Below are 57671 nucleotides of genomic sequence, written 5' to 3'. Positions count from 1 at the left end.
AACTTATATCTTCGGTAACTTTTAAGGGGTTTATACGTAAAAGGCAGAAATCAGGTGCCTTTAATTCTGGAATAAATTATAACAACTAATATGATAATAACTTTACGAGACTTATTTAAAAGAGCGCATAGTATAAAATTAAGCACAATATAATAGCCGGTTATTGCTTTTTTTTAAGCTAAAACAGACTTTTGTTACGCCTAAACATTATACCTAATGCTCAATAAATACTTACTCAGGGTTGCCCTGTTATTTGTTTTTATATGTGGTGCCTTCAGTGCATCAGCCCAATATGCCATTGGAGGCAGTGCCGGGGTAAAGCTGGCCAATTCGGTTTACTGGCTCACCTGGGATCGTAGCGCTCCTGGATCAACCTTAATTGAAACGCCTGTTGGTTATAGCTCATCTAACATTATAAGTGGTACTTACGTTTGGCAGTTTTCGCCCACGGTGCGCATTACCGCAGTAATAAACAATCAAACATTTTCGACAGGAGCAGGCATGACCTCCTATACACCGGGCAGCTACTTTGGCGACGGATTGGATTTAATCTACTCAGGCAATAACTTACCCAAGCCAGATTCGCGCGGGGTGCCAAACTCGGGTATAGCTACTACCAATGGCGGAACCGTTACGTTTGATATTGATATAAAGGTTGCGATACTTATTAATAACGTTTGGACAAATATTTCGTACCCGGGTATGATCATTGCCGATGCAGAATCAATAGATTCGGGAGGTGAGTACATATCAGGAAATACGCCTAATACCGTTGCCTGGCAGTTGTTAAATAAGCGCACGCAAGGCAACGTGGCCGACATTCATTACAAAATGGATTTAAGCAACGGTGGTAAATCTTTCAGACTTTATGCCGATTTGCCGCCGGGTAATTTCGGAGTTCAGGCAGTGATGTTTGCTCGTGGCGCAAGTAGTCTCAACAACGTATCAATGAAAGGGTCGGGCATTACGGCTATGGCCATTGGTTTTGTGCTACCGTTTGATTCGGGCGACGTGCCGTTATCCTATGGTGTAACCGGGCACTATATTGATGATTTTGAGCAAACAACCTATTATCCGGGCGATGGTACCTATGAGGTTGTTAATTATAACACATCGCCTTTAACACCTAAAGCGCATGTGTATATTGGTGCTAACAACCTAGACCCGGACGGGCAACCAAAAGGTGGCGTTAATGCCGATAGTGACGATTTAATTGACAATCCGGATGAAAGTACATTGAGCCCTGCAAGCCTGCCAACCGTAAAGGTTAACCAGCAGGGTGATGTGGTTTTAAATGTAACGGCTACTAACGAAAAAGCAGTACCTGCAATTTTGTATGGTTGGATTGACTTTAACGGTGATGGAATTTTTGGAATAGACGAACTGATACGGGTTACCGTTCCGGCAAATACCATAAATCAACCTTTTACCTTAACTTTTCCAAACGCCATGTTTGCCGGTAAAGTTAAGGTGGGGCCGCTTTATGCCCGTTTGCGCATTACCACTACCAATTTGTTAGACGATGCTACCACTCCGGCCGATGACCGCAGCATATCGTTTGCAGCCGATGGCGAGGCCGAAGATTATCGTTTAAAGGACATCATAGGTGTGACAATATCAGGAACGGTTGTGAACGATGGAAACGGTGCAGCCGACAATGCAATAGCAGGCAATGGCTTACAAAGCGTAGGAGGTAAGCAGCTATTTGCTTACCTGGTTGATGCTGCCGGTGTAATTGTAAACAAGGCAACAGTTGCTGCAAACGGAACCTATGCACTCGCTAATAACAATAACGGAAATTATACTGTAGCTATTTCAACCAATGATGTTGCTGTGGGTGGAAATTTGGCAGCTGTAGCTGCTAACCTGCCTGCAGGCTTTGAAGCTTCGGGCGCATTCTACGGTAACAATAATGCCGGTAATTCAGGTATAAAGCCGGGTACGCCTAACCTGCAAATTGCAGTATCAACACCAGGCACCAGTTTAGATGTAACCAACGTAAATTTTGGAATAAACCAGGCTCCAGTTACGGTTGCAGATGCCGGCACGACAGGTATTGGGCAACCCATTACGCTAAATATAACCAGTAATGATACTGATGCGGATGGTACCATAAACCTTACTACGGTACAACTTATTCATCCGGCTGATAATGCAAAGAAAACAAGCGTTACCATTCTAAACCAAGGTACATATACGGTAAACGCTACAAATGGAAGCGTAACTTTCACACCACTGGCAACCTTCACAGGCAAAGCAACACCCATAGCTTATACCGTGCGCGATAATTATGGGACGGAAAGTGTTAGCGCCCTTATCAGCATCAGCATTAAACCGATAGGTACCGCTGATACTGATGTGGCCCCAATTAATACGCCTGTTACCACAACAGTAAAAGCTAATGACGGGCCAAGTGCTACAGGTACAACGGTAACCGCAATTAACGGGGCGCATGGTACCACTACGGTTAATACAAATGGCCAGGTAATTTACACACCTAACACTGGCTATGCCGGTATTGATACCTACACTTATACCTTAACAACTCCCGATGGTATAGTATCAGACCCTATTACAGTTACCATTAACATAAAGCCGGTTGGCATAAACGATGCAGACGTTACCCCAATAAATACGCCCGTTCCCACCATAGTAAAAAGCAATGATGGCTCAAGTGGTATTGGCACCACGGTAACGCCTACTAATGGTTTGCATGGCACAACAGCAGTTGATGCTACCGGCAGGGTGGTTTACACTCCGGTAAATAACTACATAGGTAAAGACACTTATACTTACACCTTAACAACGCCTGACGGGATTGTATCTGACCCTATAACGGTTACCATAAATATTAAGCCGGTTGGGGTAAATGATGTCGCTACTACGCCGTTAAATACGCCTGTAAACATTACCGTTAAAAACAATGACGGGCCAAGCGCAAACGGAACAACCGTAACGCCTACAAACGGAGCACGTGGTATAACAACAGTGGATGCAAACGGTAGGGTAACTTATTCACCCATTGCGGGGTATGTAGGTAATGATACTTTTACCTATACACTTACCACGCCCGATGGGGTTGTGTCAGACCCTATAACCGTTAATGTAACTATATATGCCTCATCAATAAATCTTACCAAGGTGGCAACTAATGGTTACAGTAAAGCAGGAGACGTAATAAATTATACGCTTGTTGTTACTAACACCGGTAGCACAACGCTTAGCAACGTAACAGTAACAGATGCCGGTGCCGATGCTGGTTCAATTTCGCCTGCAACTATTGCCACCCTGGCACCAAATGCCTCGGCAACGGTAACAGCAAGGCATACCGTGGTTCAGGCCGATGTTACAGCCCGCTTTTACAGCAACCAGGCCACAGCCAGCGGAACCGATGCTAATGGAATAGCCGTAAGCAAACGTTCGGATAACCCGGCAACCGGTCCTGCTGAAGATCCAACGGTTGTTGCAATAACTGCTGCTCCGCCAACGGGAGCAATCAGCTTAACAAAAACAGGTGTGTTCAATTCATACTTCATCACTTATACATTTGAAATCAGGAATACAGGAAGTGCGGTTATTAACAGCGTGAACCTGACTGATATAAAGCTTGGATTAAACAACTCAACCATAACACTTCCTGTTGGCGGATTGCAGCCCGGAGGAGTAGTTAATTACTCACTTAATTATACGCTTACACAAGCCGATAAAGATGCGGGTATAGTACGTAATAATGCTATTGTAAACGCGGTTGATGCAGGCGGCAACCCACTTACATCACCTGCATCTGTAGAAACGTCGTTCCCTAAATCGCCGGTGGCTACTAACGATGCCGACTTTACAGGCGTTAATACTCCGGTAACCGTAAATGTTTTGGGTAATGATAATAGCGGAAACAGTACCTTCAATCAGCAGTCAATTGAAATTATATCACAGCCTGCCAACGGCAGGGTAGTAATTGGCGGAAACGGAACCGTTACTTATACCCCTAACACAGGTTATGCTGGTACCGATGTATTTACTTACCGCGTGCGCGATTTAAATGGCTACTATACCAATGTGGCAACAGTTACCATTAACATAAGCGCAACATCATTACTTAAAATACCTAATTTGTTTACGCCAAACGGCGATGGTATAAACGACGTATTTGAAATACGCGGACTAGAGAAATTTTCACAAAACGAACTGATTATTGTAAACCGCTGGGGTAACGAGGTTTTTCACCAAAGCGGCTATAAAAATACCTGGACAGGAGAGGGGCTTAACGAGGGAACGTATTATTACATACTTAAAGTTAAAACTACCGATTGGCAGGTACTAAAAGGTTATATCACTTTAATGCGTACGCTAAGAAACAATTAAGCATTGCGGATGCAATAAACAGGCTGATATGAAAAAAATTCTAACACTGATATTACTACTTACTGCCGGGCACTTATACGCCCAGCAGGATGCCCAGCAAAGCCAGTATATGTTTAACGGCATATATATTAACCCGGCCTATGCAGGGTATAAAGAAAACTTAAACGTGCACAGCTACTTCCGTTCGCAATGGACAGGTATTGAGGGTTCGCCCAAAAGTATGTCGCTGGCTGTTGATGCTATTGCCAACAACGGTAATGTGGGCTTGGCGCTGCAGGTGTCACATGATAAGTTGGGCGCACAAAGCAACCTTTCGGCTTATGCCAATTATGCATATAGGTTGCGCATGAACAATGATGGCAGCTCGAGATTGGCTTTTGGCCTGGGCTTAGGTGTACAGCAATTGGGTATTGATGGCAGTTTGCTTAGCCCAAATGACCCTGAACCTTATATGCCCGTTGGTATGCAAAGCACCATAGTGCCTGACGGACGTATAGGTATATTTTACTCGGACAATAAATACTACGCCGGTGTGTCTGCCGATAATTTAATATCGCAGTACATTAACGTACGCAACAGGGGTTACATAGCACAGCCTAAACCACATTATTACTTAACGGGCGGCGCTTTGTTCCCTGTATCAGAAGATGTGTTGCTTAAGCCAAGTATCCTGTTGAAGGATGATGCCGCCGGACCTACAAGTTTAGATTTAAATGCATTTGTTGCCTTTGGCGAGCGCTTTTGGATAGGTGGTTCGTACCGTACTGCTGTCAAATTGTATAATAAAAATCACCTGCAAAATGATTTAAGTTACCTTAACTCATTTGTTGGGGCCGTTGAGGTTTTTGCACTTGAAAATCTGCGCATTGGTTATGCATATGATGTATCCATTGGTCCGCTTAAAGGTTACAGCAGTGGCACGCACGAAATTTCAATTGGCTTTTACATCAAAACACAGAAAGCAAGGATGTTAACTCCTAGGTTCTTTTAATTATTACCTACCAGAACCGGCATGAAAAAAATAATATCTTCCATTTTTATCGTATTGGCTGTTGCCTATGCAGCCAGTGCGCAATACGTTCATAAACTGGCCGATGAGCAGTACGCTTTGTACAACTACAGTAAAGCTGCCGAACTTTACCTGCAGGCTTACAAAAAGAAACCTACACTTTATACTGCCGAGCGTTTGGCTAACTCGTACCGAATGATGCGTGATTACAAGGAAGCCGAAAAGTGGTATGCTACAGTAGTTACCCTGGAAGGTAGCAAGCCGCAGAATATCTTCACCTACGCCGAGGTGTTAAAAAATAATTTGAAGTACATTGAAGCTAAGGAACAATATACCAGATACTACACGCTAACGCCTAATGCCGATTTAAAGCAGTTAAATTACTGGATGTCATCTTGCGATTCGGCAATTAAGTGGATGAAGAAGCCGGTTGATGTGGATATACGTAACATTACTACGTTAAACTCACAGGAATCAGACTGGGGGGCTGTTAAGTACAATTCTAATATTGTTTTTACTTCAGACCGCACTGATAAAAAAGATCAGGCGGAATTGCGTAAAAAACGCCCGCTTATTTGGTTTGACAGTAATGTAAGCCTTGATAAACGCGTTTACGGGTGGACAGGTAACAAGTATCTGAACCTGTATGAGCAGCCCACCGCTAATGCATCAACTGATGCTGTAAAGCCATTTACATTTATTGCCGGTACCGATTATCATATTGGAGCCGCCAGCTACACTGCCGATGGTACTGAGATGTATTTTACCCTCACCCGCCTGCCTAAAGAGAAGGTTAAGGAGACGGCCAAAATAGCCACTATTAATTTAGGTGTGTATTCCAGCAAACTCGTGAACGGTAAATGGAGTAAGCCCGAGCCCTTTACTTATAATAAAGAAGAAGAATATTCAGTTGGCGATCCGTTTATAATGCCCGATGGCAAAACGCTATATTTTGTATCAAATATGCCTGGTGGCGTTGGGGGAACTGATATTTATTACTGTACTAAAGATGCCGGTGTTTGGAGCCAGCCCATTAATGTAAATGGTATAAACACCCCTGCCAATGAGCGTACGCCATCTATTGATGTGCAAGGCAATATGTATTTTTCAACCGATGGTGATAAGGGTATGGGCGGCCTTGATGTTTTTAAGGCTATACGTACAGCCGGTGGTTTTGGCAGCAAGCTTAATTTAGGCTACCCAATTAATTCGGCACAAGATGACTTTGCATATGTTGTATACGACAACGCTTCGGGCTACCTATCATCAAACCGTACCGGTGGTGTGGGTAGTGATGATGTTTATAGCTTTGCATACAATATACCTGTTGCTTACAGGCTTGAGGGTGTTGCTTACGATAAAAACACCCGCAGGCCTCTTGCTGATACCTATATTACCCTTACACCTGCAAAGGGATCACCCATTAAGGTGCGCACAGGTAGCAACGGAGCATACGCATTCACAGTTTACGCCAATGCCGGTTACCAGTTAAAAGGGGAGAAGAACGGCTACCTCACCGATAGCCAAAAGCCGTTTTCCACCACGGGGATTAGCCCTAATGAGGTGCTTAAGCGCAACTTGTATTTGGATAAAATTGAATTGCAGAAGCCCATCCGCCTGGAAAATATTTATTATGACCTGGATAAATGGGACATCAGGCCCGATGCAGAGGTTGAGCTTAACAAGCTAATCAAAATAATGAAAGACAATCCGACCATTGTTATTCAGCTATCATCACATACTGATAGTCGTGCCGATGATGATTATAACATGAATTTATCGCGCAAACGGGCAAATGCCGCGGTTGAGTATATTATAACAGTAGGAGATATTGACGAAGACAGGGTTATTGCACGCGGCTACGGTGAAACCCGCCTGCTTAATAAATGCAGCAATGGCGTAAAATGCAGTGAGGCTGAGCATCAACTAAACCGTAGAACTGAGTTTGCTATTTTGAAGTTTTAAGCGTTACTAATGAGTTACCTCATGCGGGCATAGAAACCGCATTGCCATTGTATTGTAGTAACTCCACAAAAAATGTAGTGCCGCTTACTGAGTCGCATTCAAACCATATGTTGCCGTTTTGCACTTCGGTAAATTCCTTGCAAAGTACAAGGCCCAGGCCTACGCCTTTTTCATTAGCAGTTCCCTTTGTTGATTCATTGTTGAGATAAAATATGTTGTTGGAAAGCTTAACAGGTTTGCCTGCTCCGCTGTCTTTCACCAGCAGCAGGGCATAGTTATTTTCGCGCTGTGCACTTACTATAATACGTCCGCCGGGAGCCGTGAATTTTATAGCGTTATTTATCAGGTTACGCATAATCATTTGTACCATGTCGGCATTGCCAATAATCTTTAGCTCTTGATCAATTGAGATCTCAATTTTGATATTCTTGTTTTGGGCAATGTTGGTAAACAACAGCAACTGGGGTAAAAGCAGTTCATGCAGATACAACTCTGTTGAACTAAACTTTAAACCGCTCATTTGTGATTTTGACCATGAAAGCACGTTATTAAGCATATCAAGCGTGTTGCGAGTAGAGTCAAGTAGTTTTACCTTAATTTCCTGCTGCTCATCGGCACTTAAGTCAACTTCTCCAAGCAGCTCCAAATAGTTTTGAACGTTAGTTAACGGAGCGCGCAAATCATGAGAGATGATGGAGAAAAGCTTGTTTTTCTCTTCGTTAAGCAACTTCATCATTGCTGCCTTTTGCTCAGCTGATTTTTTCTCCAGGTCATAGTTATACTTGATGAAATAAAAGCAAAGCAAAATGAGTGACACAACTACCACATAAGCCGATGTTATATCACTATACCTGAACGCTGTACTGTCGTAAGTATATGGTACCAAATCGGCATTTATATATTGAATGCCGTGTAGTGATAATACTATGATGAAATGTGTAGCTATAAGTATCCAGTAATATCTTACCGGTATAACAGCAATCATTACCACCATGGTTAAAATAAAAAACAGGTCGGTTGGCCCGTCAATGCCCGAATTAAGGAAGAAGTTGACAATAAATAATATATTACCTGTAATGCAAAAGAGCAATACGGCTATTGACTTTTTTTGAGCAACCCTTGAGAGGTAGTATACAATTGCAAACAGTAGAAAGCTAACAGCGCTTAAAAGGGCTATATCATGTAAACCAACAATATAATTAAAGGGAACATTATACCCCAGTGCTGCAAGTATAAAAATGCATATGGAATGAAAAATACGAGCAGTAAGATCAAACCGCGTCTCGGGCCCAACCAGCCAGCGCCACGTTCTAAGCCGCAGGAAAAGTTTAAATTTAGTTAAGGGTTTCAAGGGGATTCTGTTGTGAATATACTGTATTTTAAAAGCATAAACACGCTTTAAATAAGATATTTCCTTAACAGAAAAGCCTGTAATTATTGATTACAGGCTTTATAAACTAAAAGTGAAAAATGGTTGTTTGCGATATGTTAAACTGATAGATTACTAATATTTAGTTCTCCCGGTAAAACACGTAGCCGCCGTGTTGAAGGGTATTGATGTCAGTAAAATTACCGTCGGCTGTAAAGCCGGTATCGTCCCAGTATTCGATGTAATCTCCGGTTATTTCATAACGGCCGGTATAGGCGCTTTGACGGTTTCCTCTCGCTTCATCATATCTGCCATTGGGTAAAAGCTCTTGCCTGATGTAGCCATCGGCGGTCACCCACATGCCAACATATTTATTGTTACTCATAAAATTGATTTTAAACCAGAGGGTTTGTTACCCCCTGGTAAATAAATAAGTGCTTGCTTGTTTTAAAAAGACTTTTGAGCGGTAGGCCTTACTACAATCTCGTTCACATCAACGTCTGATGGTTGTTCAATAGCGTAAGCAACAGCTCTTGCTATGGCATTTGCCGGTAATAAGCTTGTCCGGAACCGCTCCACCAACTGATCTTTCAATGCAGGATCTGATATGGTATTGGGCAGTTCGGATTCGGTAGCGCCCGGTGCAACTAGGGTTACCCTGATGTTGTTGCTTACTTCCTGGCGCAAACCATCTGATATGGCCCTAACGGCAAATTTAGTTGCACTGTAAACGGTTGATGTTGGACCAACCCAGCGGTCGCCCACAGAAGTGATGTTCACAAACTGACCACTGTCTTTCTTTTCAAAAATAGGTAGCGCTGCTGCTATGCCATGTAATACACCTTTAATGTTTACATCAATCATTTGGTGCCATTCATTCACCTTATAGCTGTTTATCATGGAAAGGGGCATAAGGCCGGCGTTATTTACGAAAACATCCAGTGTACCAAATTCATCAACCGCAAATTTTGCAAATTCAGCTACATCATCGGGGTTTGTTACATCAAGGCTTTTATATACTGCTTGCCCGCCCTGGCTGGTTATAAATTCAGTAATAGTTTTAAGATTATCAGCACGTCTGGCACCCAAAACAACCCTTGCGCCACTTTTAGCTAAATGCTTGGCAATTGCCTCGCCAATACCGCTGCTTGCACCGGTTATGGCTACAACTTTTCCTTCGATCTTAATTTGTTCCATATTGTTTTTTTTATCAAAATTAGTGCTCAATAACGGGACACAGGCTGCTAAAAACAAACCAATAACTACAAAAATCAAACATCTCAGTTTGCCAAAACTATTAATCTATAAGTTACTGAATCAGCTCTATATCCATAAATCTGCGTAACATAACTTGATGCTTTTTATAAAGTTTAATCAATTTTTTGACGAAATGTTTCAGTAACTAAAGAAATTTAAACAACTAAATATTCCAGCTTTATAAGGAATAAGAAGCGCTCATTATTAGGTCTTTAAGTATGTATAATAGCTTACCAGGGGTTTGTGGCCCAAACGGAGGCATCAGGTATAAATCCTACATCATCCATGCTTAGCATGCTTACAGCTAAATGGGCAATTTGCTCTGGTTTAAGCTTATTATCTTCATTTTTTATTTCCATGCCGGCCTTGGCAATAAAATCGGTTATTACTTCGCTGGGGTTAATTTGCATTACCCTTACATTATGTGGGCGCAGTTCTGCACGCCAGCATTCAGTAAGGCCCGATACAGCAAACTTGCTGGCAACATAAGCTGACCCATTTGCATAACCGCGAAGCGCTGCAGTTGAACCAATGTTAATGATGTTGCCATACTTTTGGGCAATAAAATATTTAGCTGCTTCCTTGCCCGCCAGGAACAGGCCTTTTACATTAACTTCCCATGCTTTTTGAAAATCCTCGGCCGATGTATCGGCTAAAGAACCAAAAACACCGATACCTGCATTATTTACCAGTACGTTAACACTACCCATTTTCTCAATAGCAAATCTATACAGTTCAATAATGTCGGCCTGTTTGCTTACATCTGCTTCAATGCCAAAAACATCAAGTTCATCAGTAGCCTTTTTTAGCTTACCCGCATCACGGCCACAAATAACTACCTCTGCGCCAGCCCTGCGCAAGGCACCCGCAATTTCATAACCTATGCCACCGGTTGCGCCGGTCACAATCACTTTAGCTTCCTTTATATTCATAATTATAATGGCTTTTTAAGATACCAATACAAAAGTGGGAGATGGTTGGTTTGCAACAGATAGGCGTTGCAGTAAAGTCATAAAAGAAATGAATGCTCAATAGCTATGGCTTCGAGTTAGCTCATACTTGAGGCTAAAGTTGCTGCTGGTATAATATGTATCGAGAGGAATTAGTGATAAAACAAAAAACCCTGTATAAGTTATATACAGGGTTTAATACTTTGTGATATCGCTTGTTGTCGGGATGGCAGGACGATAACCTATACTTGCAAATCACTTGTTATCAGTGATTTATAATAATCAATTTAATCAAGGTGTTCACTTTGGTGATACCTCTTATGATATATCAAAGATACGGATTTAATCTTTTTGTATAAATAAGATGGTAAACATTTGTAGTTAAAATTATAAAAGCTGCTGTATTAGTTATCAAAATAATTTTTCATTATGGATTGCAGTTCATCGTTCTTAAAACCAGTCGTCGAAAGCACACAGCAAATCAACAGAGCTTTTAAAGATTTATAAAGCTCAAAAAGAGCTTTACCTTCTACAACCTTATCACCTGATTGTCTAGAATAGAAATGTGAATAATAGTGCCTCGAATTGGCGGCTGCCTCAACGTCTATATTCTGTTTCTTTATACCAGGAACAAATAAGAACTCATTTACAAGTGCTTCTAATTGCTGCTTAAGCTTGTTCCCTCGTCCGGTTGGCTTATATTGGGGTCTAAAACGGTTACAAAATCCTTCCAATGCCTGAATGACTACAAGGAAATCAACAGAACCAAAACTTTCTTTTTCTTTTATACTCTCTACGAGGTGCTTAAGAATAGGTGCCATTCCTTTACCGAAACTAAACCATTCTCTAATTAATATCTCAAACGTTGGTTCTATCATATCAAAGGTGAACAAGGCCTCTTTTCGTGCTTTTTTTACAGACAATGGCTTCTCATGCTGTCGATAAAGTAATTGAACAGGATAATAGTGTTTCGTTTTATCAGCCAGCTCCTGATAGTGGTTGGGACTAAAAAGATAAATGTCTTTAAAACCAACATCTTTGAGCAAACCAAACTTTAAAAACGACTTAAAACGTGAGGCCTTATATAGAAATTCTTTCAGAGAAAAATTAGAGTTACTAGCAATGGAAAGCCTGTAACACTGTTTGATAATCAGCTCTTCCTCAAATTTCGATTGAGGAGGATAGGCATAAAATTCTATTTTGAGTTTCCACTCCTCGTCAATTTCAACGTAAAAGTCTTTTACATCCTTTGGGTGGTAAGATAGGTCAAAACCCGTTAGCTTGTTATCTATTATCGGAAATGATAGTCCAATCTGATAGAAATTCATCCATTCCGTCAAAAAAGGAATATTCACGATAATCTCATTAAAAACGGGGTCATCGAATCCGTTTAAATGTATTCCTCTGATTACTTTTTCAACCGAAAAGCTTTGCATTGGAAAGGAACAGCTGTAATTAATAATTCCGTATGGATGACAATTTAACAATGTAACGCGACTTGCGTCAGATGCTTCTCCGTAGATGACCGGTGATTCTTTCCAACCCTCAAGCATTATATCTTCAATATATCCTTCCCTACCATTTAATGAGCCTATTAATTCCAATGTAATCTTACCATTCGGCAAGTATTTTAGCATGCCTGCTATCCTTTCGTTCTGTCTTTCGGGCAAAAACCAATAGCCTTTCAATTCTAATGGATCGTTCATAAAAAATCCTTGTTTCTATTTAATTTTGAAATTTTCCGAAACGAAATAATCCGGGAAATGCGCACCCTATTTGCGCAGTTCAGGTTATAGGATAATATTATACAAAATATGCGGTAAAAGTGGAGTGATTGACTTTTGGTGTTATAGATTCACTAAATGTCTTCACTGGTAACAATCATGACTCCAGCAAGAGATTGAGGAACATAATCAAAATGTACGTTATCACCAATAGCACGTTGCAGATGTCGAATGTAATCAGGTGGAGAAGATAACGTGCCATCAAATTCCGACTTGAGCTTTTTAGGATTTTTAAAAAAGCTTCCTGCCACATATTTAACCCGTTCTAAAAGGGTTTCATTGCTGCCATGACAAACCAATTCATGCCATGGCATCAAATACTCCTGTAATTCGCTAACGTGACATATCTTTCCAGCTCTTAAAGTTCTGACATCATAAGCGTTCATTAACGAGCAACCATAAGTTTTTAAAGGATGATACATCGCGGATTCGTCCATTTTATCAGTGCTCAAATAAAAACAGTAAATGGGTGTCAGTGGGTAGTATTTATCACATTCTGCCTGAATGATAAGTTTTTCAGATTGTGGGATTGATGTTGGATTTTGGTAATGTAAATGCTTGAATTTATCTAAATGAATATCTATGACCTTGGCCTGCACTCTAAATCCTTTCCATTCCCTATTGTTGGTAAACCACCATTCCCAATCTGCACCATTTCTACCTTCATCATGTTTAGTAAAATCACAGGTGATGATTTCGGTGGGATGCTGCAATTTTAACTCCAGCAAATTTATATCCGTTAACGTTTCCTCTTTCAATTGGAACGCCACACGTCGGCTGTCATCTATCTTATTCCATGTAGAATAAGCCAAGTTCTTAAAGGTATCACAAATCATATTTTAAGGCTTAGGCATAACGGTTATAAACTCTCATTATTTCAGCAATTATATCAGGATGAAATTCCCGATATATTGTATTGGCACGTACATTATTTTTTCCTTCGGACGGTCTGTCAATCACAAACCAATTTTTGTAAATCCACTTCACATTTCTACCGATTTCTATTCTTGAATGCCGCTTGCTAGTTAACAGCTCATCATTTGTTACTATACCCACTCCCTTTACAGTAATGTCACTACTATAAGAGCAGGATTTGATGTATACAATATCGCCAGGGTTTATAACTTTAAAATATTCATGAAGGTCTGGGGCATCAAAGTCATCCCACCCTGTCGCGACAAAATTTTCCTTGAGAAATATCGCGCTTATATCTGTAGTGTCGTATTTTGCGCCAATACCGTAAATGGCCATGATAAGTTAATAGGTTGAAAATAATTTGATTGCCTAATCCTCAATAAGGACTATATGTAAAGTTCAGGAAAAATCTCGAAAATCAATTGATTGTACCTAGATTCTTGTTCTGAAATATTTTGATTGAATGCTTCAATCTTTGCCCTGAGTTTCCCTTTCTTATCTTCAGCTAAAAGCAAGTTCATCCGGTCAAATTTTTCGAGTGCCTGAATGAATAATACTCCATAGTCCTTGTGTCTATCTAAGATATGGTGAACCAGTTGTTTCAATGTATCGTAGCCATAAGATATTAAAATATCATGCTTTACAGAAGCGATGGCGAATATAATCCGGTGTTTGTTTAACAGATCGAACATCAAATTTCGGCTTATGACCTCTGAACACATTAATACATAACCCCATCTGTGTATCTGCTCCTTTTCGTGGTCTGATTGGTTCCAATAATTCTTATCGTAAATTCTTTCATTCAATTCGCGGTCCTTCTCAGTTAATTTATATCCTTTGCTAAACAGGAAGGTGATATATTGCTTAAATTCGAACAAATCATCAATTCCATGTAATTCTTCAAATATATTTTTGCCATCATTTGCCAATAATGTAGTATCTATGTTGATTACTGTTTTTAAACAAAGAAATTTAAGGAAGTCAGGCTTTTCACGTTTGTAAAAAAGTTTGGCGACAAAATCGACATTTTTAGTACTAAAGCCCAGCTGTTCATTTAACAGTTCGATTCTTTCCGGCGTGTCAATTTCGTCAAAAGGGTCATATTCACGTATGCCGGGAACATAACCCCACTTGTAGCATTGCCTTACCGCTTTAATAGCACGCTCCACAACAAATTTATTGCGTTTGTTTACAAATTCCTCAAGCTCTCTTTGTTTGATAGCCCCTAACTCTTCAAATGCTGCTGCCTTACTTTTTTCAGCATCAATATAAAACACATCGGTTTTTACAAGTTCAAATGTTAGCTGGTCGATAGTTATAAACCTTTCTTCCCATTTATTGAGCACCTGTTCACCTTCTATATAAAATACCTGATAAAAGCAGTGCAAAATTAGTTGTCCTTCAAGCTTTGATTTTTCCCATGCTTGTTGGTCAAAAACATAAACATTGAAATTGTTATTGTAAAACACGTCTTTTTGCGTGAACTTTTGCAGGTCATTGGTTAGGGAAAAATTGGCAAAAATCCATATCAGGAATACGTTTTGATTTTGATAGAACAGGGTTCTTCCTACGACAACCGATAAGAACGTTGTTGAAAGCTGCAACTCAAAAGCTATTGTATGATTTTTGTAAACAGCTAACACATCAGGCTTACGCCATTCATGGGATATAGCTTTATTACGGTAGACCTCATCAATTTTTACGTCATGTACATCAGGATGCTCGTTAAGGTAATGTCCGATTAACCCCTTCAATTTATTGTGCAAATCGCTTTCTTTTGCCCCATTAAATTTGATTCGGCGAATTTGGTCCTCAGTAAAACGGCTATCGGTTTTTATGATACAGGGTTGGCTTTTGAAAGGATGCGCAAAAAAGAAATGGCTCCCTTCTTCTTTTCTTTTTCTTCCTCTGATGGCAACGGCCTGTTTACAATATATACATACTAGCTCAATCGTATTAGTTTGAATATTCTTTTCAATCTTTGTACGTAACTGGAATATTTCTGCTTCTCTTGTAACAGGGTCTTTAAATAGTTCTTCTACCTCTGTAATTTCACCTGTGACCAGGTTTAATATAGTTTCAATGGTTCTTTTGTCAGCCATCTGTATCGGGGATTCCTTGTTTGTGATAAATGAACAATATATGAATTTGCAAGGAATTGATTAGCGAAGATTGGCCGTGTATAAATGCCCAAAGTTAGAAGTCAGATTGGACAACATACTTTCCCTATTGCACATACCCAGCCATTGCATTGCGTAAACAACCGAAACCAGCCAGCAGGCAAAGTGTCAAGGTCGGCGCAAAACGAATAAATAAAAAAACAAATTTCATTCTTGCGCCGCTTGTATAACCTTGACGCTTTGCCTGCGTTGGTAATTTTGTTTTTGCAGTGCAGTGGCTTCGATTCCGATAGAAATCCCGATAGTTGTTATTAGAACGAGCCTTAATTTACTGTTTTAATCGAAGTTCAATTTTTGAAGATGAGTAACTACCCGTTCCTTCTGAACTTTAGCATAAAATTCTTCCGTAGTAGATACCCGGCTGTGGCCGAGCATAAAAGAGGCTACATCGACAGGTACATCGTTATTTAATAAAACCGTGGTGGCAAAAGTTTTTCTTGCCACGTGATGCGTAAGATGCTTATGAATACTTGCCTTAACGGCGATTTCCTTTAGAAAAGCGTTAAGTTTCTGATTAGAGATCACTGGTAACAATATGCCCGCGTTACTCGTGTAATCATAGCTTTCGAGTATATCCAATGCCTTTGGCAGCAAGAGAACAGAGATAGGCCGTTTCGTTTTTTGCCTTATCATTTCTATCCAAAGCATTCCCTTATTATCTTTCTTAATATGGACTTTTCTCAACGTGGTAAGTTCATGGTAAGCAAGCCCCGTATAGCAAGAAAAGAGGAATAGTAGCCTTACTGTGTTTAACCGCTCAGACAACTGGCAGCTTTCAAGTTGCCTCAATTCTTCATTATCAAGAAACACTACTTCTTTAGTATAAGGCTTTTTCCTAAACAGCGCGAACGGGTCATGGGATAACCAGCCATGAGCTACAGCGAGCCTTGAAATCTTTTTGACCCGCTCTATGGTTTTATTGACCGTATTCTGATTTTGTTTTTTTCGTGCCTTCAGGTAATGTTCAAGATCATAAAGAAATCCCAGTTTTAAATCTGCTAATGGATAGTCATCCAAGCGATAGCTCGTTTTAATAAATTCCTTAATATGGCTTTTTATCAGGATGAACTTTTGATAAGTAGCGGGAGAATAGTCTTTACCAAGCAACTCTTTGATCTGCAAAATGTGTAGATCGAATACGCCCAAAATGGTTTTAACCTCGATGGTTCTGCCGCAATACTCGTCGTAAAGTTGGTCAACATCAAAATGCTTACTCTTTAGCGCAAGGTCATCGTAAGCCTTTAAAATAGCTTTCCTTATGGAGCTTAACTTCTTATTAATGTGCCTTGCCTCTGAGGACAAGCCTTTATATTTTGATTTTCCGGCATCCCAATCCATGGGTTGCAATGAACACCCGGTGGAGAATTGTTTTCGCCTGCCATTCAAAGTTATCCTGCAATAAACAGGCACCAGCCCTTTACCATTCACCTTGGAACGGTATACGTAAAGTAGTATACTAAGTTTATTTAACATGGTGATAGAACAGCCTGTTGCCTCTTGTTTGTTGGTGCACTGAACTGTTAACAGCGTCTTGTGAAGTGTTCGCAGTGAAACGGAGAATTATTCACCCTGCTGAGTGAGGCTCAGGGCTTAGTGCAACCCGGCGCGATAGCGCGTGGTGGCACGAAAGCCCTGTGCCGCAGCGAACGACTGATGGGGTTTTCAATCAAACTGCTGTATCAAGGCTGCTGATGTGCGTATGGTATAAAGTTTCGGCGGCCTGTTGCAATCTCTTCACCTGGTATTGTAATGATTTGACCATGCCCTCCTCCGGTTCAAAGTCATCGCTGTATCGTGAATGTGAATAGGCGCCTTTCAATAGGTCAAACTCCAAGTTTCCCTCATTATCCTTCATCGGGAACACTTCAACCAAACTTTCACTGTACAGGGTACTAATGGTTAGTAATCGGGTAAGGTTATGCACTTCTATCTTGTAACCTGTAATAGCCCTGTTGATACCTTTCAGCACGCACTCGGTGGCCTGATGCAAAGCAAATAAGGCGAGCCTAAAATTACCACGGCCTAAATAAAACTCGGCACCTGCGCCGAACTCAAGGGACATGGTATGCCAGCGTTCCCATACTTTGTTTGCCTGTTGCAGGTACAGGGGATAATTTAGGCATTGTGCTTTAGGGAGCATGATCTCGCCTGACAGGTATACCAAGGTCTTGCCCGACAGGATGCTGTTAAAAAAGTGGCTGCCGTTACTCAATGCCATACAAACATGGTTGGCATTGTGTACGAATACGATAAGCTGGCCTAATTCCCCTGACGTTTGCTCTATCATAGCATTCAGGGATAAGCTTTCGCGCTGTTCGCGGTTGGCGGCTATGACCAAAAAGTAAGGCACGGCACTTTCATCTTTCAGGCGGCCTAAGTAATAGATCGCTGCTGTCGTTACTAATCGGCTGATGATATGTGCCACCAACTTAGGTATCACGTTTATGGCCTGTTCATCGATACGGTCGTCAAGACGGGCAAAGCCCGGCACAGTGGTGCCTGCGGCAAATAATTCAGTTTGTTCCATGATGTATTAGATTTAAGATTTCAAAAGCGGTGGTAAACAACGATTACGGATGAGCCAGCAGGCTTCAAAGAGTTTCTGCAGGTTCTCGTATACCCTGATGATGTCGTAAGGCTCGTAGTCTATACAGGCATGCTTAGAAAGCCCGTAGGTTAGCCATTCCGCTAAATGTTCCCGGTACTCGTGCATCGTGTAGGCTTTGCAGAATTTTCGGATAGTCCGCATCGGGTTGGCTAATTGCTTTTCACTGAGGTATTCTGCATGGCATTCCCAATCATTGCGTTCTGCGGCTATCAGGGTATCGAAGTTTTCCGCATCAAGCTTTACCTGCTGAAAATTTATTCGTGCCATGTTTAACAGGAAAGCCACTTCTACCAGGCGCACCACATCCCGGTGAATCATCAAAAGGTCGGCGGGGCTTCTGTTGCGCCACGTAAAGAATCTATCGTTGACCACGTTGTTGCGCCAAACCTTGAGTTTCTTTAAATGGCCGGGCAAACGGTCGCTCATGAAAAAATCGGCGATTGTGCCGATGAGGTCGTTGATCTCACGCTGTGCTAAATGCAAAGGGATGTTTTGTAAGATGATATGCTGGTAATTCATGGCTTGTATCCTTTACCTCAAAGTAAATGAGAGACAGGCGCGTATCGAACCATAAGCGGTTGTACTTTACTTTTTGCGCGTTGTTTCGTACATTTACGGTTAAACAATACCTTTGAAGCATGGCAGAAACAATTCAACATCTTGGTAGAAAAATCTCTAAAATCAGGGAACTTCGCGGAATGAAACAGGATGCTTTGGCAGCCGAATTAGGCATCAGCCAGCAAGCTATCTCGAAGATTGAACAGAGTGCGGATATAGATGATGAATCATTAGCTAAGATTGCTACTGTCCTTGGCGTTACCGCAGATGCTATTAAAAGCTTTAGTGAAGAGGCTGTTCTAAATTATTTCAACACCTTTAATGACAATAGCACAGGTGCGTTTAATAACTTTAATTGCACTTTTAACCCTATTGATAAGGTTGTCGAACTATATGAACGTTTACTTCAGGCTGAAAAAGAAAAAAACGATTTGTTAAGTAAAAAGTAAACATATCCCATGCTGCTTTAAGCGTTGCATATAATTACCGACTACCTACCTTGTCTGTTATGACCAAACTCTTTGTCAGCGGGTTCCCGCTTGAGATCAACGAATTGGAATTGGCCAAACTCATTGCTCCGCACGGTGACATCCTCACTATTAAAATTGTTCGGGACAGGCAAACAGGTAAGTGCAAGGGTTACGCTTTTGTTGAAATGGTCAGCCTTGCAGGCGCGGAAAATGCCGTCATCGCTTTAGATGGGATAACGATGCAGGACAGGGAACTCACCGTAAAGATCAACGAAGAAAAGCCGGTAGTTCAAAAGCCGACCTTTAACAAGTCAAAGGATGCGTATCATAAGCCAGCGGTAAAGCGGAATAGCTTTGTTACTCCTCCTCAAACGGATGAATCTCGCGTAAAACGTCCCAGGCGGCCACGTATCTGATATTTTTTACACTATAAACTATCAATATGTACCTAAGCTCAGATAGTTCAGACGGTAGCGGGGTGTACATCCTCAACCGTCCCGATAGTAGCTCATTTGTCGAAATTCTGGAATTACGGCCTGATATGTTGGTATGCTGGACGCAAGTTCCCGACCCTGATGACCCTTCCCCCGAAATGGATCGTAGGGGCAATTGGTTGATGACCTCCCTGAACACGTTGAGTTTATTCTTGCTCAATGAAGCAGAAACGGAACTGTATTCATTTTGCTTTGAATATAAGGACGGAATTTTGGTGGAGGAAACCAACCCTAACATCACTCTGCGTAAACGTCCCGGCTTTACCATCTTTCAAGAGCCTTTTTATTTCGACCCAAGATAGCTGATGGCATGTTCATGGTATTAGATTTATAGACATATGTAAATCTATATTTCTACAAAACTATATACCTTATAGGATTCGATACTTCTATAAATTTATATTACTGCATTCGCTGAACATAAAAAAGCCCGCGTTATAGCGGGCTTGCGTGTATTTGTGCATGTATGCCTGTGCTGTATTTTCAATTTCCCGACAGGCGGTCTTTCATATATTGGTTACCGGCATCACTGCTGTGGCTTTGGTTGTTATTGTTATTTGACGGCTGGCTCCAACTGCTGATCTTGTTCGCTAAGGCAGAACTGAATTGCTGTGCTGAACTTATGGTCGTATTGCTCGTTTGCACGATGGTTTGATTTACTTTCTGCATGATGGTACTTCCGCCTGCGGCGTGAACAATATAACCCGCTACGGACGGCACACAGAAATAACCGGCGATCCCAATGATGAGAAATATAATGTAAGCGGTATCTGCGGAGCTAAAGAAGGTACTTCCTGTTTCATGTACCTGCGAAATATCCAGGGCCAACATTTTCTCCTGTACCTTGCCGATGGTGGCACCGAAGATATTTGCCACCGGTAACCACAGGAATACGTTGATGTACCTCGCCATCCATTGGGTAAAGGTGTTCTGAAAACCGTCGAATACACTCAGCCCCAACACGAGCGGTCCGAGTATGGCCAGTACGATGAGAATGAACGTTCGTATGGTATTGATACACAATGTGGCTGCCTGGAATACTATCTCCAGTATTGATGACATCCATTGCTTAATGTTGTTTTTAAAGTTATAAGCTTGCTTATCCATCCAAAACTTCATGCTGTTGGTGACACCCGAAAAAATGCCGTCACCGCTGCCTTCCTCATCGGGGTGTGTATACTTATACCATTTTTCCTTATCGCCGTTACCGTCTTCACCAATATACGCCTGTCATTCGGTAGTGCTCTTTAAAGCTTCCTCCTTGGCTTTTAAAAGTCGTTCAATAGCAGCATTGGAGATCTTTACCATCTTCCCCGTGGCGGTTACTGTAGGTTTCATTACGCCGTTAATCACATTGATGACCACGGGGAATAATAAGATGGCCATACCCAGTGCGAACGGCCTTAACAGTGGGTAAACATCGATGGGTTCGGCATTGGCCAAATGCCGCCACACCCTTGCCGCGATGTACCACAGGGCGGCAAAGCCTGCTATTGCACGTCCAACGCCAATGAGGCCGCTGCACATGGGCAGCATTTCATCATACACCTTATCCAGAGTTCCCTGTAAGCCTTCAATGTTGTCTGCAAGCCCCTCCGCTTTGAAAACAGCGGTAATGCCAATAGCAGGAGAATCATGATACTTACACTTTTTAACCATTTCCTTTTCATAAGCTTTTGTGTTAATGGTGAATACTTGTGTTTGTATGGGATGTGACAGGTATCGTCGGTTGGAAATTTGATTCCTCTGTTTTAATTATTTGGTTTTGGCTGTCGTGCGGGTGGTACTGATGATATTAATGAGACAGCCCCCGCCTTTTCTTCTTCCTGCGTCTCCGGTTGTTGCTCAGCTCAATTTCAGCCAAATGACCAGTATCGTTATCAGCGCCGAGCAAATGCCCGATAAGATTGCTATCACGTACACCCTGATGAGCCACCTGTTGCCCACTTTGTTCTGTTCCCTGTTCAGCATTTCTGAGCTGTCCGCTGCCATTCGTAGCTGAAAGGCCATATTGGTTATTGTTCCCTCCAATACCTGTATCGTATACAGGCTTTTGTCGGCTTCTTTGTTCAGGGTGCGTTTGTAGTTGTCCAGTGCCTTGATGTAGTGAACCTCTATCATCTTCAGCATGGCTTCGCCCTTTTCCGTTTCTGTTGGTTTCGTTGGCTCCTGTTGTTGCTCCCGCTGTAGCTGCTGCTCGCTGTGCTTTAAGCTTTCCTGTCCTAATGTTCGCCTCGTGAACTGTTGTGCGATCTCTTTCTTGTTCATAACCTGTCGCTGTTTTAATGGCCTGCCATTTATAGGCATTGCCTAATTGGGCACCTTTGAACTGCAATCCTTCATACCCGTACGAGATACCGCTAACAAAGCCGGTACTGGCCTGATTGAAAAGCACGTTGATGTTTTCTTTTTCCAATCGTTGGATGAATACTTCGATAGAGGGCTTATCCTTCAATGCTCCTTTCGCAGCTTCCTGTATCTTCATCTTGGCCGATGGCTTGTTGGTATGCTTCATCATTTCCCATTCATTCTTGGTCATCGCGCGTTCCTGTGCCTGCTTGCTACCGATGACTTCGGTTAATTGGTACTTCTTTTCCAGTTGTCGCAATACCTGTTCACTACGTTTATAATCCTGGCTGTCTGATACCACGCTGCCATCGTAACCGATACGGTTGACGAGGATATGCAGGTGCGGGTGGTCGGCATCGAAGTGACGGAAAATGACATGCTGGTTGTTACCAAAGCCCATTCTTTTCAAGTAGTCGGCTGCAATCGTCTTCATCTGTTCATCTTTCAGGTTTTCGCTTGTAGGGAAATTCAGCGAGGTATGGTAAAAGTATTTGGCCAGATTGGGGCGTTGCATCCGTACAAGGCTTACTTCTTTCAGGATAGCTTTTAAGTCGTTTTCCTTGTTGAAGGTGGAGGTCAGCACCTTGGCCACATCTTTCGCTACCTTATCAAGGTTATAGCCCAATGCTCCTTTAAATCCTTTGCCTTTTACTTGGTCTGCTGTCATTTCAGTAGTTTGCTGAGTATCTCGTACTTTAACCGTAACAGGGAGTTCAATATGCCCTCGTATCGAACGTCAAGCCTACCGGTATGCAGTTGCTTTACCGCTTGATTCAGGTTATTACCGATGTAATGTAGTTCGCGGTAAAGCTTGCCTTCGATGGGTGATACTTTGATAGCCGGGAACCTGCCGGTAAATACTTTATGCCTGATCCAGTTGGCAGGAGAAAGGCCGGAGCCTTCCGCCTGCTCATTAAGCTGCCTGTTCTCTTCCTCGGTAAGCCTGATGTTTACCTGCACCGTTCTTTTATCCTCTTCACTTTTTGGCGGCCTTCCCATGATACTACGGTTTGATGAATTACTGGTAGCTGTTTGGTAATGGGTTTCTTAGCTCCGTGCTAAGCGGATGCGTTTGCTTTGTACTTCGCCACGCAGCACTTTTTGAATGTCCTCCAAACTGTAGTACAGGATGCCGCCTATCTTGGTAAAAGGCAGCGTGCCGTTGTCGCGGAGCGATTGCAAGGTATTACTGCTGATCTTGAGCAGGTTCTTGACCTGGTAGCTTTTGATCCACTTGGGCTGGTTACCTTCACCGTTCCCACCGCTCAATAATGCTTTCATCTGGCCGATTAGCTTATTGCCGAACTCCTCCAAATCCTCTCTTGTGATGATCTCTGTTGCCATAACATCTGCTTTTAAAAGGTTAAACTATTGTGTTTTTGACCAAAGGTTACCTTTTGAGATGAGAGTTTATCACCACCTGTACCACAGGTGGGTGTTTTTTATTTGAAAAAGTTGGATTGAGCTTGGTTTGTGGTGGTATTACCAAAGCTCCGGCATCATGTCCTTTAGCCGCTCGTCGTTAACCTCTCCCAAACCGCGCAGGTAATTCAGGGTAACGCTCATGCTGGAATGTTGCAGCAGTTGTTGCAGTACATGCGGGTCTTTGGTTTTACGGTATACTTTGATCGCTGCCGTATGACGAAAAGAGTAAATGGTCTGTCCGTCGAATAATAAACCCTTTTCTATCATTGCCCGGCGTGCCCTGCGCCACATCAGGTTAAAGTAACTTTCGTTATAGTGTTCTTTATGTTGTGTAAAAATGTTGGCTTCGGGATCGGTGATTCTTTCAAGCCTCTTCCTGAGTTCCTCCTGAACGTATACCGGCACGAATACTCTTCTGACCTTGCCGCTCTTATTCTCATTTCCTGATAGCATGATTTGAGACAGGTCCTCTGTAATATGTTTACGCTTTAGTCTCAGTATTTCCCTATGCGGTCTTAGCAGGCAGCCATAAGTGAGCAGGCAGCAGAGGTAAAGGTTCGGGGATGTCTTTTTAAGGAAGTCTAAAAGTTGTTTAAGCTGATCGTCGTTGTATGGGATATGCAGTACCGCCTTTGCTTTGGCAGGAGGTGTACGGCTGGCAAGGTTGCTCTTGCCCCATTCGCGGCGAACGATCTCGTTGAAGAATACACCGAGGCATCTTCGGCGGTTGATATAGTTGCGCTCTGATGAACGGAACGTGTTCAGGAACTCTTCGACGCGGTGCAGTTTGAGATGGTCGTATGTCCTGTTCAATTCATTTGGCAGCAGAAATTTGGTGAACAACTTATGGATGCCGACAAGGTTTTTTTTATAAGTTGAGGAAAGGTTGGAGGCAAGTTTATCTGCGAGTACCTGCGTTAAGGCATCACGCAGTATTGGTATGGTAATTACTTCTTCGGTCGGTGCCCAGCCCGATTCAAGTGCATCGTTAAACTTACTTTTTAACAGGTTCAACTGCCTGAGCTTATCCTGCTCGTCCGTACACCTGTTGGGGTAAATCTTTAATGCTAAACTATTGCCGTTGTAATGCCGGTATCGGACACCTTCATAATGATAACTGATATACACCCGGCCTTTTTTCCTGTTTCTAGGAATGGTGATTTTAGGAGTAGTGTAGTTGAATTCTTTGGATGGCTTTTTCTTCATTTGGTAAAGAAAAAGCTTCGAAGGATTTTATAAAATGATGGTGGGCATAGTGCTGGTTCAGGCACATGTTCGACATTTAAATCCTTGCCCCCGCAGGGTATCTCCTGTTAAGGAGCAAGCCGTTTAAGCGTAGCGAAAACATGGCTTGCTCCATTTCGTGAAGACGGTCTTCACCTCGCCAAACGGATACGTTTGGACTGCTTCACTCCGCAGGACTTTCTGAATTGCATCCATCTCATAATAGAGGATGCCACCGATCTTGGTGAAAGGTATCGTGCCTTTGTCACAAAGGGTTTGCAGTGTGTTGATCGAGATTGTAAGCACCTTCTTGACCTGGCAGGTCTTGATCCATTTACGCGGTTCGCCTTCGGTTGAACCGACGGTCAATAGTGCTTTTATCTGACTTATCAGCTTTTCGCCGAATGCTTCTAGGTCTTCACAGTTGATGATCTCTGTTGCTTTAGTTTTCCCTTGTTTCGTTAAACGTTCGGTTTGGTTAAGCTCTGTTGAGCTTGATTTTCTGCAACGCAAGTTGGCCTGCGTTGCTTCGAAAAAACAAAGGTGGGTGGACGAACAGTAAAATTTATCCGATGTAATCCGAGTCGGATATAAACAATATCAATAAATTCGGTAATATTGCTTTAAAGCAAGAATTAAATACAAACTAAACCTTATGGCTTTCAAATTAACAAACTTAGACATTCTTGGCCTACAATATCAATTTGAGCAATACTCTTAAATAATTGGTCATAGAAAATCAGCTCCAACTCGCCTGTTTAAATTTTTAAAGATCCTTGAAGTAGCTACTTTACAAGTATTTTTAATACCAAATTTTAGTATTATCGATCTAATGCTCACAACACTATATACATTTTACAGATTAACGATTATCCCATTTTTAGGAAAGATAGGGACTAGTATAATTGTCGGGTATACTAAGGATGGGTTCAAGTATTTATACTCGTTTAGACACATCGTTTTGCGATTTGGCAAATACAAGAAAAACCTCTCTATATCGCTTTCACAAATGCCTTTTATTTACAAAGATATTGATTTAGAAGTATTAGAAGATTATGTAGATATAGAGGTACAATTTGTGGAAACATCAAGCCTAAAGCCGGTTCATGTAATAAAAAACTCTAAACCTCTTGAAAAATTAAATCAAAATTATAAAGCTATTTTTATTGGAAGCGCAGGGATGGGAAAATCTACATTTTTTCGGTACGCGACATTGTCAATATTGAATAACAAATATCCTTACTTTTTGGCAGCATTAAAGAAACAGATTCCCATTTTTATATCGTTAAAGGCTGTTCCAAATTTTGGCAAATCTCCAATTCTAAGGACTTTGTTAGAAGACACCTCATTTCTTCGACACGATGGAATTAAAAAACTATCATCATTGACTGCAAAGAGCAAAGTTTTTTTTCTATTGGACGGTTATGACGAAATAAGCTTCACGACATCAAATAATCATATTAGGTACGAGTTGGGGCTACTGCTTTCTACTACAATGGATGTCGACGTAGATGAAGACTGCATCGATACTAAATATCTTCAAATTTATAAAAATATCACGCGGTGCAATGTGTGGTTATCAACCAGAGAGGAGTTTTACAGGCTGAATCCTATTGGTATTAAAGCATCTTCGATGAAAGAAAGTTCAACTCGACCATTTTCGAAGGATTTCATTGCTGTTCAATTGAGGGGTCTAGGCGACAACAGACTGGTTTTGGTTAAGAAGATTTTTGATAAATACAGAAGCCGCTCAAAGAGGTTTGCAGAACTACTCGACGAAGAAGTATTTATTGAAGAAATTGATACACACCAAGATGAAGAGATGGTTAGGTTATCTAAACGACCGTTATTTTTGACTATACTTTGCTATATTCATGTAAACCACCTTTTAGAAAATGATGAGAAAACATTCGCAGTTTTACCTTACCTAAACGAATTAGTTCTTGAATGCATAAAAGTGCTGCTTTCTGACTTGGATAAATTTAAAGTTAGGGAATATTCAGCAGAGCAAAAAAAACTTGCTTTTGTAAAACGTAGAAGCAATTATTTATATGAAAAAACAGAATTTTTAAAATACTTCGCATTTGAATTGCTCTTATCTGGAGAAAACATCTTCAATGTAAATAGTCTTACAAAATATGTTAGGGTGTTTTTCGAAAAGCATCTTTCAAACGACAACACGCTTGCAATAATGGCAGAGCTTGATCAACCCAGGTCAAACAATCCAACGTTTGTTATGCAGTTGATACTATCTGGGGTCTTTGTCGTTGTCAATGCAAATCCAGACAACTTACTCTATGATTTTCCACATAGGCGATTCAAAGAAGTGCTTGCAACAGAAGCCTTGAAAAACCCGCATATGTTCGATTATTTTATAAGTAAAATAAAAAGCCGCAATTTGAGTGAGTTTGTTTTAATAGTATTTAAATATTACAAGGAGCGCCAAGATGACATTATGAAAAGTCTATTTGACGGATGGGACAACGATGAAGATCAACTATATTCTTCACAATTAATTGTTAATATAATTAATCAAAATCCAACTTTCAAAATAGACAACTATATTCTACGCTATTTACGTGATGTTATTGACGCAAATTCTTACAATAAAATTTACACGGAATTAGTCTTAAAATCAAAAGATAATTTTTATGCTATCAAAAGTTTAATTCTTGACAATATTGAAAGGTATATAATAGAAGGCAGTCTACATTCGGTCAATACAATTTTGGAGTTAGGAGAATTTGTAAATCCTAATTTTTTACAGACTCAACTAGGACAATTTCGCGAAAAATATTTGAGTTTAGAGATACAAATCACTTTAAAAAAATTTGAATTAAAGTCATTTATACATCAAGGAACTTTCATTGATATTGCACATAACCAGGAACACGATGAAATTTTTTTTATAGCTCTGAGTTCAATAACTGATGTAAGTTTAAATGATTCATTCTACATTTCATTTTTCGAAAGTTTAAAGCTGAACCAAATAATTTCATTTTGGTATCTCCTTTTTATAAATAATAAGAACTTTTCTGGAAAGCGAAAATCTTCGGTCTTTGATATATACCAACTTGTTTTTACAGCATTCTTAAATTCCCAGACCGCTACTGGATTCATAGACTTTACCACAAAGACGTTATTAACAGATTTGAAGAGCTTCCGCAGGATTCTTGACAGTAAGGATGAGAAAACGGACATAGAGAAGCTAAAACTGTTAGAAAAGGAAGTTGAAGGATTAGAAATTATAATAGAAAAGGTTAAAACAATCTCTGACTCAGAATGGCAAGACGCCAAATATTTACATTTTAAATACTCTAAAAGTAGATTCGAATATTTAAAAGACCGGTTAGATTTTTATAAGTTCTATAATGTTGAAACCATTGACTAAATTAATTTAATTTAGTATATCAACTGATGTATTAATACTGAATTGAGAAGGCCTTATAAGAGACGTTTTTATCGAATGTCTAAATAAATCTACAGCGGCACCAGTTGAAACCTTTTTAACTATTTTACAAGTTCCCTTAAGACTCTCATTGCAATTTCCGCGCGTCCATAATTTCGGTAATTCGTTGGGAACATAACGGTTGGTCAGGTGGCCGGTGATAAGGCCAATCTGGTGTCGGATAAGATCGCGCGTATCATGCAGGAAGGGAAAGTTGTCCATCAGCCGTAGTGATACCTCAATTAGCAGGTCTAAACAATTAAAGGCCGCCGTGCATGCTTCGCGGATCGCGTCACTGAGTTCGGGGACTTCGTCGGCTTGGTGGCAGAAAATCCTGATGAAAAGATCGAGCTAAAAGCTTTCCATTATGAGATCATTAACACCATGATGCGTTAAAGCGGGAGATCGACGCCTACAGGGTATTACCGGTGCTGCGGGTGACCAATCCAATCATTATGCAGATGAATTATTTGCAGATCAAAACGGAAATTATTTATGAGGTATTTGAGCGGTCGTTGAACGATCCGGCGAAGGCACATTTTGTGATCAGGAAAGGAAACCACAGCACCTGCAGCTACTTTGGAGCGTTGAGCGTTTGGTGTTTAAGGCCGTTTTACGTAAATTTAGCGACTAAGCCAAAATCACAAAATCTAATGGCAGGAGAACGCGATCACGTATTTTTTAGAAACCCACAGGAAGGGGTTGTCACCCTCCGCCAGAGAACGAGAAACCCGGGGGATCAGGATGAAAAGGAAGACAACGATGAACCGGTTGATTATAGAATTAAGCAACAGTCTTTTGCTGCTTCACAAGCTAACTTTACCAGGGATCGTAATGCAAGGATCGCACGCAGGAATCCTTTTCTCAATATACCCGTTCATCAAGATTATATTATTATACATTTCCATAATACTTTTGATACTTCCGTATTCTCAAACTCTTATCGGAACGATTTTGGGCTATCATTGGTAGGATTGACCGAATTAAATACCTGCGCTGTTTTTGCGATAGTTGATGCTGTCCGATTTCAACGTTTCGAAAGTGAAATCAGCACCTTCGTCAATAATGCGGACCCGGCATTAAATATCAATTATAATACGAACATCCGGTTCATTGTCGATTTTGATTATCTATCTACCAGGAAAATGATCAAAAATGCTGCGCAACAGCGCGCACATGTGTTACTTGACATTGTCGATAATGTTGAGATATTTCAACAAGTCGTTCGGCCAGTTGAACAATCGCTATTAGACTACCTGGCACAACAAAATATAGAGCACTATTACGATCCGAGGCTCCACAAGATCGAATTGGTCAATGCACCGGTAGCTTCAATTATCGAGATTGCTGACAATTTTGACATTATCCAATCGGTCAATTCCATATCGGCAGGTATAGTTCGTCCCGGTCGGTTTAATATACCGGAGCGAACGTTTGGTTTTACCGTACAAAATGCCGGTGAGGATCTGCCAATTATCGGGGTCATTGACACAGGCATCAGTGATCAAAATCCATTGGCACCGTTGATCATCAATGATGCAGCATTCGATATTACAGGTACTTCACCCATCACTGATGAGATCAACCATGGGACCGCGGTTGGGGCATTAGCGACCTTAGGTACGCAGCTGATCCCCGATCATGTGGGTGACTTTACTGCTGACGCGCGATTATTACCAATAAAAGTTTTAAGTAATAATAACCGGCCAATACCGGAGTTTGAAGTTATACGTTTGATTCGGGCGGCTCATGAGCGATACGATGTAAGGATATTTACCCTAACCATTTGTTACGAGGACTGGAAGAAATATAATGAACCAGCCTCTGCCTATGCCTATGCGTTGGATTTGCTGGCCTATGAATTGAATCTGTTGATATTCATCAGCATCGCTAACAATAGGGATCTAATTGAAACGGATGGACGGAATAGTCGGCCGGCCACTTACGGTTTGCATTTTGAGAAAGAATCTGCTAATTTGAGTAGCCCAGCTGAAAGCATGAACAATATGACCGTCGGTGCATTAGCAGATAACCTCGAGAACAATACTCTTAACCGAATCTCACCGCCAGGTAATGTTCCGGCTATTTACAGCCGTACATTCCATATAGACTGGAATCATCCGTCCATTACTAAGGTCAAAATCAATAAACGGCTCTACAAGCCAGATATTTGTTTCTACGGCGGTGACTATGACCAGATGTTGGATCCTTCACACACCGGTTTAAAGATGTTATCCTGCGCGCCTGGTATGTACTATGACAGGGACATCGGTACAAGCTTTGCCACACCGCTGGCGGCCAATCTCGCAGCAAAGATCATTCGCCGGTACCCCGACCTGGCCTGGAATGTTCAAACGGTAAAAGCACTAATGATCAATAACGCGCACTGTGAAAAGCGGGATGACCTCTTTGCCAAACTACCGATCACCCGTCAAACACATGTGGCTGGTAATGGGCTGCCTGATACTGAAAGCTGCCTTTTCTCATCGAACGACAGGATCACGTTCGTGCTGGAAGATGAGATCGAACCGGATAAAATCCAATCATATCCCCTTGTCTTACCGGAATATCTTCTTGAGCAAGACCGAAAGACCGGCCTTGTTCAGGTGGACGCTACTTTGTGTTTTAAATTTGACCCGGTCAAAAATAACCAAGTGGCCTATTGCCCTTTGCAGATCGCTTTCGGTGTGTTCAAAAATCTGCCATTAGAAGCTTATGAGCTTGATGAGAATGGTGATGTTAAATTAGTTGATGGTAAACAGGTACCCCTCGGAATCAATTATAACACCACGGATAAGTATAAATTTAGTCCGTCATGGTCTCAGGATTATTACTATAAATCGAAAATGCTGAGCAATACGCAGAAGATGAGCTTCTCGGTATCAAAGAAAGTATTGATCGACGAGAATCGTACTTTTAAAATTGTATTGCTGTCAAAACTTCATAAATTATTGTCTGTCCCCGAGAAAACGAAATACACTACAGCCCATCCCTTTTCATTGGTGGTTACAGTACGGGAAAACCCTGTAAAAGGGAAGACAACAGGCAGACTATATAATGAAATGCTGTTGATTAATGAGTTGGAAGCAATTGGAAATATAGTACTGGAAGGCGAAGTTTAAAGTGAAAGGTTAGGAGGCCATTACGGACAGTGCCTTTTTTTCCTGCTCGATCAGATCAGCCAATAAGTCAGTGTTGATAGTGACATATAATGCCCGGCTTTTTTTACGGTCAAGTTCAAAGATGCTTCGTTTAATAGCTGTCACGATCGTCTTTTGAATACTGTAGTAAGATAGACCTTTCGCAGCGGCAATGATCTCTGCGACCGCTTTGGGTCGGTCGAACTTATACTGCCCGTCTTTTAAAGTAAGATTAAGCAGGTCTTTTACCTCTTCCGGACTTGGCAAGCTAAAGGTAACGCTCAGATCAAAGCGGCGCAATAAAGCATTGTCGATCATATCAACCTGGTTGGTGGCAGCGATCAGGATTGATGATTGTGGTAGATAGTCGAATAACTGCAGGATCGTGTTGACCACACGTTTCATTTCCCCGTGATCCTGACTGTAATCACGTACCTTACCGAGCGAGTCGAACTCGTCGATAAAAATTATGCAGTCCTCTGCTGCCGCTTTCCGGAAGATTTTGGCCAAGTTCTTACTGGTCTCGCCGAGTTTAGAAGAAACGATCGCACCGAGGTTAACAACAATCATCATTTTCTTCAATTCCCCTGCGATCACATAAGAGGCAAGTGTTTTACCACAGCCTGATGGACCGTGCAACAGGAGCTTGTTAGCTATCGGAAGACCGTATTTTTGGAGCAGGTCAGCGGACATGTGTTCCCTGACAAAGTAATCCAGCTCCGACTTGATCTTGTCAGTACCTACCAAATTTTCAAAACTATAGTCTGAGGTAAGTTTCTCTAGTATTAGTTCGTCAACCTCGCGTTCATCCAGGCGTTGAAAATGTCCCGGAGAACCGACCTTTAACATCGGCTTTTCTTGCTGTTGCCTTATCGAATCTTTTAAAATGGATTGTAGCTGGATAGCGAAATTGAGCTTTTTGGTATTCTTTGAATGCTCAATCAGTTCGTTCAGAACGGCCAATAACTTTTCCTGGTCATTTTCCAGACCATATTTGGCTATATCTTTTATGTAATCGAACTGGGACATTTCTTTGTAATTTAAAAGGTTAGGAGGTCAATTTTATCGAATGCCCGTCTAATCAACGCCTTCTAAACCTACTAAAAAATTCGGCAAAAGTACAAATTATAAATAAAAATTTATACAATGCTTTAAATAGAACGGGCGGCACGTCAAAATGTTACGCATCAGTTTTCAGCTGCGCTAGGAAAGCAGCTATAAAAGCAACATCGTATTTGGACATCTTTGATTATTTTCCTTGCTTTTATAATACATGTATTTTATCTTAGTGTCAAGGAATCGAGCGCCACAGTTGTGAGTGACTGAAACGCGAGGCTAATACTTTTATGACAAACCTACAGCAAAATTTTGTTAGATCTGCTGGCACCGGTTGTCTTTAAACACTCTCGACAATCATTGTTAGTCCAGCTCTTAACTTAAAATTGCTATGGAGCACATAACAAAACTATGCGCAGATTCTCTGCGCTCATTTTCTCTTAACAAGTTTAATATTTCAATAAAATCGTCCCACGCTCATGAGCTTGTAGCTGCCTATTTCGGCTATTCTTCCCGCGCTGCCTTATTAGCTGACGATAAACGCCCGATAAGGAAACTTACTGACGCAGAATTCATCGTTTTAACCCCTACGGCTCACATCAAAGAACGAAGAAAAAATTTGAACGGCTTGCCCCCAAATCTGCCTGATGATCTGGCTGAAGGCGTTTACTTACCGCTCATTGATGAAAAGGTGCTCTTGGGTTCCATCTGGCCAACCTTGGAGGAACTGGGAAAAGAACTGGCTGACCGACATTTAAGATCGAAACCCGCTTATTTCAGAGATCAAAAGATTCAACGACACGGTGTTAAGCTGGAATTCGAAAACGACCAAGTGGCAATAGTTGTTTTTCGTGAATATGTATCACCAAGCCTATTATTGTCATTCCAAAATGGTAAAAGAGGAGTTGTAGATGTTTTCAATTTGAAAAGAGTAGCAGCCTTTATCGGCTATGTCAAAACCAGCCATTACTCTGCAGAAGCGGATACCCTAGATGCCGCCATATTAAAAATGAGGGACCACTATCATCAAATGATCAGAGATTCCCAACCTCTTCAGGAAGTAGCCCCCCTTGAACCTAATTTTGCAGATTGGTTAGCAAAGCAAAAAAAACGGGATACTCCACTGGGAGACCTGGCAAACAAACGCGGCTTTGCAGATGAAAGTGAGAACTGGCCGATATTTAGTGAATATAAACAATACCAGGACTATTTATTGAATAATCATCCGCCTTACGGCGCGATGGCAGCTTTAGAAAGAGCTTGGAGGTCCTACCAAACTTATGTACGAAAAAAGCGATCTTCGAATCCTCTAAAACAAGTAAACAAAAGCGAGCTTCAAAAACATGTTGACCGAAAGGTCGTCACAGTTAAAAAGGCGACACCAATACCTTACGACAGAAGGACCATAGAAAAATTTATGCAGGGCGATGATGGTTGGATATCATGGGACGGAAAAAGAGCCATTCCAGTAAGCATTGTCGGGGTAAGCGAACGTCACTACACGATTGCCATCCAAAGTCCCCGCAGGAAGGCAGGAAATAAGCACAGCCTTTTTCTAGATGAAGTAAGAAGTAGCCCTGAACTTGCTTGCGCAAACCTTGTAACACTATAGAATTAATGCATCAACCGACGTTTTGTCGCAAACCCGCTTCCAATCTTAGGAAGCGGGTTTCTCATCTTCGTTGTTGCGAACGCTTCCCGAAGCCTTACAAAGATGTTAATGATTTGAATACTTACTGCAATAGCTTTTTCACTCTTTAAAATATTGGATAGCATCACGATGCCATGCTCTGTAAATACATAAGGTAGATACTTAGAATGCTCACAGCGCTTTAAGGTCACAAATTGTGACCTTAAGCATCATACTCTTTCTTTGTTAACTCAAACATAAATAGCTCAGGAAAACACTGTTGGTTCCTGTTGACCTGTAGCTTTAACTTCTTGGTTTCAGTACCATATAATTCAGGTAAATCGCCATCGAGCATTACCTTTTGGCCTCTTATGAAATATATTTTGCTCATCACGATCTCATCGAAAATCGTTTTTGAGCTTTCTTTTTTCCCCGTCATAATCTTAACTTATAATGACTTTTTGATTAAACTGTAGCAGCAATGAGTTTCGCATTCAGTTTTGACATATCATCACTGACCTTCTTCTCAATAACCTTCGCATATACCTGCGTGGAGCGCATGGAAGTGTGACCTAATAGCTTGCTGACCGTTTCGATAGGGACACCGTTGACCAATGTAACCGTTGTAGCAAAAGTATGCCTGGCCATGTGAAAGGTTAATACTTTCCTAATGCCACACAACTCAGCCAGCTCTTTGAGATAGCTGTTCATTTTTTGATTGGAGAGTTTCGGAAAGATTGTTCCGTTCGCTATGGCCCGACGGTTTTGGTCATACCTGATCAGTATTGATTCCGCCTTGTGAAGGACCGGAACATTTACAGGTATGGTTGTTTTCTGCCGGAAGGTTTTGACCCATAACTTTCCGCCTTGGTCCTCGATGAGATTATCCTTAGTCAGGCTCATCACATCGACGAATGCTAAGCCTGTATAACAAGCAAACACGAAGATGTCCCTGACTAAACCCAGCCTCGGTAAAAGGGGAGATTTATTCTCTAATTTATCCAGTTCAAGGCCGCTCAAGAAATCCTTTTCTACCCGGTCAAATTTCAACTGAAATTTCTCGAAAGGGTCACGGTACAACCATTCTATCCGGCAACCCAGGTTGATCATCTTCTTGAACCTCTCCAAATGTTTCATGATCCCGTTCGTGGTCAGCGGCTTTTGGTGGTCGATGGGCTGGTGATTACGAAGGAACGTTTCGAAGTCCTGTATGAACTTGTAGTTGAGTTCCGATAGATAAAATTCTTTTCGCTTCAAGTTCTCTTTAACGAATTGATTAATATATCGCTGTGTGGTATAGTAGTTTTTCATTGTCCCGGCAGCTAAAACGCCGATAGACATATCATTGTGATATTTTGCTATCTCGTCCAGCGTATGTTCGTCATCGCCTGTACGCAGATAACCGGCTTTAACACTGTCGGCAGTTACAACGCGGCGTTTTAGTAGTAATTCCCTGTAGCACTCACCGAGTACTTGTCTAACTTCCTCTAAATAGCTGTTCAGTTCTCGTCCTTCGGCTGTTGTCGATTTTCCCATGCCTTTACGCATATCCCAGCACCTGGTGCTGATCGTTTGTTTCAAGGCCAGCATTGCCTTACTGCCGTTCACCTTGATCGATGCATAAACCGGGGCTTTTCCGTCCTTTTCTTTCTCAGTCCTAAGATTAAAATGGACACTGAATGTGTTGATCGCTTTCATAACCTGTCATTTAATATGAGTTTCCTTGTGTTTTTTTAATATCAAAAGCACTTCGGAGCGGGTTAAAAGTGGATAAAATAAGCGCAAAATAACGCAATCCCGATTGGTTATAACCTATTGACTTACAATCCAATATACCACTTTTTACCACCTCAAAAGTACGGATCAAAAAGAGGTGTTCAGTTAGGTGAAGGACAACTTGAGTTGGATTGATATATTTTGAGCAGGCCGTAAAACAAAAAAGCCTGTAAATCAATGATTTACAGGCTTTCCATATCGTTTGATATGTGGTATCGTCGGGATGGCAGGATTCGAACCTGCGGCCTCCACATCCCAAATGTGGCGCGATACCGGGCTACGCTACATCCCGTTTGGGTTTGCAAAGGTAAGTTTTTATTGTTTGATTGCAAATTTATTTTTAAGAATTTTAATTCTCTTCTTCTGCAATCGTTACCCTTGCTAAGCGCAGTATACTGTTACATACTTCTGCGCTTTTAACGTGCCGCAAATATAGGTGCTGTATAATTAATTCCAAATCAAAAACACACCAAATTGCTTTTTGTGTACGCACAGCATGCTATTTGCTTCTAAATCAGCCATAAAATTTATGCTTGGCAACAAATATTTGTTTAAAAGAATTTAGTGTTTGATTAATGCATTCTCGTCTTTAAAGTTTCCATAATCATCACGTAAAGTTGTACAGTCTTTAATTGCTGATAATTTCTTTACTTTAGCATTCCCTAAAGTACTATCGGTTATAATACTTAATTAAGGAAGGCTATGCCTTTTGCACATTGCAAGTGTTATATAATTTTATTTTGATGGCATCTAACTACGATTCAGAATTTTGCGGCAATTTGCCTTTGCATAACGTTAACATGATCCAGCCCCATGGCTATTTGGTTGTGTTAGAAAAAGAATCTTTAAATATTATTCAGATCAGTGAGAACTTAAGCGATGTGTTAGAAACCAGTGCAGCAGAGATTGTCTCGTCCAGCTTTTCAGATTACGTTCCGCAGAAGCAAATAGATGAACTGAAGGCAAAGATTGAAACCGGAATTAAAGATAAAATACCTGTTAGCTTAACGCTTAACAACGTTGAGTTGCTTGCACTGGTGCATGCAAGGCAAGAGTATTTTTTGTTGGAGCTGGAAAAGGTACAGGCGGAGGATGAGCGCACGTTTATAAACGTTTTTCAGGAAATCAAGTATGTAATGGCTGCTGTAGATGTAGCTACTTCGGTACAGGATGCATGCGAAATTGCTATCAGGGAGCTTAAACGGATATCTGGTTTCGATGGCATAATGATGTACCGTTTTGATGAAAACTGGAACGGAACAGTAATTGCCGAAGATAAAACGGATGCTCTTGAACCTTACCTGGGCGTTACGTTTCCGGCATCTGATGTACCGCGACAAGCGCGTGAGCTTTACCTAAGAAACCCTTACCGTCTTATCCCCAATCGCGAATATACGCCGGTAAGGCTTTACCCGGTACTTAACTCGCTCACTAACTCGTTTACTGATTTATCTGACTGTAACCTGCGTAGCGTTGCCGCTGTACACATTGAGTATTTAGGCAATATGGGGGTAACTGCTTCAATGTCGGTAAGGGTTATTCATAATGAGCAATTATGGGGCTTAATAGCATGCCACCATACCAAGCCATATTATTTGAGCTTTGAGTTGTGTTCAATATTTGAGTTGTTATCAAGCGTTGTGTCAAACAAAATATCGTCTATTATAAATAAAGAGGAATATGGCCGCGTTGCCGATTTACAATCACAGCGCAACAGCATTATTGATCATATCTACAGTGACCGTAATATTGAACAAGGTTTGCTTGAGCACGACGAGAATATTTTAAAGCTTTTTAACTCGAAGGGTGCCGTTATATTCAATAACAGCAAGATAACAACTGCTGGCGAGGTGCCACAAAACGACATGCTCGAAAATTTGCACCTGTGGTTGCATGCTAAAGAAATAGGTAAAGTTTTCTCAACAACCACGCTGCCTGATATTTTTGACGAAGCCGCCAGCGAAGCTTCAATTGCAAGCGGAGCCCTGATTATACCGTTGGATAGTCATAACGGCAATTACATTGTTTGTTTCAGGCCCGAGGTTGTTCAAACTATTACCTGGGGAGGTGATCCGAACCAAACCATAAATTTTGCAGCTGATGGTAAAACCTACCATCCGCGTAATTCATTTAAAAGCTGGCTTCAAACCGTTAAAAATACATCTTTGCCGTGGCACAAGGATGAGTTGGGTGTAGCCGATACATTGCGCAGTTTTGTTTACGAATTTAAAACCAAACAAGCTATTTAATTTTTTTAGAGGCTAAATGAGTAGTAAAGCACCCGAGATTAATAGAAACATGGGCATAGCCAATAATTATGTGGTTGCAATAGGCGCATCGGCAGGCGGCTTGGAAGCCATTCATGAGTTTTTTGACCATATGCCCGGCAACTCTAGTTTCTCTTTTATTGTAATACAACATCTCTCGCCCGATTATAAAAGCTTGTTGGTTGAGCTGGTATCAAAGCATACGCACATGAAGGTGTTTGAGGCCGAAGAAAACATGAGCCTTCACCCTAATTGTGTTTACATCATACCAAATAATAAGTTGATGACGGTAAGCCACAACCGTCTTAAATTGGCCAATAAACAGCAAGATAAGTCGCCGAATACTGCCATCGATACCTTTTTATTTAGTCTTGCGAGCGATAAAAAGGAAAAAGCAGTAGCAATTATTTTATCAGGAACGGGTACTGATGGTACACGCGGAATTGAAGCTATAAAAGAAAATGGTGGCATGGTACTGGTGCAGGAGCCCGAAACAGCAAAGTTTGATGGTATGCCCAAAAGTGCCATTACATCAGGCAATGCCGATAGCGTTCAGCCACCATCACAAATGCCCGATGAGTTATTTGGATATATGCGCCAGCAGCCAATTAAGATTTTTGAAGGCGGGTATGACAATGAAGGATTACTAAATAAGCTTTTTCAGTTAGTGCATCACCAAAGTGGGCATGATTTTAATTTATATAAAACACCAACCATTATAAGGCGTATTACACGCCGCATGGAGCATAACAAAATCAGTAACCTTGAAAGTTACGTTGAGTTTTTGCGACAAAATGATGAGGAAGTCAAACTTCTTGGTAAAGACTTTTTAATTGGAGTTACGCGTTTTTTCAGAGATAAAGCCGCTTTTGAACAATTAGAAAATCACGTCATTCCACAGATAGTTGATGAAAAGGCGCACGAGGAAATACTTAAAGTGTGGGTGTGTGCCTGCAGCACGGGTGAGGAAGCATACTCCATAGCTATACTAATTGATAAGTATCTTAAAAAGGTAAACAAAGATTTAGATGTAAAAATTTTTGCAACCGATATTGACGAAGCAAGTTTAGATGTAGCATCGCACAACAGCTATCCGGAAACTATTGAGAAAGATATTGATGCTGATATCTTGCAACGTTATTTTGTGAAAGACGGTAAATCTTACTCCGTCATTCCGTCAATACGCAAGCAAATTGTTTTTGCCAGGCATAATGTTGTAAAAGCCCCTCCGTTTATAAAAAACGACCTGATTGCATGCCGCAACATGCTCATTTATATGAATGTTTTGTTGCAGCAAAAGGTGTTATCTACTTTCCACTTTTCACTTAACCAGGGCGGCTTCTTGTTCCTTGGTTCCAGCGAAACAGTATCATCAATTAAGGAAGGGTTACATGAGGTTAGCGGTAAGTGGAAGCTTTACCGCAAGATAGGTCCTATCAGCCAGCAGCCCTCAAATAATAACAGCTACTATAGCCACAATCTTTCGAGCGACTTGCGTAAGCCGTTTATAAAAGCCGACAAAGTATTGAGGGATAGCTTTAAAGAATTCCTAACCGATGACTTGGGGTATGTAGGCGTGTATGTGGACAAAAACGGTGAAATAAAGGAAACCGTAGGCGACTTTAAAAAATACTTATCCTTACCCGATAAAAAGCTGGAACTTAATATCCTTAAGATGGTGCCCAGCGAGCTTTCATTCATCATTAACACAGCCTTGCGTAAAGCTGTAAAGGAAGAGTTGCCTACAAGGTTAAAGCGTATACGCATAAAACGCCGTAACAACGATGTTTACGTAAACATTAATGTAAAACCGGCCGATACACAGTCCACCGTTCCTTATGTACTGGTAGTTTTTAATGAGGTTGAGTTAGAATTTGGTCTCAACAGTGATGATATCATTGTTCCACATAACTCTGACGAGCAGCAGGCGGTTTACGTGAATGAGTTAGAGAACGAACTCAGTGAAGTGCGTGGTAACCTGCAAATGGCAGTGGAGGAAATGGAAACCACCAACGAGGAGCTGCAATCAAGTAATGAGGAACTACTTTCCGCCAATGAAGAATTACAATCAAGTAACGAAGAGCTGCAATCACTGAATGAGGAGTTACATACTTTAAATACCGAACATCAGCTTAAGATTAAAGAATTGATTGATCTTAATGATGATTTAAATAACTACTTCAAAAGCGTTGATATAGGGCAGATTTTTGTGGATCAAGATATGCGTATCCGCAAGTTTAACCCGGCTGCAGTTGTAATGGTTAATTTGATTGAGGCTGATATTGGCAGGCCTATCAAACATATATCTAACAATATAAAATACGAAAACTTTTTAGCCGATATTCAGGAAGTGCTTAACAACCCGGCACATTTGGTTGAAAAAGAAGTTGAGCTGAAAGATGGAAAGCATTGCCTGCTTAGAGTGCTGCCTTATATCAAAAAAGATAAGGAGCGTGATGGCGTAGTAATAAGCTTTGTTGACATAAGTACTATTACCGAACTTAACAGCATCGTTTCGGGCGTATTTAGCACAAGTTTAAGCGCCATAATGGTTTTCGGTGCCGTTCGTAACAATAACGGCCAATTGGCTGATTTTAAATGTTTGATGGCCAACCGCATGGCTGGCCAGCTATTAAATAAAACAGATGCCGAATTAAAAGGACAGCTCCTTAAAAAGCATTTGCATTTCTTGCTGCAGGATGATGTTTTTGAACGCTTGAAGCAGGTAACGCAAAAAGGAGGGAAGCTGCAACAAGAAGTTTACTACGAGGACAAAGGGTGGTACATACTCATGGCCAGCCAAGTTGCTGACGGCTTTGCCGTAACATTAACTGACATTACCGAGCGCAGGCAAAATGAGCAAAAGCTGCGTAGAAATTATAACGAGCTGGTGAGTGCCCGCGAAAATTTAAAGAAGCTTAATGCCGAACTGGAAGATAAGATTTTAGAGCGCACCATGAGCTTAACACAAAGTGAGGAGCGCTTTAATTTAGTATCGCAAGCTACAAATGATACCATATGGGATTGGAACCTGGTGACCAACGAAATGTGGAGAAGTGACAATTTTACTTCGATGTTTGGTTATGAAAACAACACCGAGAGCAGCAACATTGGCTATTGGTTTGATAAGGTACACCCCGAGGATAGAAAACGTGTTGAAAAGAGTGTACATGAGGCCATAAACAAGGGCAAGCATAATTGGTCGGCCGAGTATAGGTTTAAAAAAGCTGACGACAGTTACGCCATTATTTTAGACAGGGGTAACATACTACATGATGCCTATGATACGCCTTATCGTATGGTAGGATCAATTGTTGAAATTACCCGCATCGTAGAGGCCGAGAAGCGTTTAAATAAAAGTGAAAGCCGTTTCCGCAAAATTTTTGAATCAGACATGATCGGGATGTTATTTGCCCGGTTTGATGGTCAGATAATTGAAGCAAACGACGTGTTTTTGAACATGGTGGGATACACTATTGAAGATTTAAACAAAGGTGCATTAGGATGGGATAAGCTTACGCCTGTTGAATATATGGGTATAAGTCGCAAAGCGGTAGAGCAGCTAAATAAGAACGGTTTTTGCCCACCGTTTGAAAAGGAATACATTCGTCGTGATGGAAGCAGGGTGCCCGTACTAATGGGTGCAGCCAGGCTTGATGATGATTCAGAAGCAAATTCGGTTTGTTATATTATAGATTTATCACACCAAAAGGAAATTGAGCGAAACAGGCGCGAGTTACAGGAGTTTATACGTAAGCAGCAGGAAGAATTTTACGGTATCTTCTTAAATGCGCCCGCCCTGATCAGTATAAGGCGCGGAACCGAGCTGCGTTATGAGTTTACAAACAAAGCCTTTGATGCGTTCTATCAGCGCAATAATATGGTCGGCCATCCTACCAAAGAGGCACATAGCGGGCTGAACACTTCACGCTTGTTTGCAAACGATGAAAAACTTTATCAAACAGGAGAATCTAAATCAGGAAAAGCTTACAACGTTAAAAAAATCAACCTTGAAACAGGGCAGCTTACTGACGCTTGGCTTGATTACCTATTTATACCAATTTACAATGAGCGCGAGCAGGTTGATGGAATAGCGTTTTTTGGTTTTGAAGTTACTGAACTTGTTAAGTCGCAAAATGCAACCCGCGAGCTGATGCAGCAAAAAGATGAGTTTATGAGTATTGCAAGTCATGAACTTAAAACTCCAATCACAAGTTTAAAAGGATCGTTGCAAATAATGCAGCGTATTGCCGGCAGAGAGGAAGATGCCTATGAAAAAGTGTATCCTTTTATTGAACGTGCCAATAAGCAAACTGGCCGTTTAACCGCAATTGTTGATGATTTGCTTGATGTCACAAAAATACATGCAGGCAAAATGCAGTTTAACTTCACACGGTTCAACGCCGGTACGGTCATCAAGGAATGCATTGAAGATAGCCAATCGCATAACAGCACGCACCGTCTTGTACTTCAAGGTAATGCCGATGTTGAAATTGAGGCAGATAAACACAGGTTAGAGCAGGTATTAAGCAATTTCATTTCAAATGCAGTCAAATACTCTCCAGATGCCACAGAGATCATAATTACGCAAAAGGTAACTGAAAAAAACATGCTTCACCTATCCGTACAGGATTTTGGGATAGGCATACCTGATGATAAAAAAGAGCAGGTGTTTGACCGTTTCTTCCGTGTGCAGGAGTCGTCTCAAAAGTTTTCAGGCTTGGGTTTGGGTTTATATATAACAGCAGACATTATTCACCGTCATGGCGGCAAAATTGGTGTGGAAAGCCACGAAAATGAAGGCTCTGTATTTTGGTTTGAAATTCCGTTAAGCCAAGTAGATTAAGACGTATAATATATTATATTGATTAATATTTGTTGAAGGAATGCCACAGGCATTCCTTTTTTTTATGTAGGTTATTGTGGCATGTTGAAACTGAAACGGCTCTTTTTGAACCAATTGAGGGATAAATCTTAATGGGTTTTGCAAATATTGTATAACAACATGATAATAAATGCTATTAAGTTTGATGCTTGCAATTTGATATTTGTAACTAACCAATTACAACAAATCAACCTTAACCATTAATTGCTTCAATAGTAATTAGTTGTCATAAATTTTAAAGTGCTGTTAAAAAGTAAGCATTGCTTAATAGTTGTTGCTTTTGAAATAACGTACATAAACTTATAAACCTGATCCAAACATATATGAGCCAGATGTCAATAAAACCAATTACTTACTGTTTGAAACAGTCATATTGTTAATAGCTCTTCGCTTTAACATTTTTCATTATAAACCGAAATTTCATCAATAAACACACACACTTTAGATAAAATTAATTGCCTATGATATAATACTTTACATTCCATTAAAGCATTCTTGCCAAAGTTATAACTGCACATTGCTTACCCGCTCAAGCGGCATAAGGTAGCTACTGCTGTGCTTATAGCTCATCTATACCAATTTCTAACCAAATAAACTATTATGGATTATAATTTTTTACGCAAATTTTCTTTGCTGATGTTGCTTTGCACATTGGTAGGTTCTGTTGCAATGGCCCAACAACGCAAAGTAACGGGTAAAGTTGTTGATAGCCTTGGTACACCATTGCCTGGTGTAAACGTAAGCCTTAAAGGTTTGCCAAGTAATGTAAGTACAAACAGAGATGGTATTTATACAATTCAAGTTAATTCAAATAAAGACATCCTGGTATTTTCATTCATAGGCTACATACGTAAGCAAGTATCTGTGGGCAGCGAAGCTCAGCTTAACGTAAGCCTATCTCAAGAAAACAGTAAACTGCAAGAGGTGGTGTTTGTGGGCTATGGTGCAAAAAAGCGTAGCGAAATTCTTGGCTCAGTAGCAACAGTTACAGGACAGGAACTACAAGACATACCTGCGCCCAATCTTGCCGGTTCGCTAAGAAACCGTGTTGCCGGTTTGGGCGTATCTCAATCTTCTGGCAGGCCCGGTGCGGCAATTACGCTTAATATTCGTAATTCGGTTGTCTCCGAGTCTGCGAGGGGAGTGGCTGATGTTGCGTTAACATCTGAGCCTTTATACGTTGTAGATGGTATTACCGTTACCCGCGAGGCATTTGACAACATAGATGCGTCAATGGTAGAAAATTTAACTTTCCTTAAAGATGCTTCTGCGGCAATATATGGAGCTTCTGGTGCTAAAGGCGTTGTTTTAGTGACCACTAAAAGAGGTAAAATAGGCAAGCCAACTTTAACCTACAACGGGTATTACGGTGTGTCTGACGCAGCTAAAACTCCTGAAATGATGTCGGCGTATGACCATGCTGTGTTATTGAATGAAGGTTACCGTAATTCAGGCGCATCATTCTCCAACTATTTTTTACCTGCTGATTTGGAGTACTTAAAAACTGTTAATTACAAAAGTTGGTATGATGAACTATGGCAAGCATCCGTTATGCAACGGCATAACATTGGAATATCAGGTGGAAGCGATAAGATAACTTTTTTTGCAGGTGGAAGCTACCAGCGTGAAAATGCTAATTACGCCGGATTGAACATTAATAAGTATAGCTTTCGTAGTGGCATAGTTGCATCAATTACCCAAGATTTAAAAGCAGATATAAATTTTAATGTCGACTGGAACATCAAAAATGCACGAAGCGAAACAGCCGTTGACAATGACGCTAATTTCTTTGAACGCCTTGTAACAATACCGCAATGGGTTCCAATAAGTATCAACGGAATGAATCTTAACTACCCGCTTACTAATAATAATCTTAACCCCAAAGCATTGCTAGAGTCTGGATATTATGAAAACAACAAAAGCAGAGGGTATCGTATCAACACCAGTTTAACCTATCAGCCATCCTTCTTTAAGGGGTTTACTGCTAAGTTTCAAATTTCGCAAGCTAGCACAGGTAATAATTCGCGCCAGTATAAGCCACCTTACAAAACTTATAATTTTAAAACGTTCGGAAATAACAATTTACTATACACAGATCAACTTACCGACCCTGCAACTCAAAACCCCGTTTTTGAAAATGTAAGTGATTTAAACGAAAGAGTTACACCAAGCTTAAGTGAAAGCAATAGCTATCAAGGATTTTTAACCTTACAATATGGCAGAACGTTTGGTAAGCATACAATAGGGGTTTTAGCAGGTGGTGAACAATCCCAATCAAACCAGGAAAATCTTGCTATAAACTATCTTAACCAAATTATACCCGGTGGCGAAGATTATTGGGCTTTTGACGCTAATACATTAACAAGAAAGGACATCAGCCGGTATGAATCATCAAAGCGCTCTTTCTTCGGGAGAGTTAGCTACGATTTTGATAAAAGATACCTTTTAGAGTTTATTACCCGTTTTGATGCTTCTTCGTTCTTTGCAACAGGTAACCGCTGGGGAGTTGCCCCAAGTGTTGGTTTAGGTTGGGTTGTTAGTAGTGAAGAATTTTTCAAGAATTCAAAGCCGCTCAATTTTATAAACTTTCTTAAGCTAAAAGCTAACGTTGGAGTTACGGGTGATGATAGAGTAGGTTTAGCAAGGTTGTGGCAAGACAGGTATCTTATCGACGTAACAAACGGTTATTTGTACGGTAACAACAACCAAAATAGCTTAAACCCAAGTAAGGTAGGTAACCCCGACCTGACATGGGAGCGTAAAAGAACCATTAACGTTGGTTTGGAAAGCTCTTTATTTAACAACAAACTTGACTTCTCAGTCGAAGTGTTCCAAAATTACAACTACGACGGCTTTGACTTAGGAGGAAATCAACTGTACCCGCTGTATGGTGGTTTCCTGCCAGCGGTAGTAAACTACCGCAAAACTTATAACTGGGGAACGGAAGTCAATCTTGGTTACAAAGCTAAGCTGTTTAAAGAATTGAACATGAGTGCTAATGTTAACTTTAGTTATGGAAATAGCGTAAATGATAGATTGTTATATGCTCCGGGCCAGTTAATAAATAACATTGCGCCTGATTGGCTTATCAATTTTGGCTTAGATCCTAGAAAGTGGAATAGCGGCAACATTGGTTTGAAAAACTCGGGTATGTTTAGGACGCAGGCTGATGTTGATAGCTGGATGGCAAAATATCCAAATTACAGAATTTACGATCGTATACCTCAACCAGGATGGTTGTATTATGAAGATACAAATAGTGATGGTGTAATTACAGATAGCGATATGCAGCCTATGTTCGAAAACACCAATCCTTGGTTTTCGGGCGGCTTTACTTTGAACTTTAGTTATAGGGCCTTTAGCTTAAATACAAATATAGCTGCAAGGTTAGGTGGCAAAGTATTTTACGATGGCAGAGCCAGAACAGCTCCTGCAGGAAACCGAAATGTTTTAGATATATGGAATGACCGATGGACACCTGAGAATCCAATGTCGGGTAAGTTTCCTCGTTTTGATGACCCGTCTTTAGGTAGAAACTCGGACTTCTGGGCTGTAGACGGTACAACCATACGTATAAATACAATGACCTTAAGTTATAAAATGCCAACCAAGTTAGTGAATAAGTTAGGACTACAAGGCGCAAGAGTTTTGTTAACAGGTAATAATTTATGGACTTTGGTAAATCCTCTTAAATACAAAGATCCGTACACATCAAGCGCTTGGGATTACCCAGTTCTTACTACAATTTCGGCAGGTTTAAGTGTTAACTTATAATTTTTTTAGCAATGATTAAGCAAATAAAAAGTCATATCACCAAGTCATTTATTGTCTTGTCTATCGCAGCAACCTTGCCTGCATGTATAAATAAAGATGAATTCTTCTTGTTACCTGATAGAAATGGAATTGATGCAGCAATATGGGATACTGAAGGTGCTGTACAACTACATCTTAACCGTACTTATGATGTAGTAATACCTAACTTTCCTTTCCAATTAAGACCAGATAGATATGGTGTACAAATGGCAAGTGATGAAAACTACTTTCCTGACGTAGATCAATGGGCAAAAGCGGCATTAGGATTACAAGGAACGCTTGGAGTAAATGACGTTAGATACACCGGAAACGGCTATAATTATAACCCCGGCATAAATAGATATTTCGACGTAGGCCGTTGCAATGAAGCAATAAAGAACATACCGCTTGGATCTATTCCTCAGGCTACTCAAAGAGTTTTATTAGGTCAATATCATGCCTTGAGAGCAATGGCTTACTTTGAATTGGTGAAAGTATATGGTGGAGTACCACTTCCTTTAGAACCACAACGACCTGAGACTGTATATCTTGAAGGTAGGAAAAGTGCGAAGGTTTGTTTTGACGCCATTATAAGTGATTTGAATAATGCCATTACTATGTTAGACGGCGTCGTTTGGGATGACGGCACGGGCAGGGGTAAAATCTCTAAATTAATTGCAACGTGTTTAAAGGCGAAGGTTTTGTTGTATTGGGCAAGTCCTCAATTCAATCCGCTGAACGATCCAAAACACCCATATGATGCATCAAGATGGCAAACCGCTTTGCAAGCCAATAAAGAAGCTTATGATATGTGCGTTGCTTCTGGAAAAAAATTAATGACAAATTACGCCGACATTTTTAGGGTGGAGGGAACCGCAAATACAGAGGCTGTTCTTGTACGCACTTTTTCTAATTCAATAAATGCCAGAGGTCATAATACGGAATCTATTACAAGGCCATCTTCTGAAAACGGAAGCCCGTTCACCGGATTTATGGCAACAAAAAAACTTTTGGATGCATACCCTATGAGAGATGGCAACCCGCGTGGAACATCTACGCAGTTTCCATATGATGACTTGCTTTTCTGGCAAAATCGCGATCCAAGATTTGAAGCAACTATCGCTTACAATGGTGGTAGCTGGCCTTTAAGTGGAAATCTTAACAGAAGACAATGGACGTACAACACCGCTGTAGGAGAAAGTAACGGCAATGGAGTTTATTGCAAGCGGTTCACAACCCCAACTCTAACTGCAGCTAACGTGCCTTACAGTAATAATTTAGGTGGCAATGGTATGGATTGGATTGAACTAAGATTAGCCGAAGTTATGCTTAACTATGCTGACTGTATGAATGAAACCGGAAATTCAGCAGGCGCGAAAGATATGGTAAGGCAACTGCGTGTTAGAGCTAACATTGTACAAGGTAATAATGACTATGGCTTAGGAAATGTAAATGGAATTGAGCAGGTGCGTACCTTACTAATTAATGAAAGAATGATAGAATTTGCATTTGAGAACAAGCGTAACTCCGATTTAAGACGCACAAGACAAATGCATTTGTTAAACGGCAACATGACGAAACTTGAAGTTCAACTAAACGTAGCGAGTGATAAAGCAGTTTTAGAAGCTTCCACAAATGGAGTTGCATTCAGAGAAACCCTTAATACAAATGATAAAGCAACCTATCAAAAGTATTTTAGGCATGTTTTAACCACCAATACACAGTACCTGCCATATAACGTACCAGAATATCATTACTTCTATACGTTTCACAACGATTTTGTTAACAATGGAGCTAATATAGCTACAACAATTGGCTGGCCTGGCGGCACATTTGATCCATTAGATTAAATGCTTATTGATATTGTTATTAATTGTAATTCTCTAAAAATGAAAATTAGAAATTTAAAAAAAATTATAGTTGCAGTTGGTTGTGTGGCATTGCTCAGTGCATGCAAAAAAGATTCGCAAAACATATTTAACATGTTCAATGACGTAACTGTTACTTATAATAACAGCAGTCCTTTAGCTGTAACCGACTATAAACTTGTTAACGATGGCGATAGTGTATACATAGATTATACTATAAATTCAGCCGTTGAGGATATTTATTCTGTAGTGGTGGAGCGCACCGCTGGCGGAAAAGGTAATGCTATTGAGCGTAATACTATTGCTGTAAGTGACAATAGTCGCAGGAGAGCTTACAGAGATTTGCTTAAGTTGAAGATACAGAGAGACGGAAAGTTAAGTTACCGTGTTTATGCGCTTAACCAAAAAGGCGTTTATATTGGCGATGGTTACAAAAAAGTTGTTATCGAGGGTAAACCAAGTTATACGTTTTTGACAAATCGTGTTATCTATTTGCCAGACACCCTAGGCAAAATCTTACCCTCTTTCTTTTCTTTGCGTGATGGAGTTTCTTACAGCTACACCGATGGTCTTGCCAATTCCTCAAAAATTGATTTTGGAATTTATCGCAGGCCAACAACAGATGCAAGTAACCCTTGGGTGTATAACTTATATGCTACAAACGTTCCTGTTAATCCGCTCACTGTATATGATATAAGTGCATGGCAAAAAAGAGCTACAAAATTTGCAGCTCCACAAACGTCACAAAATGACCCTTTTACTTATACGGCAGTTTCTGCTTCAGTAATTGAGTCGTTGGTTAAGGCAAGAAATCCAACGCTGTCAGCTACTGTAGCTACTACTTATGGTACAGGTTTGCTCCCTGGTAGCAGCATTAGTTTTCTAACTCCTGAAGGTAAATATGGAATTCTTTTCATCAATGCAGTATCATCTGATTTAGACAGAAAACCATTTATTAATGTCAGCGTAAAAATTCAGAATTAAATAAATGACACAATACTGTGTGTCGGTCAAGATCATACTAAGATGGTATTAAATTTATCTTAAAACCTGTTAGTAGTAGTTCATTAATTGGGAAACATGCAGCTGCGATAGCTGCATGTTTATTTACTTAAAAATTTGTGCCTGTATAATTTATACAGGCTTTTTTGTTTAAGGCCATTTTTGATTCGCTGTAGGCACATCGAAAAGGTCGTTACTACTGTAACCAACAATTTTTAAAATTCTTTTAATTTGTTGTAACATTCCAATCAACATTACGACATTAAAGTAGCTGACCAGAAATTTTAGGATTACAACTGTAAATGATATCACAACAAGACCTCGTAGCAATGTGTAAAAACGGCGATCCGTACGCCTACACAAAGTTATATGAGCATAATGCAAAGTATGTGTACAATGCTATATGCCGGTATGTAGAACACACCGGCGAAGCAGAAGATATTATGCAGGAAGCTTTTGTTGATGCTTATCATGCTATAGCCAAGCTTACTAATGCTGATAGTTTCAGGCCGTGGATTAAAAGGATTGCAATAAACAAAGCCATAAACTGGCTGCGAAAAAAACGACTTGAACTAACTGAGCTTGAGCCGGAGACAACAGTGATTGTTGATGAAATTGTAGATGAGGAGGAATTTGAATTTAACATGAACCGCATAAGTCAGGCAATTGAAGAGCTGCCTTTGGCTTACCGCACCATATTTCAGTTATACGCGGTTGAAAACATTCCGCAGGTTGAAATTGCGCAAATGCTGGGAATGTCAAATAGCACAGTTAGAGTTCAGTACTTCAGGGCTAAGGCCAAGGTTTTAGAAATGTTAAAAGAGGGGCATTATGAAAGGTAAACTGGAAGAATTTATAAGCAAGCATAACGAAGAACTGGATATACGCATGCCTAATCCGGCAGTGTTAAACCGCATTCTTGAACAAATGCAGCAACCGGTTCATAAAATTAAACCGGTTGAAAAGAAAACAGGCATTGTAATAAGCTTCACTGCCATGAGGTGGGTTGCTGCCGCTTGCCTGCTTATAGGCTTAAGTTTCGTTTTGTGGCAGTATAACCAAACAAATAATGTTGCGCAAAACGTAGTGAAAACATCGCGTAAACCGCAGGTAATTCAGGAGCAAACAGCGCCACAAATTACTGAGCCTCAGCAGGAGTATGCAGCAAGTCCGGCTCCTCAGCAGCATAGTTTTGATGATGTTGACCAGGACATAGCCCAACGTAAAAGCCGTTTATCTAAAAGCTTTGCCCAAACCGGGCAGAGTTCATATAAAAAGGTGTTGTTTGACAAGTTGAATGATGAATCATCTCCCGCCAGCCGTTTAAAAGCGCTTTCACAAACTGGTAAATTTAAAAACTTGAGTAACGATGTGGTTGACGTTTTGGTTGAGACAATGAATAATGACCCTAACACCAATGTAAGGATGGCAGCATTAGATGGATTGGCTAAGTTTTATAAGGAAGGCTATGTACGCAAACAGCTGGTAAAGTCCCTGAAAAAACAACAGGATCCCATGGTTCAGATAGCACTTATTGAGCTGCTTACCCGCATGAAAGAATCGGCAATATTAACTGAACTGGAAGGCATGGTAAAGGATGAAAGTAAAATGGATGCTGTGCGCGAAACCGCATACTCCGGCGCGTTTCAGTTACGCGGATCATGATCATTTGTTCACTATGAAATTAAAGGTATACGTCGACTATACCATTATTATAAAATATAAACTCATAAAATCTTATTAAAAATGAAAATCAGGTTATTAACTATAGTGGTTCTACTAACGGCAATAAGCCATGCTTTTGCTCAGGAATATAAGGTTGCCAAAGCAACAGGAAGATTGTTAATCAAACTGCCATCGGTTACCATAGAGGGCTATGATGGCAAGGAAATTATTTTTACCTCAGAGGATAAGAAGTATGCTGATGAGCGCGCGGCCGGTTTAAGATTACTTAGTGGCACCGGTGTTGTTGATAATACCAACATAGGAATTAACGTTGCCGATAAAGGAACAACTATAGAAGTAAACGAGGTAGCATCAAACATAGGAAAGGTTAAAATTAAGGTGCCACGCGGAGTGAGCGTATCTTACAACTGGCAGAATATGATTAATGCTGGCAAGGTTATCATCAAAAACATCACTAAAGAGATTGATATATCAGTGCGTACAAACTCTGTAGAACTGGAAGACATTACAGGTCCGGTTACAGTTAACAGTATATATGGTAACGTAAAAGCAAAGTTTAAAGACAAAATTGCCGGTCCAATAACCATTTCTTCGATGTACGCTACAGTTGATGTTGCCGTACCGGGTGCAACAAAAGCCAACCTTAAACTCAATACAACACATGGTAATGTGTTTGCTTCGTCTGATTTAAACATTGAGCTTAAAAAGCGCGCCCAGGATGATGAAATGGTAGAATACACAGGCAATATAGCCGGAACGCTTAACGGAGGAGGTACTGAGTTTAACTTAACCTCAACCTTTGGTAAAGTATATCTTCGTAAAGCAATTTAATTATTAAGCCTAAACTTTAAAATCATGAAACATTTACTATTGCTGTGGTTGAGTTTAACGGTGGCTAATGTTGCCGGTGCCCAAACTATAATAAATAAAAGTTACCCCATCAAAAAAGGTCAGCCATTGGAGTTAAAGTTTGATTATCCGGTAGTAAAAATTACCACCTGGGAAAAAAACGAAGTAGCAGTAATAGCTAAAGTAAACATAAACGATGGCGAAAACGACGACGCCTTTACCTTATCAGACCGGATTAATAACGGTGCATTGCAAATTAGCAACAAGCTAACCGATTTAGATAAACTGCCACATAGGTATACAGTACAGGAAGCCGGTAAAAAGATCGTTTTTAAAACAGAGGCCGACTTTAAAGCTTACAAAAGTAAAATGGGCGTCATTCGTTCATATTCTAACGGTGTTGATATGGATGTTAGCATAGAAGTGAAAGTACCGGTAAATACACCAACCACTGTTAAAGCTACTTATGGAATGGTTCAACTAGTAAATTGTAACACGCCGATTGTTGTAGACGCTGTTTACGGCGGAATTGACGCAACATTAAATAAAGCCCAGGTAGGCCAAATTAAGGCTACCACAAGTTACGGGCATATTTTTTCAAACCTCGACCTGGTTTTAACAGATAACACCAAGCGTGATTTCTTTACCTCTATTACCGCCCAGCCAGGTAAAGGCCCCGCGTACGATTTGAAATCAACTTACGGAAAAATTTATATGCGAAAGCAATAAATAAAAATGAATGTTTGATGCCGCCAGTATATTTACCGGCGGCTTTTTTGTAAAAATATTCTTCTAAAGAACCATTAACTAAATATTTAGTTATATTTGAGTAAAGCTTATAAACTAAATTTTAGAAACATGAATTACAAGAAAATTACCAAGGCATTGGCTCAAAAATTAGCTAAGGCCGCACTGTTAACACTAATGGCAACTTCGGTATGTTCGGCCTCATTTGCACAGGCAAAAACAGATGATGAACCGGTATACACCACGGTAGAAAAACTACCGCGCTTTCCGGGTGACATTTCTGGCTTTATTCAGTATTTAAAAGAAAATTTAAAATATCCTGAAGCGGCCAAGAAGGTAAAAAAGGAGGGTAGAGTTAACGTAACTTTTATTGTTGAAAAAGATGGGAGCATTACTGATGTACACTCAGTAGGCCGTACAGAACCATTGCTAGTTGATGAGGCAGTGCGTGTAATAAAGGCATCGCCCCGTTGGACTGCCGGAAGTCAGGATGGTAAAAAAGTACGCGTAAGGTACACAGTGCCTGTAGTTTTTGCCTTGAAAAGTTAACCATTACAGTTAACTTATAGAGTTAAATAATAGTTTCAACAACAAAGGCCCTCCATATGGAGGGCCTTTGTTGTTATAAGCACACGAATATAGTTTCTGGCTATAATCAATAGAACTAATCGATTGTGAAGATATTGTGTTAACTCATACTTTTACATTGTTTATCAGCCGGTAAATAACTTAATACATAAGCATCAATTATAAACAAACAGCAATGGAAAGAGAATCGAATGACATTAGCAAGTGCCCTTTTCATAATGGCACCATGAAGCAACAAAATGTAGCAGGTGGCGGTACACGCAATAAAGATTGGTGGCCAAAACAGCTTAAGCTTAATATACTTCGTCAAAATTCATCACTTTCAAATCCTATGGATGATGGTTTTGACTATGCAGAGGCTTTCAAGAGCCTTGACCTGGAGGCAGTAAAGAAAGACCTGCATATACTCATGACAGATTCGCAAGACTGGTGGCCGGCAGATTTTGGCCATTACGGTGGTTTATTTGTTCGTATGGCCTGGCATAGCGCCGGTACTTACCGTGTATTTGATGGTCGTGGCGGCGGTGGTGCCGGCTTACAACGCTTTGCGCCGCTAAACAGCTGGCCTGATAATGTTAGTTTGGATAAAGCCCGCAGGTTGCTTTGGCCAATAAAGCAAAAGTACGGTCGTAATATATCCTGGGCCGATTTAATGATACTTACCGGAAACGTTGCTCTTGAATCAATGGGCTTCAAAACCTTTGGCTTTGCCGGGGGGCGTGCCGATGTATGGGAGGCAGATGAATCTGTTTACTGGGGTTCCGAAACCAAGTGGTTGGGCAGTGATTTGCGTTACGCTCACGGTTCTGAAGGTGCCGACAATCAGGTTGGAACTTTAGTTTCTGATGATGATGCCGATGGCAAAGTTCACAGCAGGAATCTTGAAAAGCCGCTTGCAGCAGCACATATGGGTTTAATTTATGTAAATCCCGAAGGTCCAGATGGAAACCCCGACCCGGTTTTAGCTGCCAAAGATATACGCGACACTTTTGGCCGTATGGCAATGAACGATGAAGAAACCGTAGCTTTAATTGCAGGCGGACACTCATTTGGCAAAACTCATGGTGCAGCTTCGTCTGACCATGTTAGCGATGAGCCCGAAGCTGCCGGTATCGAGCAACAGGGTTTTGGTTGGCATAACAGTTTTGGAACAGGAAAAGGTGCTGATACCATTACCAGTGGTTTGGAAGTTACCTGGACCACAACCCCAACACAATGGAGCAATAACTATTTTGAAAACCTTTTTGGTTTTGAATGGGAGTTAACCAAAAGTCCGGGTGGTGCACACCAGTGGGTGGCCAAAACTGACGAAGCCATTATACCAGATGCTTTTGATAAAAACAAAAAGCATTTGCCAACCATGCTTACTACCGATCTTTCTTTAAGGTTTGACCCGGAATATGAAAAGATTTCCCGTCACTTCCTTGAAAATCCTGATGCGTTTGCAGATGCCTTTGCCCGTGCATGGTTTAAGCTAACGCACCGTGATATGGGCCCTCGTGATCTGTATCTTGGAGCTGACGTGCCGCAGGAAGTTTTGCTTTGGCAAGACCCTATCCCGGCGGTTGATCATGTACTGATTGATGAAACTGATGCTGCTTCTTTAAAATCAAAAGTTTTAGAATCGGGCTTGAGTGTATCTGAGCTTGTTTCAACAGCATGGGCATCAGCATCAACCTTCCGCGGTTCTGATAAACGTGGCGGGGCAAATGGAGCCCGTGTACGTTTAGCACCGCAAAAAGATTGGAAGGTGAATAATCCTGAGCAATTACAAAAAGTGCTCAGCGTGTTGCAAAACATTCAGAATGATTTTAACGGCGCTCAAACAACCGGCAAAAAGATATCACTTGCCGATTTAATTGTACTGGCAGGTAATGCAGGTATTGAGAAAGCCGCGAAAGATGGAGGCCATGAGGTTGCCGTTCCGTTTAATGCCGGTAGGATGGACGCTTCGCAGGAAAATACAGATGTGGAATCATTTGGATATCTTGAACCTGCTGCCGACGGTTTCCGTAATTACCGCAATCCAAAATTGCACGTTTCAACAGAAGAGGTTTTGATTGATAAGGCACATTTGCTTACACTCACCGCTCCGGAATTAACAGTGTTGATGGGTGGTTTAAAGGCAATCAACATCAACTTTGACGGCTCGAACAAAGGCGTATTAACATCACGTGCCGGACAGCTAACCAACGACTTTTTTGTAAACCTGCTGGACATGACTACATCATGGAAAGCTGCATCAGACGATAAGGAAGTTTACGTGGGTACAAACCGTTCAAATGGCGATATAAGATGGTCGGCCACACGCGCCGATCTGGTATTTGGCTCTAATGCCGAACTTCGTGCCATTGCCGAGGTTTACGCAAGTGCCGATTCGCAAAATAAGTTCATAAACGACTTTGTTGCCGTTTGGGCAAAGATTATGAATTTAGACAGGTTCGACCTGAAGAAATAGTTATATAATCAAGTTTACTAGCAAAAGGCTGCCTTAATAAGGGCAGCCTTTTTTTGTGTATTGTTATATAACAAAAGTTGCTGGGTTACAAATGTGTTTATGACAATTAATTTTTATTTTAGCTTCTCCAACCAATTATTCTCCGTAATGACAAAGACCGGTTTTTTTAGCATAGCGCTTGTGCTGTTATCTTGCTGTGATGTATTAGCTCAAAAAAGTAAAGTGCCTAAAGAAAAGGCGATGGGTGCTTACCTTATGGTTTACTTTAAAGATGATACGCATGGACTTTATATTGCCTTAAGTAAAGATGGCTATAGTTTTACTGATGTAAACCAGGGCAAGCCGGTTATTGCCGGCGATACGATTGCCGAACAAAAGGGCATACGCGACCCGTACATTTACCGTGGAGCCGATAATATGTTTTATATGGCTTTGACCGACCTGCATATTTACGGGCAAAAAGAAGGCTACCGAAACACGCAGTGGGAGCGCGACGGAAAGCAGTATGGATGGGGCAATAACAGGGGATTGGTACTGATGAAATCGGCAGATTTACTTCATTGGTCGCACCAGGTTTTGCGCGTTGATAAGGCATTCCCCGAGTTGGCCGACATTGGCTGTGCCTGGGCACCCGAAATGATTTATGATGAGGTGGAAAAAAAGCCGATGCTTTACTTTACCATGCGTTTTGGCAGTGGTAAGGAAAAAGTTTACTATACGTACATGAATCAAAGCTTTGACCGCATGGAAACGCTGCCCAAGCCTTTGTTTGAGTACCCCAATGGGGTTGCCTATATTGATGCCGACATTACAAAAGTTGGAAACAAGTACCATATGTTTTATGCTTCGCACGATGGTACTTCGGGCGTTAAGCAGGCTGTATCTGACTCGGTACATACCGGCTATGTATATGACCCAAAATGGTACGATCCTGAACCAGTTGGATGTGAGGCACCAACCGTGTACAAGCTAATAGGGCAGAATAAGTGGATATTGATTTACGATATTTACCGTATCAACCCTCACAATTTTGGCTTTAGCGAAACAACTGATTTTGTGAACTTCAAAAATCTGGGCCGTTTTAATGATGGTGTTATGAAGTCCACTAACTTCTCCGTTCCTAAGCATCCTGCTGTTATACAAATCACAAAAAAAGAAGCTCAAAAACTTGCCAGTCATTGGAAGATGGATATGAAGTTCTAAAGTGATAATCACAACAAAGCCTCCTCATCCGGAGGCTTTGTTGTTTGAGATGTTTCTTCACAGTCGCATCTTAAACTGTGGAAGTACAATTCCCCACCAGCTGAGTAAAGTTGGGGGAAACTTAACCACAGGTTAATTGATGCTTGGCTTGCCTAATGCTTTTGGCACGATGCAAAAAGTGTGTTTTTGCATATGTGTGGGCTGTTTTTGTTGCGTTTGCTGTTTTTTAGCGGCTGCTGGTACAGCAGTTGCCTAATATTTATCAAACAACAACAAATTAAAACACACCCTTTCCCCCTGATTGATATGAAAACTAACTTTACCTTCGCCGCCATTATCCTTTTAGCTGCTGCTTTT

General features: G+C 40.9%; 42 protein-coding genes, 1 tRNA gene and 1 pseudogene. 21 read left to right on the top strand and 23 right to left on the bottom strand.

Annotated features, from left to right (window positions below):
• Positions 1-216: 216 nt before the first annotated feature.
• Genes GO816_RS16235 through GO816_RS16225 form a run of 3 tightly spaced genes read left to right on the top strand, consistent with a single transcriptional unit; the run spans position 217 to position 7336 of the window.
• Positions 217-4362 carry a CshA/CshB family fibrillar adhesin-related protein gene (locus tag GO816_RS16235; protein WP_157543011.1) on the top strand — a complete coding sequence of 1382 codons (4146 nt, stop codon included), beginning with the start codon at positions 217-219 and terminating at the stop codon, positions 4360-4362.
• A 28-nt stretch (positions 4363-4390) separates the two neighbouring features.
• On the top strand, positions 4391-5353 hold the full coding sequence (locus tag GO816_RS16230) for a PorP/SprF family type IX secretion system membrane protein (protein WP_157543010.1): 963 nt from the start codon (positions 4391-4393) through the stop codon (positions 5351-5353).
• 21 nt (positions 5354-5374) lie between these two features.
• Positions 5375-7336 carry an OmpA family protein gene (locus GO816_RS16225; RefSeq protein ID WP_157543009.1) on the top strand — a complete coding sequence of 654 codons (1962 nt, stop codon included), beginning with the start codon at positions 5375-5377 and terminating at the stop codon, positions 7334-7336.
• A 19-nt stretch (positions 7337-7355) separates the two neighbouring features.
• On the opposite strand, the gene GO816_RS16220 is transcribed toward GO816_RS16225, so the two are convergent.
• From GO816_RS16220 to GO816_RS16170, 11 genes are all read right to left on the bottom strand, one after another.
• The gene (locus GO816_RS16220; RefSeq protein ID WP_157543008.1) at positions 7356-8687 is read right to left on the bottom strand and encodes a sensor histidine kinase; all 1332 of its coding nucleotides are present in this window, start codon (positions 8685-8687) and stop codon (positions 7356-7358) included.
• A 160-nt stretch (positions 8688-8847) separates the two neighbouring features.
• On the bottom strand, positions 8848-9090 hold the full coding sequence (locus GO816_RS16215; RefSeq protein ID WP_157543007.1) for an Atu4866 domain-containing protein: 243 nt from the start codon (positions 9088-9090) through the stop codon (positions 8848-8850).
• 62 nt (positions 9091-9152) lie between these two features.
• Positions 9153-9902: an SDR family oxidoreductase gene (locus GO816_RS16210; RefSeq protein WP_157543006.1), complete on the bottom strand. Its 750-nt coding sequence runs from the start codon at positions 9900-9902 to the stop codon at positions 9153-9155.
• 290 nt (positions 9903-10192) lie between these two features.
• Positions 10193-10894 (bottom strand): SDR family oxidoreductase, encoded by a 702-nt coding sequence (locus GO816_RS16205; RefSeq protein ID WP_157543005.1) that lies wholly within the window; start codon positions 10892-10894, stop codon positions 10193-10195.
• 422 nt (positions 10895-11316) lie between these two features.
• The gene (locus tag GO816_RS16200; protein WP_157543004.1) at positions 11317-12618 is read right to left on the bottom strand and encodes an ApeA N-terminal domain 1-containing protein; all 1302 of its coding nucleotides are present in this window, start codon (positions 12616-12618) and stop codon (positions 11317-11319) included.
• A gap of 152 nt (positions 12619-12770) precedes the next feature.
• Positions 12771-13532, bottom strand: a complete 762-nt coding sequence (locus GO816_RS16195) for a DUF6615 family protein (protein WP_317163654.1) — start codon at positions 13530-13532, stop codon at positions 12771-12773.
• A gap of 10 nt (positions 13533-13542) precedes the next feature.
• The gene (locus GO816_RS16190) at positions 13543-13947 is read right to left on the bottom strand and encodes a hypothetical protein (RefSeq protein ID WP_157543002.1); all 405 of its coding nucleotides are present in this window, start codon (positions 13945-13947) and stop codon (positions 13543-13545) included.
• A gap of 50 nt (positions 13948-13997) precedes the next feature.
• Positions 13998-15713: a DUF6035 family protein gene (locus GO816_RS16185; protein WP_157543001.1), complete on the bottom strand. Its 1716-nt coding sequence runs from the start codon at positions 15711-15713 to the stop codon at positions 13998-14000.
• A 354-nt stretch (positions 15714-16067) separates the two neighbouring features.
• Positions 16068-17264 (bottom strand): site-specific integrase, encoded by a 1197-nt coding sequence (locus tag GO816_RS16180; RefSeq protein ID WP_157543000.1) that lies wholly within the window; start codon positions 17262-17264, stop codon positions 16068-16070.
• A gap of 193 nt (positions 17265-17457) precedes the next feature.
• Positions 17458-18318, bottom strand: coding sequence for a HEPN domain-containing protein (locus GO816_RS16175; RefSeq protein WP_157542999.1), 861 nt, complete (start codon positions 18316-18318; stop codon positions 17458-17460).
• Between the two features lie 12 nt (positions 18319-18330).
• Positions 18331-18918 carry a hypothetical protein gene (locus GO816_RS16170; RefSeq protein WP_157542998.1) on the bottom strand — a complete coding sequence of 196 codons (588 nt, stop codon included), beginning with the start codon at positions 18916-18918 and terminating at the stop codon, positions 18331-18333.
• Between the two features lie 119 nt (positions 18919-19037).
• Between GO816_RS16170 and GO816_RS16165 the strand changes: the two genes are divergently transcribed.
• The 3 genes from GO816_RS16165 to GO816_RS16155 are packed head-to-tail and all read left to right on the top strand — an operon-like array spanning position 19038 to position 20223.
• Complete coding sequence (locus GO816_RS16165; RefSeq protein ID WP_157542997.1) at positions 19038-19406, top strand: helix-turn-helix domain-containing protein; 369 nt, start codon at positions 19038-19040, stop codon at positions 19404-19406.
• A 59-nt stretch (positions 19407-19465) separates the two neighbouring features.
• On the top strand, positions 19466-19843 hold the full coding sequence (locus tag GO816_RS16160; RefSeq protein ID WP_157542996.1) for an RNA recognition motif domain-containing protein: 378 nt from the start codon (positions 19466-19468) through the stop codon (positions 19841-19843).
• Positions 19844-19869: 26 nt separating this feature from the next.
• Positions 19870-20223, top strand: a complete 354-nt coding sequence (locus tag GO816_RS16155) for a hypothetical protein (RefSeq protein WP_157542995.1) — start codon at positions 19870-19872, stop codon at positions 20221-20223.
• Between the two features lie 181 nt (positions 20224-20404).
• On the opposite strand, the gene GO816_RS18860 is transcribed toward GO816_RS16155, so the two are convergent.
• From GO816_RS18860 to GO816_RS16125, 7 genes and pseudogenes are all read right to left on the bottom strand, one after another.
• On the bottom strand, positions 20405-21040 hold the full coding sequence (locus tag GO816_RS18860) for a hypothetical protein (protein ID WP_232336601.1): 636 nt from the start codon (positions 21038-21040) through the stop codon (positions 20405-20407).
• 111 nt (positions 21041-21151) lie between these two features.
• A complete protein-coding gene (locus GO816_RS18855) occupies positions 21152-21580 on the bottom strand; it encodes a hypothetical protein (protein ID WP_232336600.1) in 429 nt (142 codons plus the stop codon).
• 136 nt (positions 21581-21716) lie between these two features.
• Entirely contained in the window at positions 21717-22937 is a 1221-nt protein-coding gene (locus GO816_RS16145; RefSeq protein ID WP_157542994.1) for a relaxase/mobilization nuclease domain-containing protein, read from the bottom strand.
• Positions 22934-23275: pseudogene (locus tag GO816_RS16140) on the bottom strand (plasmid mobilization protein); the annotation flags it as partial. The gene GO816_RS16145 and the pseudogene GO816_RS16140, both read right to left, overlap by 4 nt.
• 42 nt (positions 23276-23317) lie before the next feature.
• Positions 23318-23614, bottom strand: a complete 297-nt coding sequence (locus tag GO816_RS16135) for a helix-turn-helix domain-containing protein (protein WP_157542992.1) — start codon at positions 23612-23614, stop codon at positions 23318-23320.
• 138 nt (positions 23615-23752) lie between these two features.
• Entirely contained in the window at positions 23753-24823 is a 1071-nt protein-coding gene (locus GO816_RS16130; RefSeq protein ID WP_198171542.1) for a tyrosine-type recombinase/integrase, read from the bottom strand.
• A 201-nt stretch (positions 24824-25024) separates the two neighbouring features.
• A complete protein-coding gene (locus tag GO816_RS16125) occupies positions 25025-25432 on the bottom strand; it encodes a helix-turn-helix domain-containing protein (RefSeq protein WP_157542990.1) in 408 nt (135 codons plus the stop codon).
• Positions 25433-25928: 496 nt separating this feature from the next.
• Here GO816_RS16125 and GO816_RS16120 point away from each other — a divergent pair, with 496 nt between their 5' ends.
• Complete coding sequence (locus tag GO816_RS16120) at positions 25929-28310, top strand: NACHT domain-containing protein (protein WP_157542989.1); 2382 nt, start codon at positions 25929-25931, stop codon at positions 28308-28310.
• A gap of 512 nt (positions 28311-28822) precedes the next feature.
• A complete protein-coding gene (locus GO816_RS16115) occupies positions 28823-31489 on the top strand; it encodes a S8 family peptidase (RefSeq protein WP_157542988.1) in 2667 nt (888 codons plus the stop codon).
• 9 nt (positions 31490-31498) lie between these two features.
• Here the strand turns inward: GO816_RS16115 and GO816_RS16110 are convergent, their stop codons facing one another.
• Positions 31499-32536, bottom strand: coding sequence for an AAA family ATPase (locus GO816_RS16110; protein ID WP_157542987.1), 1038 nt, complete (start codon positions 32534-32536; stop codon positions 31499-31501).
• Between the two features lie 418 nt (positions 32537-32954).
• Between GO816_RS16110 and GO816_RS16105 the strand changes: the two genes are divergently transcribed.
• Entirely contained in the window at positions 32955-34175 is a 1221-nt protein-coding gene (locus GO816_RS16105; RefSeq protein WP_157542986.1) for a YozE family protein, read from the top strand.
• Positions 34176-34177: 2 nt separating this feature from the next.
• On the opposite strand, the gene GO816_RS18925 is transcribed toward GO816_RS16105, so the two are convergent.
• From GO816_RS18925 to GO816_RS16090, 4 genes are all read right to left on the bottom strand, one after another.
• Positions 34178-34405 (bottom strand): ORF6N domain-containing protein, encoded by a 228-nt coding sequence (locus GO816_RS18925; RefSeq protein WP_317163652.1) that lies wholly within the window; start codon positions 34403-34405, stop codon positions 34178-34180.
• An 11-nt stretch (positions 34406-34416) separates the two neighbouring features.
• Positions 34417-34632 (bottom strand): ORF6N domain-containing protein, encoded by a 216-nt coding sequence (locus GO816_RS18920; protein ID WP_262884881.1) that lies wholly within the window; start codon positions 34630-34632, stop codon positions 34417-34419.
• Positions 34633-34658: 26 nt separating this feature from the next.
• The gene (locus GO816_RS16095; RefSeq protein ID WP_157542985.1) at positions 34659-35891 is read right to left on the bottom strand and encodes a site-specific integrase; all 1233 of its coding nucleotides are present in this window, start codon (positions 35889-35891) and stop codon (positions 34659-34661) included.
• A gap of 296 nt (positions 35892-36187) precedes the next feature.
• A tRNA-Pro gene (locus GO816_RS16090) sits at positions 36188-36261 on the bottom strand.
• 451 nt (positions 36262-36712) lie between these two features.
• Between GO816_RS16090 and GO816_RS16085 the strand changes: the two genes are divergently transcribed.
• The 12 genes from GO816_RS16085 to GO816_RS16030 all read left to right on the top strand — a co-directional run bounded on the left by GO816_RS16085 (position 36713) and on the right by GO816_RS16030 (position 57314).
• Complete coding sequence (locus GO816_RS16085) at positions 36713-38218, top strand: GAF domain-containing protein (RefSeq protein WP_157542984.1); 1506 nt, start codon at positions 36713-36715, stop codon at positions 38216-38218.
• 16 nt (positions 38219-38234) lie between these two features.
• Entirely contained in the window at positions 38235-43082 is a 4848-nt protein-coding gene (locus GO816_RS16080) for a chemotaxis protein CheB (protein ID WP_232336599.1), read from the top strand.
• A gap of 639 nt (positions 43083-43721) precedes the next feature.
• On the top strand, positions 43722-46895 hold the full coding sequence (locus GO816_RS16075; protein WP_157542983.1) for a SusC/RagA family TonB-linked outer membrane protein: 3174 nt from the start codon (positions 43722-43724) through the stop codon (positions 46893-46895).
• A gap of 11 nt (positions 46896-46906) precedes the next feature.
• A complete protein-coding gene (locus GO816_RS16070; protein WP_157542982.1) occupies positions 46907-48763 on the top strand; it encodes a RagB/SusD family nutrient uptake outer membrane protein in 1857 nt (618 codons plus the stop codon).
• 39 nt (positions 48764-48802) lie between these two features.
• Positions 48803-49765 carry a hypothetical protein gene (locus GO816_RS16065; RefSeq protein WP_157542981.1) on the top strand — a complete coding sequence of 321 codons (963 nt, stop codon included), beginning with the start codon at positions 48803-48805 and terminating at the stop codon, positions 49763-49765.
• 320 nt (positions 49766-50085) lie between these two features.
• The gene (locus tag GO816_RS16060) at positions 50086-50625 is read left to right on the top strand and encodes an RNA polymerase sigma factor (RefSeq protein ID WP_157542980.1); all 540 of its coding nucleotides are present in this window, start codon (positions 50086-50088) and stop codon (positions 50623-50625) included.
• Positions 50615-51448 (top strand): HEAT repeat domain-containing protein, encoded by an 834-nt coding sequence (locus GO816_RS16055; RefSeq protein ID WP_157542979.1) that lies wholly within the window; start codon positions 50615-50617, stop codon positions 51446-51448. The genes GO816_RS16060 and GO816_RS16055 overlap by 11 nt, the downstream gene beginning before the upstream one ends.
• 81 nt (positions 51449-51529) lie before the next feature.
• A complete protein-coding gene (locus GO816_RS16050; protein ID WP_157542978.1) occupies positions 51530-52300 on the top strand; it encodes a DUF4097 family beta strand repeat-containing protein in 771 nt (256 codons plus the stop codon).
• 24 nt (positions 52301-52324) lie between these two features.
• Positions 52325-53047 carry a hypothetical protein gene (locus GO816_RS16045; protein WP_157542977.1) on the top strand — a complete coding sequence of 241 codons (723 nt, stop codon included), beginning with the start codon at positions 52325-52327 and terminating at the stop codon, positions 53045-53047.
• 129 nt (positions 53048-53176) lie between these two features.
• A complete protein-coding gene (locus GO816_RS16040; protein WP_157542976.1) occupies positions 53177-53614 on the top strand; it encodes an energy transducer TonB in 438 nt (145 codons plus the stop codon).
• Positions 53615-53828: 214 nt separating this feature from the next.
• Complete coding sequence (gene katG, locus GO816_RS16035) at positions 53829-56111, top strand: catalase/peroxidase HPI (RefSeq protein ID WP_157542975.1); 2283 nt, start codon at positions 53829-53831, stop codon at positions 56109-56111.
• A 147-nt stretch (positions 56112-56258) separates the two neighbouring features.
• Positions 56259-57314, top strand: a complete 1056-nt coding sequence (locus tag GO816_RS16030; protein ID WP_157542974.1) for a glycoside hydrolase family 43 protein — start codon at positions 56259-56261, stop codon at positions 57312-57314.
• Positions 57315-57671 lie beyond the last annotated feature (357 nt).

The sequence above is a fragment of the Mucilaginibacter aquatilis genome (genome assembly GCF_009755275.1).
Taxonomy (GTDB): domain Bacteria; phylum Bacteroidota; class Bacteroidia; order Sphingobacteriales; family Sphingobacteriaceae; genus Mucilaginibacter; species Mucilaginibacter aquatilis.
This window is presented reverse-complemented; position numbering and strand designations above follow the sequence as displayed.

Bases quoted from the DNA above. Each gene is read 5' to 3' on its own strand.
- GO816_RS16200 (WP_157543004.1), bottom strand. From the start codon at position 12,618: ATGAACGATCCATTAGAATTGAAAGGCTATTGGTTTTTGCCCGAAAGA.
- GO816_RS16205 (WP_157543005.1), bottom strand. From the start codon at position 10,894: ATGAATATAAAGGAAGCTAAAGTGATTGTGACCGGCGCAACCGGTGGC.
- GO816_RS18860 (WP_232336601.1), bottom strand. From the start codon at position 21,040: ATGAAGTTTTGGATGGATAAGCAAGCTTATAACTTTAAAAACAACATT.
- GO816_RS16060 (WP_157542980.1), top strand. From the start codon at position 50,086: ATGATATCACAACAAGACCTCGTAGCAATGTGTAAAAACGGCGATCCG.
- GO816_RS16195 (WP_317163654.1), bottom strand. From the start codon at position 13,532: ATGATTTGTGATACCTTTAAGAACTTGGCTTATTCTACATGGAATAAG.
- GO816_RS16230 (WP_157543010.1), top strand. From the start codon at position 4,391: ATGAAAAAAATTCTAACACTGATATTACTACTTACTGCCGGGCACTTA.
- GO816_RS16095 (WP_157542985.1), bottom strand. From the start codon at position 35,891: ATGAAAGCGATCAACACATTCAGTGTCCATTTTAATCTTAGGACTGAG.
- GO816_RS16155 (WP_157542995.1), top strand. From the start codon at position 19,870: ATGTACCTAAGCTCAGATAGTTCAGACGGTAGCGGGGTGTACATCCTC.
- GO816_RS16175 (WP_157542999.1), bottom strand. From the start codon at position 18,318: ATGGAACAAACTGAATTATTTGCCGCAGGCACCACTGTGCCGGGCTTT.
- GO816_RS16055 (WP_157542979.1), top strand. From the start codon at position 50,615: ATGAAAGGTAAACTGGAAGAATTTATAAGCAAGCATAACGAAGAACTG.
- GO816_RS16115 (WP_157542988.1), top strand. From the start codon at position 28,823: ATGCAGATGAATTATTTGCAGATCAAAACGGAAATTATTTATGAGGTA.
- katG (WP_157542975.1), top strand. From the start codon at position 53,829: ATGGAAAGAGAATCGAATGACATTAGCAAGTGCCCTTTTCATAATGGC.
- GO816_RS16225 (WP_157543009.1), top strand. From the start codon at position 5,375: ATGAAAAAAATAATATCTTCCATTTTTATCGTATTGGCTGTTGCCTAT.
- GO816_RS16145 (WP_157542994.1), bottom strand. From the start codon at position 22,937: ATGACAGCAGACCAAGTAAAAGGCAAAGGATTTAAAGGAGCATTGGGC.
- GO816_RS16215 (WP_157543007.1), bottom strand. From the start codon at position 9,090: ATGAGTAACAATAAATATGTTGGCATGTGGGTGACCGCCGATGGCTAC.
- GO816_RS16235 (WP_157543011.1), top strand. From the start codon at position 217: ATGCTCAATAAATACTTACTCAGGGTTGCCCTGTTATTTGTTTTTATA.
- GO816_RS16075 (WP_157542983.1), top strand. From the start codon at position 43,722: ATGGATTATAATTTTTTACGCAAATTTTCTTTGCTGATGTTGCTTTGC.
- GO816_RS16170 (WP_157542998.1), bottom strand. From the start codon at position 18,918: ATGAATTACCAGCATATCATCTTACAAAACATCCCTTTGCATTTAGCA.
- GO816_RS16030 (WP_157542974.1), top strand. From the start codon at position 56,259: ATGACAAAGACCGGTTTTTTTAGCATAGCGCTTGTGCTGTTATCTTGC.
- GO816_RS16045 (WP_157542977.1), top strand. From the start codon at position 52,325: ATGAAACATTTACTATTGCTGTGGTTGAGTTTAACGGTGGCTAATGTT.
- GO816_RS16110 (WP_157542987.1), bottom strand. From the start codon at position 32,536: ATGTCCCAGTTCGATTACATAAAAGATATAGCCAAATATGGTCTGGAA.
- GO816_RS16160 (WP_157542996.1), top strand. From the start codon at position 19,466: ATGACCAAACTCTTTGTCAGCGGGTTCCCGCTTGAGATCAACGAATTG.
- GO816_RS18855 (WP_232336600.1), bottom strand. From the start codon at position 21,580: ATGGTTAAAAAGTGTAAGTATCATGATTCTCCTGCTATTGGCATTACC.
- GO816_RS16180 (WP_157543000.1), bottom strand. From the start codon at position 17,264: ATGTTAAATAAACTTAGTATACTACTTTACGTATACCGTTCCAAGGTG.
- GO816_RS18920 (WP_262884881.1), bottom strand. From the start codon at position 34,632: ATGACGGGGAAAAAAGAAAGCTCAAAAACGATTTTCGATGAGATCGTG.
- GO816_RS16050 (WP_157542978.1), top strand. From the start codon at position 51,530: ATGAAAATCAGGTTATTAACTATAGTGGTTCTACTAACGGCAATAAGC.
- GO816_RS16070 (WP_157542982.1), top strand. From the start codon at position 46,907: ATGATTAAGCAAATAAAAAGTCATATCACCAAGTCATTTATTGTCTTG.
- GO816_RS16210 (WP_157543006.1), bottom strand. From the start codon at position 9,902: ATGGAACAAATTAAGATCGAAGGAAAAGTTGTAGCCATAACCGGTGCA.
- GO816_RS16120 (WP_157542989.1), top strand. From the start codon at position 25,929: ATGCCTTTTATTTACAAAGATATTGATTTAGAAGTATTAGAAGATTAT.
- GO816_RS16135 (WP_157542992.1), bottom strand. From the start codon at position 23,614: ATGGCAACAGAGATCATCACAAGAGAGGATTTGGAGGAGTTCGGCAAT.
- GO816_RS16085 (WP_157542984.1), top strand. From the start codon at position 36,713: ATGGCATCTAACTACGATTCAGAATTTTGCGGCAATTTGCCTTTGCAT.
- GO816_RS16040 (WP_157542976.1), top strand. From the start codon at position 53,177: ATGAATTACAAGAAAATTACCAAGGCATTGGCTCAAAAATTAGCTAAG.
- GO816_RS16080 (WP_232336599.1), top strand. From the start codon at position 38,235: ATGAGTAGTAAAGCACCCGAGATTAATAGAAACATGGGCATAGCCAAT.
- GO816_RS16185 (WP_157543001.1), bottom strand. From the start codon at position 15,713: ATGGCTGACAAAAGAACCATTGAAACTATATTAAACCTGGTCACAGGT.
- GO816_RS16065 (WP_157542981.1), top strand. From the start codon at position 48,803: ATGAAAATTAGAAATTTAAAAAAAATTATAGTTGCAGTTGGTTGTGTG.
- GO816_RS16165 (WP_157542997.1), top strand. From the start codon at position 19,038: ATGGCAGAAACAATTCAACATCTTGGTAGAAAAATCTCTAAAATCAGG.
- GO816_RS16105 (WP_157542986.1), top strand. From the start codon at position 32,955: ATGGAGCACATAACAAAACTATGCGCAGATTCTCTGCGCTCATTTTCT.
- GO816_RS16190 (WP_157543002.1), bottom strand. From the start codon at position 13,947: ATGGCCATTTACGGTATTGGCGCAAAATACGACACTACAGATATAAGC.